At 49.6% G+C, this 57,671-nt stretch carries 45 protein-coding genes and 1 pseudogene (2 of these 46 cut by a window edge); 18 read left to right on the forward strand and 28 right to left on the reverse strand.

The window, feature by feature from the left end; translation table 11 throughout:
* The 3 genes from pulA to QUW60_RS03755 all read left to right on the forward strand — a co-directional run.
* Nucleotides 1–1,903, forward strand: the 3' portion of a protein-coding gene (pulA, locus tag QUW60_RS03745; RefSeq protein WP_289558525.1) for a type I pullulanase. 95 nt of this gene lie to the left of the window's left edge; the window shows 1,903 of its 1,998 coding nt (coding positions 96–1,998); its start codon lies off the left edge, out of view; it ends in the stop codon at nt 1,901–1,903.
* A 123-nt stretch (nt 1,904–2,026) separates the two neighbouring features.
* Entirely contained in the window at nt 2,027–3,475 is a 1,449-nt protein-coding gene (locus QUW60_RS03750; RefSeq protein ID WP_258337627.1) for an ATP-binding cassette domain-containing protein, read from the forward strand.
* Nucleotides 3,476–3,687: 212 nt separating this feature from the next.
* The gene (locus QUW60_RS03755; protein ID WP_289558528.1) at nt 3,688–4,215 is read left to right on the forward strand and encodes a hypothetical protein; all 528 of its coding nucleotides are present in this window, start codon (nt 3,688–3,690) and stop codon (nt 4,213–4,215) included.
* Between the two features lie 124 nt (nt 4,216–4,339).
* Here the strand turns inward: QUW60_RS03755 and QUW60_RS03760 are convergent, their stop codons facing one another.
* Entirely contained in the window at nt 4,340–4,699 is a 360-nt protein-coding gene (locus QUW60_RS03760; RefSeq protein WP_258337625.1) for a hypothetical protein, read from the reverse strand.
* A gap of 300 nt (nt 4,700–4,999) precedes the next feature.
* On the opposite strand from QUW60_RS03760, the gene QUW60_RS03765 reads away from it, so the two are divergent.
* Nucleotides 5,000–5,437, forward strand: a complete 438-nt coding sequence (locus tag QUW60_RS03765; protein ID WP_289558530.1) for a PepSY-like domain-containing protein — start codon at nt 5,000–5,002, stop codon at nt 5,435–5,437.
* Nucleotides 5,438–5,537: 100 nt separating this feature from the next.
* Nucleotides 5,538–6,638, forward strand: coding sequence for a TlpA disulfide reductase family protein (locus QUW60_RS03770; RefSeq protein ID WP_289558532.1), 1,101 nt, complete (start codon nt 5,538–5,540; stop codon nt 6,636–6,638).
* 565 nt (nt 6,639–7,203) lie between these two features.
* On the opposite strand, the gene QUW60_RS03775 is transcribed toward QUW60_RS03770, so the two are convergent.
* The 7 genes from QUW60_RS03775 to dnaN are packed head-to-tail and all read right to left on the reverse strand — an operon-like array spanning nt 7,204 to nt 15,454.
* Entirely contained in the window at nt 7,204–8,154 is a 951-nt protein-coding gene (locus QUW60_RS03775; protein WP_258337512.1) for an NAD(P)H-dependent flavin oxidoreductase, read from the reverse strand.
* Nucleotides 8,155–8,162: 8 nt separating this feature from the next.
* Nucleotides 8,163–9,860, reverse strand: a complete 1,698-nt coding sequence (locus QUW60_RS03780) for a serine protease (protein ID WP_289558631.1) — start codon at nt 9,858–9,860, stop codon at nt 8,163–8,165.
* Between the two features lie 22 nt (nt 9,861–9,882).
* A complete protein-coding gene (gene rlmB / locus QUW60_RS03785; protein ID WP_258337521.1) occupies nt 9,883–10,629 on the reverse strand; it encodes a 23S rRNA (guanosine(2251)-2'-O)-methyltransferase RlmB in 747 nt (248 codons plus the stop codon).
* Nucleotides 10,630–10,639: 10 nt separating this feature from the next.
* Nucleotides 10,640–12,310, reverse strand: coding sequence for a DNA repair protein RecN (gene recN, locus QUW60_RS03790; RefSeq protein ID WP_289558536.1), 1,671 nt, complete (start codon nt 12,308–12,310; stop codon nt 10,640–10,642).
* 7 nt (nt 12,311–12,317) lie between these two features.
* Complete coding sequence (coaBC, locus tag QUW60_RS03795; RefSeq protein WP_289558537.1) at nt 12,318–13,520, reverse strand: bifunctional phosphopantothenoylcysteine decarboxylase/phosphopantothenate--cysteine ligase CoaBC; 1,203 nt, start codon at nt 13,518–13,520, stop codon at nt 12,318–12,320.
* Between the two features lie 13 nt (nt 13,521–13,533).
* Nucleotides 13,534–14,310, reverse strand: a complete 777-nt coding sequence (locus QUW60_RS03800) for a 3'-5' exonuclease (protein WP_258337508.1) — start codon at nt 14,308–14,310, stop codon at nt 13,534–13,536.
* Between the two features lie 19 nt (nt 14,311–14,329).
* Nucleotides 14,330–15,454 (reverse strand): DNA polymerase III subunit beta, encoded by a 1,125-nt coding sequence (gene dnaN, locus QUW60_RS03805; protein WP_289558540.1) that lies wholly within the window; start codon nt 15,452–15,454, stop codon nt 14,330–14,332.
* Between the two features lie 163 nt (nt 15,455–15,617).
* Here dnaN and QUW60_RS03810 point away from each other — a divergent pair, with 163 nt between their 5' ends.
* Nucleotides 15,618–15,998, forward strand: coding sequence for a DUF3127 domain-containing protein (locus QUW60_RS03810; RefSeq protein ID WP_258337506.1), 381 nt, complete (start codon nt 15,618–15,620; stop codon nt 15,996–15,998).
* Between the two features lie 95 nt (nt 15,999–16,093).
* Here the strand turns inward: QUW60_RS03810 and rho are convergent, their stop codons facing one another.
* Nucleotides 16,094–18,073 (reverse strand): transcription termination factor Rho, encoded by a 1,980-nt coding sequence (gene rho, locus QUW60_RS03815; RefSeq protein ID WP_258337505.1) that lies wholly within the window; start codon nt 18,071–18,073, stop codon nt 16,094–16,096.
* 313 nt (nt 18,074–18,386) lie between these two features.
* Between rho and QUW60_RS03820 the strand changes: the two genes are divergently transcribed.
* The 6 genes from QUW60_RS03820 to QUW60_RS03845 all read left to right on the forward strand — a co-directional run bounded on the left by QUW60_RS03820 (nt 18,387) and on the right by QUW60_RS03845 (nt 24,310).
* Nucleotides 18,387–18,764, forward strand: coding sequence for a RidA family protein (locus tag QUW60_RS03820; RefSeq protein ID WP_289558544.1), 378 nt, complete (start codon nt 18,387–18,389; stop codon nt 18,762–18,764).
* Between the two features lie 171 nt (nt 18,765–18,935).
* On the forward strand, nt 18,936–20,144 hold the full coding sequence (locus tag QUW60_RS03825; RefSeq protein ID WP_289558546.1) for a hypothetical protein: 1,209 nt from the start codon (nt 18,936–18,938) through the stop codon (nt 20,142–20,144).
* Nucleotides 20,145–20,385: 241 nt separating this feature from the next.
* Entirely contained in the window at nt 20,386–21,135 is a 750-nt protein-coding gene (locus QUW60_RS03830) for an MBL fold metallo-hydrolase (RefSeq protein WP_289558548.1), read from the forward strand.
* 3 nt (nt 21,136–21,138) lie between these two features.
* Entirely contained in the window at nt 21,139–21,516 is a 378-nt protein-coding gene (locus QUW60_RS03835; protein WP_258337501.1) for a VOC family protein, read from the forward strand.
* Nucleotides 21,517–21,579: 63 nt separating this feature from the next.
* Nucleotides 21,580–22,434: a DUF3805 domain-containing protein gene (locus QUW60_RS03840; RefSeq protein ID WP_258337500.1), complete on the forward strand. Its 855-nt coding sequence runs from the start codon at nt 21,580–21,582 to the stop codon at nt 22,432–22,434.
* A gap of 7 nt (nt 22,435–22,441) precedes the next feature.
* Nucleotides 22,442–24,310 (forward strand): ABC-F family ATP-binding cassette domain-containing protein, encoded by a 1,869-nt coding sequence (locus QUW60_RS03845; RefSeq protein ID WP_258337499.1) that lies wholly within the window; start codon nt 22,442–22,444, stop codon nt 24,308–24,310.
* Between the two features lie 102 nt (nt 24,311–24,412).
* Here the strand turns inward: QUW60_RS03845 and yihA are convergent, their stop codons facing one another.
* Complete coding sequence (gene yihA / locus QUW60_RS03850; RefSeq protein ID WP_289558551.1) at nt 24,413–25,018, reverse strand: ribosome biogenesis GTP-binding protein YihA/YsxC; 606 nt, start codon at nt 25,016–25,018, stop codon at nt 24,413–24,415.
* Nucleotides 25,019–25,111: 93 nt separating this feature from the next.
* On the reverse strand, nt 25,112–26,569 hold the full coding sequence (locus QUW60_RS03855; protein WP_258337497.1) for a sodium:solute symporter: 1,458 nt from the start codon (nt 26,567–26,569) through the stop codon (nt 25,112–25,114).
* A gap of 99 nt (nt 26,570–26,668) precedes the next feature.
* Here QUW60_RS03855 and QUW60_RS03860 point away from each other — a divergent pair.
* From QUW60_RS03860 to QUW60_RS03875, 4 genes and pseudogenes are all read left to right on the forward strand, one after another.
* A pseudogene (locus QUW60_RS03860) lies at nt 26,669–27,303 on the forward strand (TIM-barrel domain-containing protein); the annotation flags it as partial.
* Nucleotides 27,304–27,539: 236 nt separating this feature from the next.
* Nucleotides 27,540–28,157, forward strand: a complete 618-nt coding sequence (gene recR / locus QUW60_RS03865; protein ID WP_258337496.1) for a recombination mediator RecR — start codon at nt 27,540–27,542, stop codon at nt 28,155–28,157.
* A 12-nt stretch (nt 28,158–28,169) separates the two neighbouring features.
* Nucleotides 28,170–28,649 carry a hypothetical protein gene (locus QUW60_RS03870; RefSeq protein ID WP_289558554.1) on the forward strand — a complete coding sequence of 160 codons (480 nt, stop codon included), beginning with the start codon at nt 28,170–28,172 and terminating at the stop codon, nt 28,647–28,649.
* On the forward strand, nt 28,639–29,169 hold the full coding sequence (locus QUW60_RS03875) for a GNAT family N-acetyltransferase (RefSeq protein ID WP_289558556.1): 531 nt from the start codon (nt 28,639–28,641) through the stop codon (nt 29,167–29,169). The genes QUW60_RS03870 and QUW60_RS03875 overlap by 11 nt, the downstream gene beginning before the upstream one ends.
* Here the strand turns inward: QUW60_RS03875 and QUW60_RS03880 are convergent.
* The 16 genes from QUW60_RS03880 to QUW60_RS03955 all read right to left on the reverse strand — a co-directional run bounded on the left by QUW60_RS03880 (nt 29,166) and on the right by QUW60_RS03955 (nt 52,793).
* Entirely contained in the window at nt 29,166–29,756 is a 591-nt protein-coding gene (locus QUW60_RS03880) for a YqgE/AlgH family protein (protein WP_258337493.1), read from the reverse strand. The two genes, QUW60_RS03875 and QUW60_RS03880, sit on opposite strands and share 4 nt — an antisense overlap.
* 201 nt (nt 29,757–29,957) lie before the next feature.
* Nucleotides 29,958–31,562 carry an MFS transporter gene (locus QUW60_RS03885; RefSeq protein ID WP_289558558.1) on the reverse strand — a complete coding sequence of 535 codons (1,605 nt, stop codon included), beginning with the start codon at nt 31,560–31,562 and terminating at the stop codon, nt 29,958–29,960.
* Nucleotides 31,559–32,626 (reverse strand): HlyD family secretion protein, encoded by a 1,068-nt coding sequence (locus QUW60_RS03890; RefSeq protein WP_289558560.1) that lies wholly within the window; start codon nt 32,624–32,626, stop codon nt 31,559–31,561. Before QUW60_RS03890 ends, QUW60_RS03885 begins: the two co-directional genes overlap by 4 nt.
* Nucleotides 32,627–32,652: 26 nt before the next feature.
* On the reverse strand, nt 32,653–33,975 hold the full coding sequence (locus QUW60_RS03895; RefSeq protein ID WP_434736840.1) for a TolC family protein: 1,323 nt from the start codon (nt 33,973–33,975) through the stop codon (nt 32,653–32,655).
* A 227-nt stretch (nt 33,976–34,202) separates the two neighbouring features.
* A complete protein-coding gene (locus QUW60_RS03900; RefSeq protein ID WP_289558562.1) occupies nt 34,203–35,831 on the reverse strand; it encodes an alpha-galactosidase D in 1,629 nt (542 codons plus the stop codon).
* Nucleotides 35,832–35,999: 168 nt separating this feature from the next.
* A complete protein-coding gene (locus QUW60_RS03905; RefSeq protein WP_258337489.1) occupies nt 36,000–36,137 on the reverse strand; it encodes a hypothetical protein in 138 nt (45 codons plus the stop codon).
* Between the two features lie 303 nt (nt 36,138–36,440).
* Nucleotides 36,441–38,060, reverse strand: a complete 1,620-nt coding sequence (locus tag QUW60_RS03910) for a type I restriction-modification system subunit M (protein WP_289558564.1) — start codon at nt 38,058–38,060, stop codon at nt 36,441–36,443.
* A gap of 12 nt (nt 38,061–38,072) precedes the next feature.
* On the reverse strand, nt 38,073–39,146 hold the full coding sequence (locus QUW60_RS03915; RefSeq protein WP_289558566.1) for an AAA family ATPase: 1,074 nt from the start codon (nt 39,144–39,146) through the stop codon (nt 38,073–38,075).
* A gap of 12 nt (nt 39,147–39,158) precedes the next feature.
* The gene (locus QUW60_RS03920) at nt 39,159–40,424 is read right to left on the reverse strand and encodes a restriction endonuclease subunit S (protein WP_289558567.1); all 1,266 of its coding nucleotides are present in this window, start codon (nt 40,422–40,424) and stop codon (nt 39,159–39,161) included.
* The gene (locus QUW60_RS03925) at nt 40,414–43,401 is read right to left on the reverse strand and encodes a type I restriction endonuclease subunit R (protein WP_289558569.1); all 2,988 of its coding nucleotides are present in this window, start codon (nt 43,399–43,401) and stop codon (nt 40,414–40,416) included. Before QUW60_RS03925 ends, QUW60_RS03920 begins: the two co-directional genes overlap by 11 nt.
* Before the next feature lie 3 nt (nt 43,402–43,404).
* Nucleotides 43,405–43,614 (reverse strand): helix-turn-helix domain-containing protein, encoded by a 210-nt coding sequence (locus QUW60_RS03930; protein ID WP_289558571.1) that lies wholly within the window; start codon nt 43,612–43,614, stop codon nt 43,405–43,407.
* Nucleotides 43,615–44,174: 560 nt separating this feature from the next.
* Nucleotides 44,175–45,257, reverse strand: a complete 1,083-nt coding sequence (locus QUW60_RS03935) for a phosphotransferase enzyme family protein (protein ID WP_289558574.1) — start codon at nt 45,255–45,257, stop codon at nt 44,175–44,177.
* Between the two features lie 190 nt (nt 45,258–45,447).
* Nucleotides 45,448–46,719: a DEAD/DEAH box helicase gene (locus QUW60_RS03940; RefSeq protein WP_289558576.1), complete on the reverse strand. Its 1,272-nt coding sequence runs from the start codon at nt 46,717–46,719 to the stop codon at nt 45,448–45,450.
* Between the two features lie 20 nt (nt 46,720–46,739).
* Nucleotides 46,740–47,972 carry a phosphoserine phosphatase SerB gene (serB, locus tag QUW60_RS03945; RefSeq protein ID WP_258337481.1) on the reverse strand — a complete coding sequence of 411 codons (1,233 nt, stop codon included), beginning with the start codon at nt 47,970–47,972 and terminating at the stop codon, nt 46,740–46,742.
* Nucleotides 47,973–48,091: 119 nt separating this feature from the next.
* Nucleotides 48,092–50,143: a molecular chaperone HtpG gene (gene htpG, locus QUW60_RS03950; RefSeq protein WP_289558578.1), complete on the reverse strand. Its 2,052-nt coding sequence runs from the start codon at nt 50,141–50,143 to the stop codon at nt 48,092–48,094.
* A gap of 106 nt (nt 50,144–50,249) precedes the next feature.
* A complete protein-coding gene (locus tag QUW60_RS03955; RefSeq protein ID WP_289558579.1) occupies nt 50,250–52,793 on the reverse strand; it encodes an ATP-dependent Clp protease ATP-binding subunit in 2,544 nt (847 codons plus the stop codon).
* Nucleotides 52,794–53,485: 692 nt separating this feature from the next.
* Between QUW60_RS03955 and gyrA the strand changes: the two genes are divergently transcribed.
* Together gyrA and QUW60_RS03965 are read left to right on the forward strand one after the other, a co-directional pair.
* The gene (gyrA, locus tag QUW60_RS03960) at nt 53,486–56,005 is read left to right on the forward strand and encodes a DNA gyrase subunit A (RefSeq protein ID WP_258337478.1); all 2,520 of its coding nucleotides are present in this window, start codon (nt 53,486–53,488) and stop codon (nt 56,003–56,005) included.
* 48 nt (nt 56,006–56,053) lie between these two features.
* Complete coding sequence (locus QUW60_RS03965) at nt 56,054–57,277, forward strand: tetratricopeptide repeat protein (RefSeq protein WP_258337477.1); 1,224 nt, start codon at nt 56,054–56,056, stop codon at nt 57,275–57,277.
* Between the two features lie 139 nt (nt 57,278–57,416).
* Here the strand turns inward: QUW60_RS03965 and tnpA are convergent, their stop codons facing one another.
* Nucleotides 57,417–57,671: the 3' portion of an IS200/IS605 family transposase gene (tnpA, locus tag QUW60_RS03970; RefSeq protein ID WP_258337476.1), read on the reverse strand. It continues 27 nt past the right edge of the window; 255 of the gene's 282 nt are visible here — the last part of the coding sequence; its start codon lies beyond the right edge, outside the window — the gene reads right to left on this strand; it ends in the stop codon at nt 57,417–57,419.

Raw genomic sequence — 57,671 nt, forward strand, 5'->3', positions numbered from 1 at the left:
CGTCTACAAGGGAGAATGGGAAGAAATGGTTTACTCTCCGTCGTCGACACACTTTGCGCTGTGGGCTCCTACTGCGCAGGAGGTGCGGGTGATGCTCTATGAACAAGGCCTCGGAGGATCGGCCTACCAGATGCTTCCCATGGAAGAGGAAACTGACGGTATGTGGAAGGTAAAGGCCGACGGGGATCTGAACGGAAAGTTCTATACTTTTAATGTGAAGGTAAACGATACCTGGCTGGGCGATACGCCGGGAGTGATGGCGAAAGCGGTTGGAGTGAACGGCGACCGTGCCGCTATTATCGACCTCGACACCACGGACCCGCAGGGATGGGATGCCGACAAGCGTCCGCCGATGAAGAGCTTCTCTGACATGATTATTTATGAAATGCACCATCGGGACTTCTCTGTGGATACGGTTTCCGGCATCAAGAACCGCGGAAAGTTTCTGGCTCTGACGGAGAAGAGAACTTCTACTTATCTGGGCGAAAAGACTGGCATCGACCACCTGAAGGAGCTGGGGGTTACGCATGTGCAGATCCTTCCTTCGTTCGACTTCGCGACGGTCGACGAAACGCGGCTCGACAAACCTCAGTATAACTGGGGATATGATCCGAAGAACTACAACGTGCCGGAAGGTTCTTATTCGACCGACCCTTACAAGCCCGACGTGCGCATCCGTGAGTTCAAGCAGATGGTCATGGCTTTGCATCAGGCGGGTATCCGTGTGATCATGGATGTGGTTTATAACCATACGGCCGTGGCGGAAGGCAGCAACTTTGAACGTACGGTTCCGGGGTATTTCTACCGCCATACGGAAGACGGGAAGTTTGCCGACGCTTCCGGCTGCGGAAACGAAACGGCCAGCGAGCGTGCCATGATGCGCCGCTTTATGGTTGAGTCGGTATGCTATTGGGTGAACGAATATCACATCGACGGATTCCGCTTCGATCTGATGGCTATCCATGACATTGAAACGATGAAAGAGATCCGGGCTGCGCTTGACAAGATCGATCCTACCATTTATATAGGTGGCGAAGGCTGGGCTGCCAAGGCTCCGCAACTGCCGGAAGACCAGATTGCCTTGAAAAAGAACATTGCCCGTATGCCTGGAATAGCGGCGTTCAGCGATGAGTTCCGCGACAGCCTGCGCGGTGCCTGGGGGGATGATTCCAAAGGTGCTTTCCTGATCGGCAAGCGGGGATTTTCTGAAGGCGTGAAGTTCGGACTGGCAGGAGGTGTCGTGCATCCGCAGGTGCAGACGGATTCGGTGAACGGTCCGCTGAGAAACTGGGCCGGAGAGCCTGCTCAGATGATCAGTTACATGAGCTGCCATGACGATATGTGCATCACCGACCGTATCCGTGCCACAATGCCCGGTGCGTCGGTTCAGGAACAGGACGCTTTGCTGAAACTGGGAATGACGGCTGTTATGACTTCGCAGGGCATTCCTTTCATCTTTGCCGGCGACGAAGTGATGCGGAGCAAGTTCGGTGTCGCAAATTCATACGCAAGCCCTGACAGCATCAATGCCATCGACTGGAGGAACAAGACGGCTCACCGTGACTTGTTTGACTATACATGTGGACTGATTGCCGTCAGAAAGGCGCATCCGGCTTTCCATCTGGGTTCTGCTTCCCTTGTGGGCAAGTGCCTGGAGTATTTGGAAACTCCGTCAGACAATGTGGTGGCTTTCCGCATCAACGGAAAACCGGAAGGTGATACATGGCTGAATACGACCGTTGTGCTGAATGCGGATACAGCTCCGGCCGAAATCGCCGTTCCGGAAGGGAAGTACTGGATAGTATGCCGTGACGGTAAAATCGACCCAGTGATGGGACTGGGAGTGCTGAACGGAAACAAACTTGTTGTGGCTCCGCGGACCGCCATGATTGTCCACCAGTAACGGAAATTTGTATGAAAAAAAAGGAAGGTACGGCAAGCTGTGTCAGAGGAAGAGCTTCGTGCCTTCCTTTTTTTGAGAGACAAGTAATTTATTGATACGTGACTAAAAAACAGAAAAACGGAGATGCAAGATATAATATCAATAACGGACGGAGTGGCGCGCAATCCGGTTTATCGGATGAAAAAGCCGATAAATCTGCACATCGGAAAAGGAGAGCATATAGCCATAGTCGGACCAAACGGAGGCGGGAAAAGTCTTTTGGTAGATACCATCACGGGGCGTTATCCGCTGTTGATGAATGAAGTGGCTTATGACTTTTCTCCTTCGGAGTCGGAAATGGTGTGTGACAATGTCAAATACATCACTTTCCGTGATTCATACGGCGACTCGGATGCCACCTACTATTACCAGCAGCGCTGGAATACGCATGATATTGACGAAACTCCCATTGTCCGCGATCTTCTTCCGGCGTGCGCGGACGGCGAACTGAAGGATGCGCTGTATGACCTGTTCGGGGTGGAGGCCATGCTGGACAAACATATTATTCTGCTGTCGAGCGGAGAACTGCGGAAGTTCCAGCTGACCAAGACGCTGTTGAGCGGTCCGAGGGTGCTTATCATGGACAATCCCTTTATCGGACTTGATGCGAAGACCCGTGACTTGCTTCATGTGCTGCTGCGCAGGCTGACGGAGATGACGCGCCTTCAGGTTATACTGGTTCTTTCAAAGACAGATGATATTCCGGAATTCATCACGCATGTGATTCCTGTGGAGGACCGTACTTGCGGTGATAAGATTTCCTTGCAGGAGTATCTGCATCAGCGTCGGGAGGTTCCGGCGCATGTTCTTCCGGAAGAAAAGCGGGAACGGATTCTGAATCTGCCTTATGGCGAGAATCTGTATCATGCGGAACACATTGTGGACTTGAACAAGGTGAGCATCCGCTATGGTGACAGGACGATACTGAAAGATCTGGACTGGACCGTCCGTTGCGGAGAGAAATGGGCGCTGAGCGGAGATAACGGCTCGGGAAAGTCAACCCTGCTGAGTCTGGTGTGCGCTGACAATCCCCAAAGCTATGCCTGTGACATCGCTCTGTTCGGCCGTAAAAGAGGGAGCGGGGAGAGTATCTGGGAGATAAAGAAGCACATCGGTTATGTGAGTCCGGAGATGCACCGCGCTTACCTGAAAAATCTGCCTGCAATTGATATAGTGGCAAGCGGACTGCATGACTCGATCGGGCTGTACAGGAAAATGCAGGAGAAAGACCGTGCCGTGTGCGAATGGTGGATGGATATTTTCGGGATAGCTGACCTGAAAGACCGGAATTTCCTCCAATTGTCGAGCGGAGAGCAGCGCATGGTTCTGCTTGCGCGTGCCTTTGTGAAGGATCCGGAACTGCTGATTCTTGATGAGCCTCTCCACGGGCTGGATATGTGGAATCGCAGGCTGGTAAAAGATGTCATCGAGGCTTTCTGTGAAAGAAAGGACAAGACTATGATTATGGTGACGCATTACCAGGAGGAGCTTCCGGCTGTCATTACAAACGCGCTTTATCTGAAAAGAAACTGAAAGCGGTCTGTGCGACGCGGTCCAATATGGAACATTGCTGTCCACAAAAAATGGGCAGGCTGTTGAATGTCGGATGTCAGCTGACGATATGGCAAGCATTCGCTCAGTTTGTGAACTTGCAAAGAATGCTATGTTCATTTTAAAGTACATTCTAGTGAGGGGGCTGGTGTGAATATTGATAAATGAAAAAAATAATCTAAACATATTTTATTATGGAACAGAATGAAATCAAATTCATTGTAGATTATGAGGCTGAAGAGGTAAAAGTATCAGGATTTTCAGAGTTAGAAGGTCGTGGTGGATTATATGTAGGTGATGGCATGGCTATGTTTTGGGGTGAAGGATGGCGTAATCATGAGCTGTTTATAGCCAATACGCAGACTGGCAAAATCCGGAAACTTTCGACTGAAGGCGGTACCATGCTTGTGGACGATAGTGAGATTGATTTTAAATCAATAGAAAAGAAGTGCCGTTATGGATATAAAAATGCCAGAAACAAGGATATAAGATATGCTGCTGTCAATAGATATGATTGTTTTAAAAAAGGCATTTGTGCCATTTCGTGGATGATATATCCGGATGGAAGATATTTTGAGGATTCAGACGGTTTTGGTGGAGAAGATAACGATGTGGAATTTGTATATGCAATAATAAATACAAACCTTGATATAATAGAGCCTTTTCGTCCTGTAGATGATATAAAAAAATATTTGGAAGAGCTCAGATCAGAGATAGGGTGATTATTTTATCTCTGCAAAGAAGGAATATCAGATATATTGATTCCAGTAATTTATATCCGATTTCATTCGTGTCCCGTTAAGCTATATTAATGATTCCCATACTGATAATTGGTTTGTTGTATATCTACATATTAATATATGAAACAGGATTCTGATTTTTACCAATCAAATGGGATATGTTCATGTTTAGAAAGGGAGAGTTCTCAACTTCTTCACCTTCAAATTCCCAGCGTCCTGGGTATTCTTTTGAACTAGTCAAAAACCAACGTGTTGGTCTAAATACTCCTATGATATATCCCGAACATATAGCAAAAGCAAAATCTGCATTTTGTGCTCGTTTGCCACATAATCGCCAATACTTTCTTGTACATTCATATAAATTGGGTCTTTCGCATTGAAGATAAGTCCTGCTTACATTAAAGCAGATTATTCTATCATTGTTCTTATTCTCAAAAGAGCCATAATCACGAAATACATTTTCCATCGTCCCTATTTTTTCCACAAAAATACGCATTATATTTGGTTTATCCTGTAAAAGGACTGCTTTTGTATCAAATAAGAGTTGTTTGACAGAAACACACCTCATATAGCAGAAATCGCAACTGTTTTCAGGTCATTACCCCACTCTTTGAGAAAAGTTCATAAGTAGCTTATTTCTAAGATATGCCTATTTGAATATCGTTTTAATTAAAAATCCGCATTGTTCAGAAAGTTTTCAGATTCTGTCCGCATCTTTGCATTAGAAAAATGCAATAAATGTATAACCCTAAAAAGAATAAGCCTTATGAAAAAGTTAGCATTATTTTTAGTGAGTGTGTTCGTGATGTCCGGAATCGCCTTTGCCGACAATGACAAGCCCATCCAGATCGGTCAGTTGCCTACTAAGGCTCAGACCTTCCTTTCGACTTATTTCAAGAGTTCGAAAGTTGCTTTGGCCAAGCAGGAAACGGATCTGTTCAGCAAGAGCTACGACGTGATCTTCACGACCGGCGAAAAGGTTGAGTTCGACAAGTCTGGCGACTGGACGGAAGTTAGCTGCAAGGTCAACGGAGTTCCTTCAGCGATTGTTCCTCAGGGGATCAAGAGCTACGTGCAGAGCAACTATCCCGACGCCCGGATCCTGTCTATCGAGCGTGACCGCAGCAACTATGAAGTGAAGCTCTCCAACCGCTGGGAAATCACTTTCGACAGCCAGATGCGCGTCATCGACATCGACGACTGACACGTCATTTGCCTGCTGTGGTGAATTATAATTAAAAAGACATGCTTTTTTGAATGAAACGATTATCTTTGCCTGCATAATTAAAAGCAAATAAAAATTCATGAAAAAAATGGTTTGGTTTGCCGCTGCAGGTGTCATGGCACTGGCGGCATGTCAGGAGAAGGCCGGATATACCATCAAGGGTACGGCAGAAGGTGCAAGCGACGGAGATATAGTCTATTTGCAGAACAGAACGGAAAACGGATTTGAAGCGCTCGATTCAACCGTGGTGAAGGGCGGTGCATTTGAATTTAAGGGAGTGCCCGATTCGGTTGCAGCCTTGCGTTATATTACCTATTCGAACGGAGACAGCCACATGGCCGCCATGATTTTTGTTGAACCGGGAACCGTTACGGTGAACATGAGCGCACAGGAGAGCCGCGTGTCCGGTACGGCCAACAATGATGTGATGCAGGGATTCATGGACGAGTATAAGCGGATTAATGATGAGATGGAAAGCATTTACAAGAAGGCAACCACTGATTCTACGCTGACCGCGGCACAGCAGGATTCGCTGATGAAAGTTCTCGACGGGAAAGAGGCAGAAGGTACCGGACGGATCCTTCAGATGCTTTCGGAAAATGTAGACAAGGCTGCCGGTGCAGAACTTTTGGGTATGTTCGGCATGGGATTCGAGGTAGCCGACGTGCAGCCGCTGCTGGAGAAAGTGCCGGCACCATTGGCTTCAAATCCTTCGCTTGTGCGCCTGAAGGAATACGTTGATGTGCGTGTCAAGACTTCGGAGGGGCAGAAGTATACTGATTTCGCTCTTGATACGCCCGAAGGAAAACAGGTGAAGCTCTCCGACTATGTGACGAAGAACAAGTATACGCTTGTTGACTTCTGGGCAAGCTGGTGCGGTCCGTGCCGCAGAGAGATGCCGAACGTTGTGGCTGCATATGCCAAATACAAGGCGAAAGGCTTTGAGGTGGTCGGCGTTTCGCTCGACAGCAATCTGGAAAGCTGGAAGAAGGGGATTGCCGATCTGAAGATTACCTGGCCTCAGATGTCGGATCTGAAAGGATGGAAAAACGAAGCTGCCGGTCTGTATGGCGTGCGCTCCATTCCTGCTACGGTGCTGATTGCTCAGGACGGGACCATCGTGGCCCGTGACTTGCGCGGAGAAGACATCGAAGCTAAGCTGGCTGAGCTGCTGAAATAAGCTTGTTCCGGCTGCCGGAACGGATGATGGGAAACATAGCGTCAATAAAAATAGGGGGGGTGCAGTTCATGTGAAGCGCACCCCCTATTTCATTTTCCGAAAAAGTTTTTTATCCGTCCCTTTTTGAGTTTGTTTCCGGTCTGTTTCCCCGCTATCATCTTCGTAGAAACAGAAAAATATCCACGAAAACAATTCGCAAAATAAACCTGAGCAAAATTTAAACGACAGGCTCTTATTCCGCTTGAAAAGATGATGGGAAACATTAAAATTTTATCTCGTCACGTCAATGAAAATAAGAGGCTGTTTAAATTTTCTAACGAGGTAAAATTCTATCAGGTTCTTTTGCGTTTGTATCCGGTCTGTTTTCCCGGTTTTACTAGTCATGAAATCGGAAAAATATCCTTGAAAACAATTAAGAGGGGGTGCATTAAAATGGTAAGATGCACTCCCTTATTCTATTTCTTGCCGGTCCTGTGGTGGATAAATCAGCTTATGTTTGCGAAATCCTTCAACAGTGTCCGGGGTGACGGATAAGGCTGGTCCTGACACAGCCTTTGGCCGCTTGTCATTGTCGCCTTGCTGTCCTTATTCGGTTGAGCGCTTCCTCATATTCTTCGGCCAGCTCTTTCATCACTTCGTCAACAGTCTGCAGTTGCTTCAGCATCGAGGCAGCCTGCCCGATTTCAATCAGCCCTTCAAAGATGTCGCCTTCGAAGATGCCTTTTTTTGCCCGTCCTTTTCCAAGCAGGTCGCGCATTTCATCTGTTGAGGCTCCTCTTTTCTCGGCTTCCTCCACCTGTTTGTAGAAGTCGTTCTTTACGAGCCGGGTGGGCGAGAGCTGTTTCAGTGTCAGGATGGTATCTCCCTCATTCAGTTGCAGGCATCTGTCCTTGAATGAGAAGTGTGCGGAACTTTCCCGCGTGAGTGCGAACCGTGTGCCCATTTGTACGCCGTCTGCTCCCAGTATCTGCGCGGCCAGTATGCCTTCGCCGGTAACGATGCCTCCTGCAGCGATCAGAGGCACCGTGCATATTCGCTTTACGGCAGGTATCAGGCAGAAGGTGGTTGTTTCTTCCCGTCCGTTATGTCCTCCGGCTTCAAATCCCTCTGCCACGATGGCATCTACTCCTGCTTCTTCACATTTGGCAGCGAAGCGTGTTGACGAAACGACATGCGCCACTTTTATTCCTGCGCTGTGCAGCGTGTCGGTCCATTTTGCAGGATTGCCTGCCGAAGTGAAGACAATCTTCACGCCTTCACTGGCAATGATGTCCATGATTTTGTCGATTTCAGGATACATGAGCGGAACGTTTACTCCGAAAGGCTTGTCGGTTGCCGCCTTGCACTTGCGTATATGTTCCTGCAAGGTTTCAGGGTGCATGGAGCCGGCTCCTATCAGTCCCAGTCCGCCCGCGTTGCTCACGGCAGATGCCAGACGCCATCCGCTGCACCACACCATTCCGCCTTGAATGATGGGGCGCTTGATTCCGAAAAGGTGACAGATGCGGTTGTTCATGATAACGTTTATTTATATTTTTCGATAAGTCCTGAAGCCACGGTATCTCCCAGTTCTTTCGCTTTTTCCAGGTTGGCCATGCCTTCCTTTTTCTTTTTCTGCTGGATTTGTGCATATCCCATCATCCGGTAGGCTGCCGCGTTCTTGGGGTTGAGTTCCGTAGCTCTTGTAAGAGCTTTGACTGCTTCTTCCGGCTGGTTTACACGCAGATGCACACTTCCTTTCTCCACCCAGTAGCTTTCGTTTCCCGGTTCCATTTCGATAGCCTTGTTGATGTCGTTGATGGCCTGCTGGTACATGCGGCACTGCATTTCAGCCTGTTCGCGGATGACGTAGAACTCTGCCGATACTTGTCCCATCATCGCATCCGAAAAAGCATTATAGTCTTTTACGGCTTCGCGGAACTGTCCGTCCTCGGCTTTCATCCTTCCGCGTTCATAGAGATAAGGGGCAGCATCCTTGCCGTAAGGCATGATGAACCGTGCCACAGCACTGTCCATCAGCGCGATGGCTTCTTTCTTGCTGGCTCCTTCAATCAGTTCCTTCGTCTTTGCGGCCGAGTAGAAAGAAGCGGCAGAAGCCAGTGTGGAATGGTTGACGGCATCATAGCTGGCAAAAGCCTCCGGATATTTCTGCTGGGCAAAGAATATGTCGCCCTGAAGCTGGTAATACAGTCCCTGGTTGTCTTTGTCAAGTGCGGCGTTGATTTCCTCCAATGCGCGGTCAAGCGTCCAGTCGCCGTAAGGCTGTTTCCCGTTGAGCGAAATGACATAATTATAAATCTGCTTGGCGATGTTGTAATGTCCCTCTGCCTTGTCTTCAGATACTTCAAGCATCTTTTTCAGGTCTTCGTCTGCCAGTTTGAGATGCTCCTCGTCGCCTTTGCTGATATACAGTATGGCCCGTCTTGAATACCCTTCGCTGTTTTCCGGGTATTTTGTGATAAACTCGTTGAGCAGTTCCTGATATTCGTTGCCCTTCAGGCTTGATGAAGCCATATACAGGAAGACCAATGCTTGCGATTCGTCTTCCGGCAGTCCCTTTCGGATGCCGATCGACTTGAGCGAATAGTCGTTTATTGACAGCGCATTTATTTCCAGAGCTTTAGCATAGTTGATTCCGATGGCAAAGCTTGCGTCGCTCTTTTCGTCAACATTTTTCTGGATAAGTCCCAGCACCTGTCCTTCTCCGTTCATTACCGGGCAGCTTACGGTCTTGTCGCCCGTCTTCATGTTTAATGTGTAGTAAAAAGACTGCTTTCCGATGGTATCCACTTTGGTGACAGTGCCTGTTTGCGCCTTGATGTCCTTTTGTGTGGAGTAGGGAAGCAGGAAAACGGTCTGGCCCATGCTGCCCGGTGCCGTTGCCGGTTCCAGGGGATAAATCTTCTTGTCCACTTCGGTCTGGAACTTCACCACATCATACATCTCGTCAGCTCCCAGGATATACGTGACAGGCAGTTCTTTCCCGTCGGCTGTTACGACCACGGCCCGTTCGGCTCCTTTGAACAGGCTGTAATCGGAAACAGCCGTTCCGTTTGCGTTGATGTAGAAACCGTTTCCGGTATTCAGTATTTTGTTGTCCTTGTCGTATGTGATGACTGAAAAGACAGCTTTCCGGGCTTTGTCGGCCCATTTGGGAAGTTCCTGAGCCATTCCGCTCTGAACGGCTATCCCGCAAGCCAGTAAAAGTATTGCTTTCTTCATATTGTTGTTCTCCATATTTGTATTATGCTTCAATATGCCGTTGCTTGACGGCTTCATAAATCAGGACTCCGGCAGCCACCGACACGTTCAGCGATTCGATTTTTCCATATAAAGGTATCTTGACCCATTCGTCGCAAAGAGCCAGATTGTCGTAGGAAACCCCCGTATCTTCCGCACCCATTATGATGCATACCGGGTTCTGGTAGTTTGCTTTCGTATAGTCGTAATCCCCTTTTTCCGTGGCGGCTATGATCTGGAATCCGCTTTCCTTCAGAAACTTGATCGTGCTTGTCAGGCTGTTTTCACGGCATACCGGAAGCGTATGGAGTGCTCCGGCAGACGTTTTTATTGCATCCGCGTTGACACTTACGCTGTTTTTCGAAGGGATGATTACAGCGTCTACCCCTGCACATTCGCAGGTGCGGGCTATGGCACCGAAATTGCGGACATCCGTCACGCCGTCGAGCATCAGAAAAAACGGATTCTTTCCCTGTTCAAAAAGGAAAGGCACCAGATCTTCTGTCCGCTGGTAAACGATGGGCGAGATAAACGCAATCACTCCCTGGTGGTTCTTCCGTGTAATCCGGTTCAACCGTTCTACCGGAACTCGCTGTACGGGCACGGCCGTATTTTTTAATGCGGCGAACAGTTCCCGCGAAAGTTCGCTTTGAATATCCTTTTTGACCAGAATCTTGTCTATTTCCTTTCCGGCCTGTATCGCTTCGATGACAGCTCTGGCACCGAATATCATTTCGTTCTTTTCAATCATATCTTTCATTTCATTTGTTTTCAAATTCCAGCAAAGCGCGTGCATTCTGCACGGCTGCGTCTGTCAGAGTGGTTCCGCTCAGCATATGGGCGATTTCCTGCACCCGTTCTTCGTCGGTTAGTTGCCGGATGTAGCTGTTTGTTCCGGTTTCCGTATCTTTTTTGTATACCTTATAATGCGCGTTTCCTCGTGCGGCGATCTGCGGAAGGTGAGTGATGCTGATGACCTGCCTGTTCTGCTTTCCCATATCCTGCATGATGAGCGCCATTTTCTCCGCTATTGATCCGGAAACTCCCGTATCAATTTCGTCGAAGATGATGGTCGGCAGCTTTACGGCTCCGGCTATCATGGCCTTGAGTGAAAGCATGACCCGGGCGATTTCTCCTCCCGAGGCGATGGATGCCACATTCTGCAGCGTGCCGTTCTTGTTGGCGGAAAATAGGAAAGTAACCGTGTCCATACCCTTGCTGTCGGGCTCTTTCCGCTGTTCGAGCTTTACGGCGAAACGCACGTTCGGCATTCCCAGCGGGATGAGCAGCGATTTCATCTGCTCTTCGATGTGCTTTGCCGAAGCAGTGCGAAGCGAAGTGAGCACCTTTGCCTGTTCGAGCACTTTGCTGTAAAGCTCTTCTTTTTTCCGGTTCAGTTCCGCGATCCTGTCGTCAAACGATGTGATGGCGTTGAGCTGGTTCTGATAGTCTTCCTGCACGGCAATCAGTTCTTCTACCGTTTTTGCATGATGCTTCTGCTGCAGTGAATAAATCAGGTTAAGCCGCTCGTTCACATAGTCCAGCCGCGAAGGATTGAACTCAATTTCTTCCTCAGCTCCTGAGATTTCATGCGAAAGATCCTTTAGTTCGATGTAGCAGGAATTCAGCCGTTCTGTCCATTCTTTTGCAGGAGCATACACTTCTGAAATGTTCTGTAAAGTCTGCATACATTCTTTGGCAAGCGGCAGCGTGCCTCCTTCCTCCCCGTCAATGAGCTGCTGGGCTTTGTAGAGTCCCGATTTGATGTCTTCGGCATGGCTCAGCGTATCCGCTTCCTGTTCCAGCGCCGTCTGTTCTCCTTCTTTCAGGTCTGCTTCGTTGAGCTGTTCCAGTTGGAAGCGGATATAGTCTTCGTCCTGCCGGCTTTTTTCTGCCTGCGTTATGAAATCGTCCAGTTCGCGGCACACCGTTCTGTATTCATTGTATACCTGCCGGTAGGCTGCCGCTTCTTTATCGTCCTGAGCCAGGATGTCCAGTATATTCAGTTGGAATCCCTCCTTGTTGAGCAGCAGATTCTGGTGCTGGCTGTGTACGTCAATCAGTTTTTCTCCCAGCACCTTCATTTGTGCCAGTGAGGCGGGGGTGTCGTTGATGAATGCCCGGCTTTTTCCGTTGGCCGTCATTTCCCTGCGTATGATGCACTCTTCCGGATCAAACTCCAGGTCGTTTTCCTCGAAAAACGGTTTCAGCCCGTAGCTCGCGATATGGAATTTTGCTTCTACAACACATTTCGACGTGCCTTTCTTTATTGATTTCACATCGGCACGTTGTCCAAGCAGCAGTCCGATAGCACCGAGTATGATCGATTTTCCGGCTCCGGTTTCTCCGGTTATGACGGAAAAGCCGGGGCCAAAACCGATGTCGAGTCTGTCTATCAGCGCATAATTCTGTATGTATAAAGACTGTAGCATAATAATCTCAGATGAGCAGGCCGGCCAGCTTGTCGATTATATCTTCGGCAACTTCCTTCTTGTTCTTCAGCGGATAGGCAACAAGCCCCTGCCGGTCGATTATGGAAATTTTGTTGGTGTCCACGCGAAAGCCCGCCCCTTTGTCGTTCAGCGAGTTCAGTACGATGAAGTCAAAGTTCTTGCGGTCCAGCTTGTCCTTCGCGTGTTGTATCTCGTCATTGGTTTCGAGTGCGAATCCGACCAGTATCTGGCTGCTTTTCTTCTGTTTTCCCAAAGCGGCGGCAATGTCCCGGGTCGGTTTCAGACGGAGCATCAGGTCATCCTTTTCCCGTTTGATCTTGACTTCGGATGTCGTTTCGGGCGTAAAGTCTGCAACTGCGGCGCACAAGATTCCCGCATCGGCATTCGCATAAGCCTTTGCAGCTTCTTCGTACATCTGTGCGGCATTCTCCACATCTATCCGCCGTATATTCGGATGATGCGTTTGCAGACTCACGGGGCCGCTGACCAATGTCACTTCGGCTCCCCGTCCGGCACATGCTTCAGCCAGGGCGTATCCCATTTTTCCCGACGAGTAATTGCCGATGAAACGCACCGGATCGATCTTTTCATAAGTCGGTCCTGCGGTAATCAGGATTTTTTTGCCGGCAAGCTGTCCTTTCTCCGCAAAGAAACGCTCCAGCGTTTCAGTTATTTTTTCCGGTTCTTCCATCCGTCCCTTTCCTACAAGGTGGCTGGCCAGCTCTCCGGAAGCCGGTTCGATGATATGGTTTCCGTAAGAGCGGAGAATGTCAAGGTTGTGTCGGGTTGAAGGATGTGCGAACATATCCAGATCCATGGCCGGAGCGACGAAAACCGGCGCTTTCATCGACAGGTAGGTGGTGACCAGCATGTTATCGGCTATGCCGTGAGCCATCTTTCCTATCGTCGAAGCCGTGGCCGGAGCAATCAGCATGGCGTCAGCCCACAGTCCCAGATCCACATGGCTGTGCCACGTGCCGTCCCTCTGCGCGAAAAATTCGCTGATTACGGGTTTGCTGGTCAGTGCCGACAGCGTGATGGGAGTGATGAACTCCTTGCCGGCAGGCGTGATGACGATTTGCACCTCTGCCCCTTTTTTGATCAGCATCCGCGCAAGCACCGCCGCCTTGTATGCGGCGATGCTTCCCGTGATGCCCAATACTATTTTCTTTCCTCTCAGTGTATCCATTCGGTGACAATATTTATTTTATCATTCCTGATTCGCGGAGGCGGATTTTTGTCAGCACGTTCTTCGTGTTCAATGTAAAGTCGCCATTCATGATCCATCCGTAATATCCCATGTCGCGTTTCAATACTTCGGCAACGGACATGCCTTTGTATTTTCCGAAATTGAACACTTCCACTCCTTTGTCATCATAGATGATGCGTCCGGCAAAGTCGGCGTTGCGGGTGAAGCTGGAATATTCCGAAAGGAAGTTTACGTCATTCTGGAGTACGTCGGGATAGCGGTCGAGCTGCGCTTTCAGCACTTCGTATGTAGCTTTTGTGTCAGCTTCGGCGGTATGTGCGTCTTCCAGATTCTTTCCGCAGTAGAATTTGTAGGCAGCCGAAAGCGTGCGCTGTTCCAGCTTGTGATAAATGACCTGCACGTCGATGAATTTCCTTTTGGTCAGGTCGATGTCTATGCCTGCGCGGAGAAACTCTTCCACCAGCACCGGCACATCAAACCGGTTTGAGTTGAACCCGGCGATGTCGGCTCCTTCAATATCCTTGGCTATTTCCTTTGCTACCTGTTTGAATGTCGGGCAGTCGGCCACGTCCTCGTCATGAATGCCGTGGATGGCGGTTGAAGCTTCCGGAATGTGCATTTCGGGATTGATCCGCATGGATTTGGACACCTCATTGCCGTTAGGAAACACTTTCAGGTAGCAGATTTCTACAATACGGTCGGTATTTATGTTTGTGCCCGTCGTTTCCAGATCGAAAAAGACGAGCGGATTCTTCAGATTCAGTTTCATTGCTTGGATAGGTTATAGTCTAGTCGTTCAACATCATGGGCATCAGCAGCATGAGCAAGTCTTCGTTTTCGTTCTGTTCTTCCGGAACGATGACTCCGGCTCTTGACGGGTCGGCAAGTTCCATGATTACGTTCTGCGAGGAAATGTTGTTCAGAATGTCAATCAGGAATGACGATTTGAACCCGATGCTCATTTGCGCTCCGTCGTAAAGGCAGGTTACGGTTTCTTCAGCCGCCGTGGAGAAGTCGATGTCCTGTGCGGATATCTTGAGCGCGTTCATCGAAAGGCTCAGTTTGACCAGGCTGACCGACTGTGAGGAAAACACGGCAACGCGCTTCAGTGCTCCGAGCAGTGTCAGGCGGTCTATTGTGGCGCAATTCGGGTTGCGCTGCGGAATAACCGAATTATAGTTCGGATAGCGTCCTTCAATCAGGCGGCAAGTCATCTGGTAGTCTTCCAGCGTGAACGAAGCGTTCCGGTCGTTGAACTCGATGCGCACATCTCCGTCTTCTTTCGGAAGCAGGTTCTTGAGCAGAGTAGCCGGCTTTTTGGGCAGGATGAACGATGCGTTCGCATCCCCGTGTGCCAGGGAAGTCTTGTTGCGCACCAGCTTCTGTCCGTCGGTTGCAACCAGCGTGATGTCGGCGGCTGTGATGTCAAAGTATACGCCGTTCATCACCGGCCTCAGCTCGTCGTCGCCTGTTGCGAACGTGCAGCGGTTCACGCCGTTCAGAAGGACTGCCGAGTTTATCGTAACCTGTGTGGCATTATCTCCCAGCACAGGCGTTTGCGGGTATTCGTCGGCATCTTGCCCCACCAGTGAATATTTTCCGTTCTGATAATATACGGTTATTTCAAGGTTGTCGAGATTTATGTCAAATGTGAGCGGCTGTTCGGGTATTTCCTTCAGGGCATCGAGCAATGTCTTCGAAGATACGGCAAAGCAGCCTTCTCCCTCGTACTGGTCCGTTTCGATCGACGTTGACAAGACTGTATCGTTGTCAGATGCCGTCATCGACAGTGTTCCGTCAGTAAGCTTGATCAGGAAACAGTCTAGGATAGGGAGTGAGTTCTTTGAATTGATAACTCGGCTTATAGCCTGCAGATGACCGAACATGGCGGTGCTTGATACGATAAAATTCATGGTAACTTCTATGTTTTGTCTTTAGTTGAAATTCTTTTTATTCATGTTGATACTGTCTGCCAAAGTTACGAAAAGATTGCGTATGGCACATAAAAAACTTCTGAAAAATTAGTATACTTCTTCAGAAAAGACTAATTTCGTTGCCGAATTTAAATGAAGAAATATGGAATTAGCAGGAAGAGTAATCGCCGTTCTTGAGCCTAGAGGCGGTGTTTCTAAAACGGGAAATCCGTGGAAAGTACAGGAGTATGTAATTGAAACTCATGACCAGTATCCGCGTCGCATGTGTTTTGACGTTTTCGGAGAGGACAAGATAAACCAGTTCAATATCCAGGTGGGTGAAGAACTGAACGTGTTTTTCGACGTTGATGCCCGTGAATGGCAGGGCCGCTGGTTCAACAGCATCCGCGCGTGGAGAGTTGACCGTGTGAATCCGATGCAGCAGGCTTCTGTGCCCGATCCGTCGTTCCCTCCCGTAAATGCGGCTCCGGTTCCGCCGGCAGACTTTGCTGCGACAGACGAGAAAGACGACCTTCCGTTCTGACGGCAGTTGGCGGATTCGGCTGAAACAAGAATGAGGGCGTGCTGTGGCAGGATTTCCTGACCGTGGCACGCCCTCATTTTTCCCGGACTCCGGCATCAAGAGTTCATGCTCATCAGGAACTCATCGTTGTCCTTTGTCTTTTCCATTTTATCTTTTACCAGCGTCATCGCTTCAATCGAATTCATGTCGGCGATGTACCGGCGCAGAATCCACATGCGGTCGAGCGTGGTCTTGTCAAGCAGCAGGTCGTCGCGGCGGGTGCTTGATGCCACCAGGTTGACTGCCGGGAAGATGCGCTTGTTGCTCAGTGTGCGGTCGAGCTGAAGCTCCATGTTTCCCGTTCCCTTGAATTCTTCGAAGATCACTTCGTCCATTTTCGATCCCGTGTCGATCAGCGCTGTGGCGATGATGGTCAGAGAGCCTCCGCCTTCGATGTTGCGCGCCGCTCCGAAGAAGCGTTTCGGCTTGTGCAGGGCGTTGGCGTCTACACCTCCGGACAGGACTTTTCCGGAAGCCGGAGATACGGTGTTGTATGCACGTGCCAGTCGGGTGATGGAGTCGAGGAAGATGACCACGTCATGTCCGCACTCTACCATTCTTTTTGCCTTCTCCAGTACGATGCCCGCAATCTTTACGTGGCGTTCGGCCGGTTCGTCGAAAGTAGACGCGATGACTTCCGCCTTGACGCTGCGGGCCATGTCTGTCACTTCCTCCGGACGTTCGTCAATCAGCAGCATAATCATGTATACTTCCGGATGGTTTGCTGCGATGGCGTTGGCTATGTCTTTCATCAGGATTGTTTTACCGGTTTTCGGCTGTGCCACGATCAGTGCGCGCTGGCCTTTTCCGATGGGAGTGAACAAGTCTACGATGCGGACCGACAGGTTGTCGTTATAGCCCTTGCAGAGTTGGAACTTTTCTTCCGGGAAGAGCGGAGTCAGATGGTCGAACGGAATCCGGTCGCGTACGAGCGAAGGGTCGAGTCCGTTTATTTTTGACACTTTCACCAGCGGGAAATACTTTTCGCCTTCTTTCGGCGGGCGTATGGTTCCTTCTACCACATCGCCTGTCTTCAGGCCGAGCAGCTTGATCTGCGACTGGGAAACATAGATGTCATCGGGAGATGAAAGATAGTTGTAGTCCGACGAGCGGAGGAATCCGTAGCCGTCAGGCATGATTTCAAGAACGCCCGTTCCTTTCAGTATGTCGTCAAAGTCGTATGGCTTTTCAACGGGGCGTGCAGGCTGCTGCACTGTCTGTGCGGATGCCTGGGCTTCCGGCATGTTTTGTCCGCCTTGTGTATTGTTATGGTTGTTGTTGTTCTGGCGCGTGCGGTTGTTCCGGTTGTTCTGGCGCTGCTGCTGGCGTTGAAACTTTTGTTTCTGTTCTTTCTGTATGGTCGGCGCCTCCACCTTTGTCGCTTCGAACTTTCCGAGCAGCTCTGTGGGTATTTCGAAATTTTCAGACGGGAGGTCTTCGATTGGAATAAAGTCTTCGGAGCTTTCCGTATTGAGCGGAGGCAGCTTCATGTTATCGTTTTCCGGCTGCGGTGCGGCGTCCTTTGCCTGTTCCTGCATTTCGGCTGGCGTTTCGGCCGGTTCCGCTTCTTTTTCTTTGGCTATTGTCGATTTGTTTTTCGATCCCGGCTTTCTTCCTCTTTTTGCTTTCGGTTTTTCTTCCGCTTCCTTTTCCGTGCTTTCAGGCTTGGCTGCGGGTGCTTTCTCTGCTGTTGCGGCAGCCGGCTCTTCGTTTGCGGGCATGTCTTTGAAAAGAGGTGCCGGTGCCGGAAGTGCCGGCGGCGGAGTCGTTTCTACCCGCTGTGCCTTGTCTTTTGTTGCGGTATATACTTTGTTCCCTTCTTTTTTGACACTGATGCGCGAGCGTTTCCGCGGTTGTCCTTCTTTCTTTTCTTCTGCTGCTACCTTCTTTGTAGCTCCGACAATCGCCTGCTCGTCCAAGATCCGGTAAACCAGCTCTTCCTTGCGGAGTGATTCGGTTTTTGTCAGACCCAACTCTTTGGCAATCTGTTGCAACTCGGACAAGTCTTTGTCGTTTAATTGAATAATGTTATACATAAATAGTTAGAAATGATTTTTTGATGTGTTTGGTTATCGGCAGACATCATGAAATGCCTGCAACGGGATGCTCTTTCCGTTTTTCACACGTCACATAATTATAAAAATGATTGTTATTTTTTGGTTGATTGAAATTATAAGAGAGAATACGCACAAGTGTGTGTCCACAGTCTCGCTTATGCTTTTCTAAGGCAAAAGTAGCTATTTTTATTTTACCGACAAACAAAAGCTGATATTTTTTATCCGGATGGCCCTCAGATTGGCGGAAAAACGCTAATTTAGCACATGAGAAAAGATTTAAAGTCAGAAATGTATGAAAAAAGTGATTTTTACGAAGAATGCTCCGGCGGCTATAGGCCCCTACAGCCAGGCTGTTGAAACGGATGGCATGGTGTTCCTTTCGGGACAGATACCGGTAAATCCGGCTACGGGAAGTGTGGTTGACGGCGGGGTGAAGGAGCAGACCGCCCAGGTGTTCGAGAACATCAAGTCGGTGCTTGCGGAAGCGGGGCTGACGGTGGAAAACATTGTCAAGACAACGGTGTTTCTGAAAGACATGTCGCTGTTTGCGGACATGAACGAGGTTTATGCCGGATATTTCGACAAGGATTTTCCTGCGCGTTCGGCTGTGGCCGTAAAGTCCCTCCCGAAGGATGTGATGGTGGAAATCGAATGCATTGCCGTAAAGTGAAGCATTCCGGCGGCTTTTGCCGGGGGCGTCTGACGTCCTGATGCGGACGATGGAGATGGGGTGTGCCGGAAGAGGGTCTGACATGCTGCCGCACGGATGCGGAGCCTGTCCTGTTGCGGCACGTCCCCGTTTTTTAACGTATTTCTGATTTACATGAATGACAAAATAAAAATGCTGAAACTGAACCGGTTGTTCCCGCCTGACGAGAACAGATGGAAATTGGCTACCTATGCGCTGATCGTTCTGATTGTGCTTGGCTCTACCTTATATATATACAGATATGAGCCGTTTTCTTCAAGGATAGAAATTACGAATGAACTGGGAGGCAATATATTCCCCGTAACGATTCTTTCGACGGCTACTACTGACGCCAATCTGGTTGTCCCTGCCGACAGCAATTACCTCGGCACCCCCAAGTCGTGCATAGCGGTACGTGTAAAGAGCACGCATGCCAACAGCAAGTTCCGGGTGGAGATGGCGGAAACGCCTTTCTTCTCCCGTTCGGTGTCGGAGTTCATTCTCCCGAAGGCAGACTGTGAGTATCTTGTCTTTCCGGATATCATCTGGGACTACAAGGCGTTGCTCGACAATGAGCAGGCCATGCCGGTAAGCGTGGCTGTCCAGGCGGAGCTGAACGGAAGGAAGCTCAGCGGCAATGTCCACACCTTTTCCATGCGCAGCATCAACGAATGTTTGCTGGGGTATATGGACAGCAGGATGAAGTTTCACGATACGGGCGACTTCTTTGCGGCCTACGTGAACGAGGACAATCCGAACATCAGCCAGATATTGCGCGAGGCTCTCGATTCGCGGATCGTGAACCGTTTCTGGGGATACCAGAGCAAAGATCCGAAGGTAGTGGACAAGCAGGTATACGCGCTTTGGTACGTGCTTCAGAAAAGAGGCTTCAAGTATAGCTCCATAAGCAATACCAGCCTGTCGTCGAATGTGGTGTTCACGCAGCGTGTGCGGACGTTCGACGATGCGTTCGAGTCGGCCCAGATCAATTGCGTGGACGGAAGCGCGCTTTTTGCCTCGCTGCTGAAAGCCGTCAACATCAACCCGATTTTGATCCGTGTGCCCGGGCACATGTTTGTGGGCTATTATACCGACCGCTCGCACACCAACATCCATTTTCTCGAAACGTCGATGATAGGCGATGTGAATCTGGACGACTTCTTCCCGGAGGAGAAGCTTGATTCCACAATGGCCGGAAAGTCGCAGGAAAGCATTTCGAGGCTGATGTTCGAAAAGTCGAAGGAGTATGCTACCCGCATCTACAACGAAAACCGCGAGCAGATTCATTCGGGAAAGGTGAACTATATGTTTCTTGAGATCGACAAGGCTACGCGCGCGCTCATCCAGCCTGTCGGAAAATGACAGGCGGTGGCTGGCAGATGTTCGGTCGGGGGGCAGAAGGGAGGAGCTGTGCAGGCTGGCGGAAGGTTTACTTCCGGAAGAAGGTTCTGGCGCGTTGAAAAGTCTGTCTTCAGGCTGAAGATGCAGATATTCAGCCTGGGGATATATATCTTTAAGGTGGAGATTTATATCTCCAGCCTGGAAATAAAGAATTTCGCGGGCAATCCGTTGTTTGCGGATTTTTTAATAAAACTGTATTGTTATGGAATTGACTTATCTTTATCACAGCGGCTTTGCCCTGGCGGGCGAAGGCTTTACCGTGGTGTTCGATTATTTTGAAGATACGGTGTCCGGAACGGAAGGGGCGGTGCACGAAAGCCTCCTCAAGCGTCCGGGGCGGTTTTACGTGCTGTCGAGCCATTCTCATTCCGATCACTTCAATCCGCAGGTGCTTGAGTGGAAGAAGGTTCGTCCCGACCTTGTTTTCGTGTTCTCCAAAGATATTCTCGGCCATTGCTCCGTGCCTGAGGGTGATGCGGTGTGGATGGAAGAGGGGGACGTGTATGCGGACGGACTGATTGAAGTGAGGGCTTTCGGATCGACGGACATCGGGGTTTCCTTTTTGCTGGAAGCGGAAGGGAAGACCATCTTTCATGCCGGAGATCTCAACAACTGGCACTGGATGGATGAGTGCGAAGAAAGCGAGTGGAGGGGCTATGAGAATGATTTCCTGCGCGAACTGGAAACGTTGGCGGAATATGCCGGAAGGGTAGACCTGGCAATGTTTCCCGTAGACCCCCGGCTGGGAAAAGAATACATGCGTGGCCCGCGCCAGTTTGTGGAACGGATAAAAACAGCTATCTTTGTGCCGATGCACTTTGATGAGGCTTATGCGAAGGCGGCGGCATTTGCTCCGGTTGCCCGGGCAAACGGAGCGAGGTTCGTCGAACTTGCGCGGAGAGGGCAGAGCGAAGTGTTCTGGCAACAAGAATGTGAAACTAAAATTAAATGACTTATGAAGATTAAAGGAAGATTTGACCATTTCAATATCAATGTGACCGATCTTGAAAGGAGCATCGCCTTTTACGAAAAGGCTTTGGGACTGCATGAAATAAACCGCAAGGAAGCCGCAGACGGTTCGTTTGTTCTGGTCTATATGGGGGACGGGCAGACCGGCTTTATGCTGGAGCTGACTTGGCTGCGCGACCATGACCAGCCCTATGAGCTGGGGGAAAACGAGAGTCATCTGTGTCTGCGCGTGGAGGGTGACTACGACGAAGCCCGCAGGTTTCATAAGGAAATGGGCTGCGTGTGCTTTGAAAACGAAGCGATGGGACTTTATTTCATCAACGATCCCGATGACTATTGGATTGAAGTGCTTCCTGTGAAATGACGGAGCGAAAAGACATTTGTCATTTCCGCAAATCAGTACTGTTTTACTATAATAATTGTTACGATGAGAAAATATATATCTCCCGGCTCATGGTTTTCATTGCAATATCCTGACAGCTGGCGTGAGTTTGAAGATACGGAAGACAGCTTCTTGTTTTATAATCCGGACAAGTGGGACGGAAACTTCCGCATTTCGGCCTATGAAGGGCAGAACCTTGGTTATGCGAAGGAATCGGTTGACTACGAACTGAAGAATGTGCGCGGCTCCCGGCGGGTGGAGATAGGCGGACGGACGTGCGCCTATTCTACTGAGAGCTTTCAGGAAAACGGAGCCTGGTATACTTCGCACATTTGGGTTACCGGCCGGGGAGCGGTGTGCGTGGAATGTTCGTTTGTCGTTCCTAAAGGAGAAAGTCCCAAGCCGGCCGAGAAAATCATCGCTTCGCTGGAAATACGCAACCGTGGCGACAGGCCGTGGAAGGAGGTGATTCCTGTGCGCGTGATGGAAATCAGCCTGATCAATGAGGCATACGACTGGGCTGTGTCGACAATCAAGAAACAGCTCACCAAGGATTTCACTGACACGAAAGGTGATGTGGCGAACATTCAGAAAGTGATGGACAGCGGACGTTTCGGCAAAGGGCAGCGCCAGGCTTGGGAAAGCTTCGGCATTGCTTTCGGCACTATCCTGGTGAATGAGATGGACGGAATGGACTGGGTGACAGTCATCGACGGGAAAAAAGAGATTCCCGCTCTGCGTTTTGGAGGCACGGACGTGATGGTGTATCCGACGCTTTTGGTGTGGAACAAGGTGAAGGACGGCGGCCGCTGCGATCTGGCAGCCGAATATGAGCATATCCAGTCTGAGGTGGAAGCGGCTCTGGAAGAGTGCGACGGTTCGACATCTCCAGCTAAATAAGTGGCTTATGGTTGCGTATCTACAAGTAGAAGACCTTACCAAGTCGTTTGGCGAACTGCTTTTGTTTGAGAAGATTTCGTTCGGCATCGCTCAGGGGCAGCGCGTGGGACTGATTGCCAAGAACGGTTCGGGAAAAACGACGCTGCTGAACATCCTGGCCGGAAGAGAGGGATATGATGAAGGGAGGATCACGTACCGGAACGACATTCGCGTGGGCTATCTGGAGCAGAGTCCGCACTACCCGGAGGATCTGTCGGTCATCGAAGCCTGCTTCTATCACGGGAATGCCGTGGTCGATCTGATCAGGGAATATGAGAAATGTATGGAAACGCCCGGAAATCCCGGACTTGACAGGCTGCTGGCGCAAATGGAGCAGGAAAAGGCTTGGGACTATGAAAGAAAGGCCAAGCAGATTCTTTCGCAACTGAAGATTCACGACTTCAGCCAGAAGGTGAAGTTTCTCTCAGGCGGACAGCTCAAGCGGGTGGCGCTGGCCAACGTGCTGATCACCGAACCCGACTTTCTGATTCTGGACGAACCTACCAACCATCTTGATCTGGACATGGTGGAGTGGCTGGAGGAGTATCTCGGGCGGAACAGCGTGACTTTGCTTATGGTGACGCACGACCGCTATTTCCTCGACCGGGTGTGCAGTGAAATCATCGAAATAGACAACCGCCAGATTTATGGCTATAAGGGAAATTACAGCTATTACCTGGAGAAGCGTCAGGAACGGATTGACGCGACGAATGCTGAAATTGCCCGGGCAAACAATCTTTACCGGACGGAGCTGGAATGGATGCGCAGGATGCCTCAGGCGCGCGGACACAAGGCGCGCTATCGGGAAGAGGCGTTTTATGACCTGGAGAAGGTGGCTAGGCAGCGGACGTATGATGCAAGCGTAAAGCTCGACGTAAAGGCTTCGTATATCGGATCGAAGATTTTTGAGGCGGAGCATCTGTGCAAGAGTTTCGGCGATCTGAAGATTCTTGACGACTTCTCGTATATATTCTCGCGCTATGAGAAAATGGGCATTGTGGGAAACAACGGCACAGGAAAGTCTACTTTCATCAAGATTCTGATGGGCATCGAGAAGCCGGACAGCGGAAAGCTGGAAATCGGAGAAACGGTGCGGTTCGGCTATTATTCGCAGGACGGGCTGAAATTTGACGAGCAGATGAAGGTGATTGATGTGGTTACGGACATTGCCGAGGTGATCGAGCTGGGAAACGGAAAGCGTCTGACCGCCTCGCAGTTTCTGCAGCACTTCCTATTTACGCCCGAAACCCAGCACAGCTATGTCTATAAGCTGAGCGGAGGGGAGAAGCGCAGGCTTTATCTTTGCACGGTGCTGATGAGAAACCCGAACTTTCTGGTGCTCGACGAGCCGACTAACGACCTTGACATCGTTACGCTTCAGGTGCTGGAAGAATACCTTCAGAACTTTAAGGGGTGTGTGATTGTAGTGAGCCACGACCGTTATTTCATGGACAAGGTGGTGGACCACCTGCTGGTGTTTAACGGGCAAGGCGACATCCGCGACTTTCCGGGGAATTATTCGGACTACCGCGAATGGAAAGAGGCCAAGGCCGAGCATGACAAGGCGGCCGAAAAGCCCAAGGAAGAAAAGGTGAAATATGTGCGCCAGGATACCCGCCGCCGCATGACGTTCAAGGAAAAGAGGGAGTTCGAGCAGCTGGAAAAGGAAATAGCGGAGCTGGAGGCCGAAAAGAAGGCCATTGAAGATGCGCTTTGCAGCGGCACGCTGGGCGTGGATGAACTGACGGAAAAGTCGAAGCGTCTGCCTTTGCTCAATGACGAGCTGGATGAAAAAAGCATGCGGTGGCTGGAACTCAGCGAAATAGAGAATCCATAGGCCCCATAGACGAAACAGGATGAAGGCTTTGTTCAGGCACGCCTTCATCCTGTTTTGCCGTATGCTTCCGGCTGTTTGTGCTGGATCCGGCTGTCCGTATGTTTATTGAGCCTTCAGCGATTTGTTTATCTCTTCGATGTAGTTGAGGATTTCATCGCGTCCGGTTTTCTTTTCCGATGAAGAGATGAAGTAGGGAGGAAGTTCTTCCCATTGCTCTTTCAGCTTTTCCAGAAAGGCATTGACATTTGCCTTGAGTTTTGATCCGTTCAGCTTGTCGGCCTTGGTGAAGACAATGGCAAACGGCACTCCGTTTTCTCCCAGCCATTCGATGAAGGCCAAGTCGATCTTCTGCGGTTCCAGTCGGCTGTCTATCAGCACGAACAGGCATGTCATCTCCTCGCGTTCCAGCACGTAGGATTCGATGAGCTTCTTGATTTTCTCCATCATCACCTTTCCTCTCTGCGCATAGCCGTATCCCGGAAGGTCTACGAGATACCATTCCTTGTTGATGAGGAAATGGTTGACAAGCAGTGTCTTTCCGGGCGTTGACGAAGTCATAGCCAGTTTGGAGTGGTTGGTCAGCATATTAATCAGGCTGGATTTCCCGACGTTTGAACGTCCGATGAAGGCGTATTCGGGCAGGCCGGTTTGGGGACACATGTCTACCCGCGAGTTGCTAATTACAAATTCAGCGCTGGTTATTTTCATGATTGAAGTCGTTTTTGGGGTTAAAAAATCATTTTGCAAAGATAATCATTTTATTGATTAGTCGGGGCATGAGCAGCCGGCGATTAATGATTATTATTTGTCTGGTATCCGTTTCCGGCTCAGTGCCGCCAGTCCGCAGAAAGTGAGCAGACCGTTCAGCATCAGCATTTCGTAGCCGAACTGATATCCGGTGGCCGCCGCAACCATGTGGTCGGTCAGGTAGCAGATGACCGGAGATGCGATGGCGATGTATGGAATGAAACGGTCGCGCACGCCGCGCCGGGTGAACAGTCCGAATGCAAACAGACCGAGCAGCGGACCGTATGTGTAGGATGCAAGCACGTAGATCGTGTCGATCACATTCCGGCTTCCGATAGCTTCGATCACGAGAATGCAGCCGACAAACACGGCCGAAACCAGCAGATGCGCATATTTCCTTACTTTCTGAGCCTTCTGTTCGGAATAGCGTTCAATGCCCAGGATATCGATGCAGAAGCTGGTTGTCAATGCGGCAAGCGCGGAGTCGGCGCTCGAAAAGGCGGCTGCGATGATGCCGATGGCGAAAAGCACGAGAACCGGATAGCCTAAATAGCCCCCGGCGGCGAAAAAGGGGAGGATGTCATCGCCTTTGGCGGGAAGCGTCAGGTGAAGCTGGGTTGAAGCGATGAGCAGCAGCACGCCTAACGTGAGGAACAGCAGGTTTACCGGCACGAACGAGAAGCCGTAGCAGTACATGTTTTTTTGCGCTTCTTTCAGGTTGCGGCACGAAAGGTTTTTCTGCATCATGTCCTGGTCGAGCCCGGTCATGACAATCGTGATGAAGATTCCGCTGAAGAACTGCTTGAAGAAGTTTTGTTTTGAATGCCAGTCGTCGAACACGAAAATGCGGCTGTGTTCGTTCTCTGATACGGCTTTGATGACTCCTGCTGCGTCAAGGTCCAGCAATGAAGCCACTTGATACAGAATCAGTCCCAGCGCCAGCAGCAGGCAGAGCGTCTGGAAACTGTCGGTCCATACAATGGTGCGTATCCCGCTTTTCCGGGTATACAGCCAGATGAGCACCACAGTTCCGATTACGGTTGCCGAAAAGGGAATATCGTATGCGTCGAACACAAAATGTTGGAGAATGACGCACACCAGGTAAAGCCGGGCAGCGGCTCCCAGCATTTTTGAGAGCAGGAAGAACGAGGCTCCGGTCTTGTAGGCATGGTTCCCGAAACGTTTTCCCAGATAGGTGTAGATCGAGGTCAGGTTGAGCCTGTAGTAAAGCGGAAGCAGCACGTGGGCGATGATCAGATAGCCGAAGAAGAATCCGAAGCAGGTCTGCATATAGGTCATGTCGATGCTTCCGACCATTCCCGGCACTGATACGAAGGTCACTCCCGAAAGGGAGGCTCCGATCATTCCGAAAGAAACGATATACCAGGGCGACTGGTGGTTTCCGCTGAAAAATGCGTCGTTGTCTGTATGGTGTCTGGCCGTGATGCGTGCCACAAGAAGAAGCAGTCCGAAATAGACCGCTATGGTGATTAAAATGAATGTTCCGTTCATGTGTCGTAATCTGTAATTAGACAAAGATACGCAAAGATACGAAAACTCCTTAAATACTCACAAAGTAATTTATCATTCCATAAAGTTTTTAGTGCTTTGGGGAAAGAACTTTATGTATTTAAGGTTCCCGGAACGGAAAGCTACTTGCCGGGGGCATCAACAATGACCGTCTGATTGATGAGAACGACTTGACTTCGTATACCAATTATACGGGATTGAGAAAAGGCGATGCTGATTTTGAAGGCTATATCAGCAACGGTGATTTGAATTGCAACGATTTGATAGACGCTTACGACATCTCTGCCGTAGCCACCCGGTTGGATGGAGGTGCGGAAGTAGCTTCGGCTGATACCTTGGGAGGAAAGATCACATTCAAGGCGTCGAAGGCAATGTATGCCAAAGGTGAAACTGTGGAGATCGAAGTGAAGGGACATGGCTTGCGGGCTGTCAACGCTCTCAGCTTTGCGTTGCCTTATGATGCGGAGGCTTATGAGTTTGCGGGCATTGATCCGGTCGGCGTGCAGGCTATGCACAATCTGACAAACGACCGCCTGCACACCAATGGCGTGAAGGCTCTTTATCCGACTTTTGTCAACGTAGGCAACCAGAAGACTCTGGAGGGTGACAGTACGCTTTTTGTCATCCGGTTGAAAGCCAAACGTGACTTGAAGTTCGACCTGAAGCCGGTTGATGGAATCCTGGTAAGCAAGTCGATGGAATACATCAGGTTCTGATGGAGTGAGTGTGTGTCAAAACACAAATAAACTTCCATTTTGTCATTGGCGGCAAAGCGGAGGATTTCTGTTTGGCAGCCGGATTCTGTTTTGATACACCCTTTTGCGGAGGCGCATAATTGGCGGATGCCGCGGATTTCCACCAGTCCGCGTAATTCCGCGATTTATGCGCCTTCTTTATGATATTTTTCGTATTTTTGCGCCTCAGAGAAAAACAGAAACTGGAGAAACGATATATGAACCAACAATATCCGTCGGCCTTGCTCGAGAAAGCGGTGGGAGAGTTTGCAAAACTTCCCGGAATAGGCCGGAAAACAGCCATGCGCCTGGTGCTGCATCTGCTCAAGCAAGACACGTCTGCCGTAGAAGCGTTCAGCAATGCCATGACCACGCTGAAACATGAAGTGAAGTACTGCAAGATCTGCCATAACATATCCGATACGGAAGTATGCGGCATCTGCTCCAATCCTTTGCGTGATGCGTCTACCGTGTGTGTGGTCGAGAATATACGCGACGTGATGGCAATCGAGAACACCCAGCAGTATAAGGGACTGTACCATGTGCTGGGAGGAGTCATCTCGCCGATGGACGGAGTGGGCCCTTCGGATCTGGAGATCGACAGTCTGGTGGAACGTGTCAGGGAAGGCGGCGTCAGGGAAGTGATTTTCGCGCTCAGCTCTACCATGGAAGGCGATACGACCAACTTCTATATCTTTCGCAAGCTGAGCGGTCTGGACGTGAAGCTGAGCGTCATTGCGCGCGGCATCTCTGTGGGCGATGAATTGGAATATACGGATGAGGTTACTTTGGGACGTTCGATTTTGAACCGTACCGCATTTACCGGAACAATGTAAATTTTATTGGGAATGGAAGAAAAAATAAAGAAACTGCTCTGCCTGCTGAAAGCGGAGTATGCCCTGTTCTGGGTGCTGAATGTTGCGCTGGTCGTGTTGTATGAAACCGACACCCTGCCTCAAGGAGCTTTTGTGGGGGATGCGCAGATGGATTATATCATGCAGGCTTCGGGAATACTTCTTGCCTTGTGCATGATTCCTCTTTCGCTCCGCATGTTCCATCTGTCGCTGGTAAAGTATGTCAGGAAGCTTTCAATCTCCGAAGCGCTGACAAGTTACCGCCGTTGGAGCGAGGTAAGGATGGCGATGCTTGTCGTGCCTTCGCTCTTTAACATGACTGCTTGTTACACGACCATGAATACGACCGGACTTCTTTGCGCCGGCATGGTGATGCTGGCTTCTCTTTTCTGTGTTCCGGGATACAGGCGCATGGTGGAAGAGCTTGACTTGCAGAAAAACGACACGTCAAATATAGAAGGCCATGAAAACTGAGAAAAGAATCCGCTTGCGTGCTCCTGAGCCGGAAGATCTGGATGTGCTGCTCTCCATTGAAAATGACGAGAAACTGTGGGAGGTAGGAACTGCCACCGGCCCTTACTCGCGCTATCAGATGAAACGGTATCTTGCAGAGATGCAGAACGACATTTACATCGACCGCCAGCTGCGCCTGATGATCCAGCACGAAACGGCAGGTGTGGCAGGAATCATCGACCTTTGCATTTTCGATCCGAGGCACAGCCGTGCGGAAGTAGGCCTTGTGGTGCGGGAAGACATGCGCAGACAGGGAGTCGCCCGTGAGGCGCTGGAGATGCTTGAGCGGCACTGCTTCGGCCTGCTGGGCATTCATCAGTTGTATGCCTATGTGCCGCGGCAGAACACGCCTTCACTCGCTCTTTTCCGGTCGGCAGGCTATGCGGAGGTTGCAGTGCTGAAAGATTGGGTAAAGACCGGGAGCAAGTTTCAGGATGCCGTTCTTTTTCAGAAAATCAATTCAATTCGGGGAACGGATTAGTTGAATGACGGGTATATAGGGTATTTAGCCCAAAGACTGTATTTCTGTCCCAGACCGTTCATGCTGTCATTCCATAGTTTCGCATTATGATAGTCAAGCAGCTGGTCGCTGTGGCTTTTCCCCACCATCCAGCTGTTTTCCTGTATTTCTCTCTGCAGCTGTCCGTTGCTCCATCCTGCATACCCTGCAAAAAAGCGGATATGGCCTTCTACCGGATTGCCTTGAAGGATATACTGTTTCAGTTCTCCGAAGTTGCCGTTCAGGTAAAGTTCATTGTTGAGTTTCAGCGCGCCTTCGAGCGCATTGATCGTATGAATGAAAAAGATGGTGTCCCTGCCGATAGGCCCCCCCTTGAATACTGGAATCCCCGGAACCGAGTCCAATCCCGGAATAAGTTCGTTCAGTGTAATATCGTGGTGAAACATTTGGTTCATCACAATCCCCATACTTCCTTCTTCATTATGAGTAACCATCAGAATAACCGTACGGGCAAAGTGATAATCAGACAATAATGGGGAAGCGATAAGTATACTTCCCATAGCTGGAAGCGCTTTGTTTGTTTTAACTTGAAAGATGCGCATGTCCATATTCTTGGATTTTTAATATACTAAGATACTGTTTTTTTTGTTAAGAAACAAAACTGTTTCCGATTCTTTCTCTTGCATCCGCTGCCAGAGGCTGTCTGCGGGGTATTGGCGGCATTTTTTTTGTTATCTTTAACCTTTCAGCCATGTCTGCTCCTCTGCTCTTGTTTCAGAAAGACAGGCAGAGGAGCAGGGCGTCCGTTGTCACACCATGTCTTCTCCCATGCGCACCACCGGCACCCGGACGGTCTTGTGGAACGGCACGAAACGTGAAATGACGGCGATGACGAGTGTCACGACAAACATCCAGCCCAGCATGTGTTTCAGTGCGAGCAGCATGCTTTGCTCTTGCAGCACGCTGTAAAGGCTGTTGGTTGCCAGCTGCATCGCTTCGTCGATCCCGTGTCCCTGCGCAAGGTTGTTTCCGAGAGCGGACGTATAGCGCGAGGCTGCGAGGGTGTCGACCATCGTCATGTTTTCTGAGAGCTGCACCATGTATTTCTGCTGGAGCCGGTACAGCATGTTGCTGTAGAAGGCGGAAGCCATTACCGGGGCAAGCACGGCGCGGAATGTAATCAGAAAAAAGGCGTTGTAGATAAGCAGTTTCGGGTTGAGGTCTTCAACAACAAACAGTCCGAAGGCGATGAGCAGCACCATCATGCCCAGCCCCCGGAAGAAAAGGGGGACAAACAGCTGTTCGTAGGTGCTGTCGGGCGAGATGGTGAAGTAGAGCATTCCGAAGAAGACCACGAAGCATGCCATCCCTCCGGCAATGAGGAAACGGAAACGCCAGCGCTGCCATCTGAACCACCAGAAGCAGATGAAGGCTCCCAGCAGATAGCCGGGAAGCAGATAGATGTACAGTGTGTAGTTGTGCACATTGTCTACGCGCAGTATGCTGGTCATGTAGTTGCTCAACAGCGTGGTGGATGTGCTGAAGAACATGACCAGTATCATGTAGAAATAACCCAGGATGGCTTTCCACTGGAACATGGGCTTCAGACTGACGTAAGGTTTCGGAGAGTTGAACTGCTCCCAGAGGAAAAGCGCGACGAGCAGCGGGGCGATCACGATGTAGACGCAGATCTTGGGCGATGCCATCCAGTCGGATATTTTTCCGTAGGTGATGACATAGATCAGCATCAGCAGTCCTGTGGAGATGATGACCATTTCGCGCAGGTGGAGTTCCTTGAGCGGCACTCCTTTTGACGGGCGGTCGTGGCGGAGCAGGATGATGACGAACAGAATGGCCAGAATGAGCATCATCATCATGAAGTAGTACATGTACTTCCAGTCATAATGATAAGCCAGAAGAGCCGTGACAATCATCGAAAGCTGTCCCCCGCTGAAGACCAGCGGATAAAAGTAGGCATAGAACTCGCTTCGCACGTCGCCTGGGCTGAAGATGAACTTGATGCGGCGGATGAGCCACAGCATGAGAAAACCTTTCAGGAAGCCGATGACGAAACTGAAGGTGATGAGCAGTTCGGTGTTGGCGGAACGTGCGCAGATCCAGCTCAGAAGGAACTGGAGGGTGAGGTCGACCAGCAGCAGGGACTTGCTTGAAAAGGAGTTCAGCACCTTGGGCACGATGGGATAGGCGATGGCCATTCCTGCCGATGCCGCATAATAGCCGATGGTGATGTCTTCGGTGTAGGCTCCGAGCGTGTTCGACACTTCTACCATGCTTCCCGTGTATGTTCCGTTCAGCATGGTGACGGGAAGGATGATAAAGAACACCAGGCCTACAGCCACCCAGTCGGGCACCCACCGGCGAACCGGTATGTCTAGTTGCTGGGCCGTCATCATCTCTTCAGCGCTTCAGTTTCTACCATCATTCCGGCGCGGAGCTGCTTCATGTCTTCTGCCGTCACATTGTCCAGGTCGATGCGCACGGGGATCCGCTGCTGCACCTTCACGAAGTTGCCTGCCGAGTTGTCGGTGGGAACCAGCGAATATTTCGAGCCGGTTGCTTCGGAGATTGCCGTGACGTGGCCGTGAAACACTTTGCCCGGCACTCCGTCTACTTTGATTCTTACGGGCTGTCCGATGTAGATGTTGGCTATCTGTGTTTCGCGGTAGTTGGCGGTGATCCATTTGTCTGACTGGCGGACGAGGTAGGAGAGTGTCTGTCCGGCCGAAACATACTGCCCGGGTTCCAGCGTCCGCCGTCCCATGTAGCCGTCGTAGGGAGCCGTGACCACCGTGTATGAAAGATTCAGGTTGGCAAGGTCCAGTGCGGCTTCGGCGCGCAGGATGGCCGCCTTGACGTTCACTTTCCGCTTGTTCGTTTCAGCATACTGCGAGCGTGCGGCATCTTTCTGTTTGACGAGGGCGTTGTAGCGCGCCCGTGCGGCATCGTAGTCGGCCTTGGCCTGGTCGTATTGCTGTTCGGGCACAGATTCTTCCTCTAGCAGGCGTTCGTAGCGGTGAAAGTCCTGCTCGGCTTTCCAGAGCCGGGCCTTCGCTTCTTCCAGCGTGGCGTTCTGTTCTCCGATGCGTGTTTCGGATGTTTCGATGTTTGAGCGGAGCACTCCCTTCGAACCTTGCGCGTCCATCAGGGCTGCCTCTGCCTCTTTCTGTCTGATGAGGTATTCGCGGTTGTCGATCACCACCAGCGTGTCGCCTTTGCGCACGAACTGGTGTTCGCGGAAGCGCACGTCCTGGATGTATCCTGACACACGGATATTTACCGGCGAGATGTACTGGTCGACGAAAGCGTCGTTTGTGATTTCGTAGCTGATATACCGCCAGAAATAGTTGACTGTCCAGAGCAGTCCGGAGCTGGCTATCAGCATACATACCGTGTTCAGGATGATATTGCGTCGTTTGCGTCTTTTCAGCCGCTTGTATTTCATTTCGATTGAGCTCATAGTGGTGTTCCTTTTGTTTGTTGTGGCTATTTTAATTTTCCGGCAGCGCGCAGAAGTTCGTAATATGTGTAGACTACTTGCGTGCGTGCCGTGGTGAGTTGCAGTTCGGCGTTCAGGCGGAGGTTGTCCGCATCGAGCAGGTCGGTAAGTATGGCAAGCTGGTTCAGGTATCGGTTGCGCATGATGCGGTAGTTCTCTTCCGCCTGCTTCACCGACAGCTTGAGGGCGTCAACCCGTGCCAGCGCTTCGCTGTGTTTCAGGTAGGCGTTGCGCACGGTTACGCGTATCTGCTGCTTCTGCTGTTCTTCGGCATTGCGGTACAGTTCGGCCTGCCGCCGGGCTTCGTTCACCCTGTGCCTGTTCCGGTAGAGGGCCGACAGGGGATATGAAAACGAAAGTCCTACGTTCCATGCGTTGTTGTACATGTCGGCCAGCGTGCGCGATACCGGACGCGCCAGCGTGTTTGCCGCATAGAGTGACAGTTGGGGCATCTGTGCCGCGCGTGCCGCATCGATGTTGTTGCGTGCAAGGTCGGTCTGTTTCTTTCTCAGCAGCATGGCCGGGTCGTTGGCGTAAGCCTGTCCGATATAGTCAGCATAGCTTTCCAGCGTGTAAGCCTTGCCCAGCAGTGCGGTGTCGGGGCAGAGCAGCAAGTCTTCTTCAAGGCCCAAAAGGATGTCGAGCTGCTGGGATGCGAGCCGGATGTTGTTTTCCGTTTCCAGCAGAGAAAGCCGGTCGTTTGTGAGCTGCATTTCGCTCCGCAGCACATCGTTGTTGGTGATCAGTCCCTCTTCCTTCATCTGCCGGATGTCCTTGAGCCTCCGTTCCGACTCGTTGATGTTGCGTGAAAGCACCCTGTGCTGCTTGTACAGGCTGAACAGGTTGAGATACTGCCTCAGCAGCGACAGTTTGATGTCAGCCCGGTCTGTGGCAGTCTGCAGGACGGCTATCTCCCTTTCGATGTCGGCCTGGCGTATGGCATACTTTATTCTTCCCCCATGGTACAGAGGCTGCGTGAGGTTCACCGCATAGTTCTGCGACCAGTCGGGCGAGTCGGGATAGGTGGGATCGGAGAGTCCTCGCTCGAAGATGACGGGCTGTCCCACGAATCCCTCGTTCAGTCCGATTTCTATGTCGGGCAGCCTTCCGGTCCGTGCCGTTTTTCTGCGTTCTTCCGCCATTTTTTCTCTCAGTCTGTCGGCGGCGAGCTGCAAGTTCTGCTCCATTCCTTTTTCAAAGAGCTGGTCTACACTTAGGTAGAGAGAATCCCCCTGCGTATACGCTTTCGCTGGAGAAAGAGCCAGCAAAGCGGCCGCTATCCCCATTACTAGAATTGGTTTGATGTGCATAGAGAAAGTCTTTTGTTACTGTGTGAAAATGACATGCGTCATTCTATGCGAGGCGTCCCTGCTTATAACAAGTGATGTCATTTCATGATTGCGGTTGCAAAGATAGTGATTTTTTCGCACAGTTCCAGCGGGCTTTCTCTAAAAAACGCTGTTTGGGCGTGCCTGTCACTCATTCCCGTTTCTTTTCACATAGATCCGGATTGCCAATGACAAATGAAAGCTGATTTTTATTCCGGCACGGCCTGCTTCAGCGTGAAGCAATCGATGTCCGGCGCCCATCCGTAGCGGTTTCCCATCCGGACGACATTGTATCCCGGGGCGAGCGTGACCGGAAGCGTTGCCGACGCTACGCTGTCTGAACTGCCCGAGCTGAGATTGGAAAGTTCATGGAGCGTGCCGTTCACCCATACTTCCAGCTTGCGGGGAGAGGGCGAGCAGTAGCTGACTGTCATTTCATACTGTCCTCCCTTTTCGCTGTATACCTCCGGCCATTCGGCAAAGTTTTCTTCCCGTCCTCCCAGCCGGAATACTTTCATCCCGCCGGAGCATTGCGGGGAAGCGAGATACAGTACGGGTTTCGGCTGTTTGCCCAAATCGTCGAAGCAGGGCAGAAAGGCCCGTTCGGCCTCGTAACGTTCCGGTTCCAGGCGGCGTTCGGCCTCCATGCGGCAAACCAGCGTTCCGTGGGCAGGCACTGTGCAGGCAAACACATGCTCGAATGTGCCCAAATCTGTCCGCTTCACGACATCGCGCACGCTGGTCCGCCCTCCCAGCTCTAATGCATGCAGCGGAACATTGAACGTCTTTGCGCTGTCGGAGGCATTGTAGAAGGCAACGGCACGCACTTTGCCGCGCTTCTGCCTGATGTCTTTGGTCAGCACATAGGCCTCGCCTTCACGCCATGCCACGTACGCCTGAAGTCCCAGGGAATCTTGGTTGAGGGCTATCAGTTCCGGATTCTTCAGCAATGCCAGCGAAGCTTCGGGGATGGCGGTGAGGTCGCAGCCGACAAGCAGCGGAGAACTCATGATGCACCACATCCCGAAGTGTGTTTCTTCTTCCGCAGGCGACAGTCCGCGGCCTATTTCAAGCATATCCATGTCGTTGTAGTGTCCGTTTCCGGCATAGGCCGAAAGGTAGAGGTTTTTTGCGATGATGTTTCTGACAGAACGCCAGTCAGGAGAAATGTCCGGACTGATGCGCCATGAGCGTGCCAGCCTTCTTGCCCATGTTCCCGGGAAAGCCCACCGGCAGATGTTGATGGACACGTCTTTTCTTCCGGTATTCCGGATGGCATCGCAGATGGTTTCGTAGCGTTTTTCCTCATCCAGTCCCAGTTCCTGGGCGCCGCAATAGTCTATCTTTATGAAGTCGTAGTTCCACTCTTTCAGATAAAGTTCCATGTCCTGCTGCTCGTGTCCGTACAGTCCGGCTCCTATGCCGTTGGCATCATTGTCGTAGATGGATCCGCATGTGTTGTTGCCGGCGTCCGAGTAAATTCCCGCGCGTAGTCCCAGCGAGTGGATGTAGTCCGACACGGTCCGCATTCCGTTGGGAAAGCGTTGCGGGTGGGCATGCATCTTCCCCGTTTCATCGCGATGTCCGAAAAATCCGTCGTCAATGTTGATGTAAGTATAGCCCGCTTCTTTCAGTCCGGTAGACACAAGGGCGTCTGCCTGTTTCTTGATAAGTTCTTCGTTGATGTTCACGCGGTACGTGTTCCACGAGCTCCATCCCATCAGCGGCGGAAGAAAGGGAGTCGTTCCGTCTGCCGTCTGTTTCTTCGGATCCGGTGTGCATGAAGCCGCGGCCAGTGCAAGAGCCAGCAGTCCTGCGGAAAATAGTTTCGTGTTCATGGTGCTTTCAGTATTATTGACAGTATGTTAATGAGCAGGAGCAAATGTACAACAATTTTGCCAAAGCAGAACCTGCCCGGTTGTTTTTTGAAGAACTAAAACGCCAGTTTTCCGGCATGTGCTCTTGAAAACAATTCGCAAAATAAACCTGAGTAAAATTTGAACTCTTTAGAGATTCAAATTTATATCTTTGACAATCCATTTGCCATTTCTTTTTCCGTTTTCCCGTTCAAGCAATCCACGCCCTATCAAAGAGGGAGTCATGCGTTTGACTGTTCGGGGAGATTTTCCAATATGAGCTGCCATCTCAGCCTGTGTAGCGTTGGGATGGTCCTTAAGGCAATTTCATCCAAAGTGCCATTCAAAGTGCCATTTTGGCTCTTTGAATTATCCGTGTTGTCACTTTGGAGAACTGCGATATGCAATGCCCGGTTATGCAATTCGTTTTTATCTCCAAACAGTCAGTTTCTGAAAAACAATTCTAAGAATTCGGTTGTAGCCGATATCCCTTTCGAGTAGTTGTTGTAATTGGTTCTGACCAGCGCATTTCTGAAACAGAGGTTGAAACGGATTTGATATTAATTCATATTTAATCAGTTTCATGTAGCTTTAGACGAAATCCAATCCCAATTCTTTTAAAAAAGCATTGTGTTTGTTCCGGGCATCTTCTATTTTCTTGTCTATATCAACAAGCTGCTTATGCACTTCTTCCAAATCAATCGGAACTTCTTCTTTGGCAGTACTTACATAACGGGAGATATTCAGATTGTAGCCATTATCCTTGATTTCGCACATGGATACACAACGTGAGTATCGTTCGACATCTTTTCTGTACTGGTACGTTTCTACAATTCTTTTTACATCCGTATCACGCAATGCGTTCTGCCTTTTTCCTTTCTCGAAGTATTCACTAGCGTTAATGAACAGTACATCATCGCTCTTCTTGCATTTCTTCAGCACTAATATACAGACGGGGATACCTGTTGAATAAAACAAATTGGACGGCAAGCCGATGACGGCGTCAATGTTGCCATCATTCAAAAGCTTTTTGCGGATCAGTTCTTCCTTGCCGCCTCTGAACAAGACGCCATGAGGCAGGATGATAGCCATTGTCCCGTTCTCATGCAAGAAGTGGAAGCCATGAAGGAGGAAGGCAAAATCTGCCGCTGATTTGGGCGCAAGGCCGTAGTTCTTGAAACGGAAGTCTTTCCCCATTTCTTCTGTCGGCTCCCAGCGGTAACTGAAAGGAGGATTGGCAACGATTGCGTCAAACTGCATCTTTTTGGCAGGATTCATTTCGTTCAAAATATCCCAATCATTCAGCAAAGAATCTCCATGATGTATCTCAAATTCAGTGTCTTTTACTCCGTGCAGCAACATGTTCATCCGTGCCAGGTTGTAGGTTGTAATGTTCTTTTCCTGTCCGTAAATCTTGCCGATTCCATGCCTTCCCATTTCATGGCGCACATTCAACAGCAAGGAGCCTGAGCCGCACGCGAAATCAAGTACGCGGTCAATCTTGGTCTTCTTTCCCGTTGTCGGGTCTTGGCTGTCCAATGATACGATTTTGGACAATATAGAAGATATCATTTGAGGCGTATAAAACTCTCCAGCCTTTTGTCCTGAGTTGGCCGCAAACTCACCAATCAGATACTCATAAGCGTCACCCAATGAATCTGTTGAGGTAGAGAACTCTGAAATGCCCTTGGCTATTTCCGTAACGACCTTACAGAGCATGGTGTTTCTTTCCTCGTATGTCTTGCCCAGTTTGTCGGAATGCAGATTGATTTCCGAAAACAATCCACGGAACGAACTGTCGAACGATTGTTCCTCGATATACTTAAATCCTTTTTCCAACGTGTCGAGCAATTCCTTGTCTTGTGTACGGGCCAATTCTACAATATTTCCCCACAAGTATTTGGGCAGTATCACATAATGGGCCTTACGGCGCATTTGCCGTTCGAACTCAGCTATATCATCAGGGTTCTCTTCATACCAAATTTGTAAAGGAGTATTGACTTTTAATTTATCCATAACGTCTTGAGGAGTTTCTGGATAATCAGAGCCTAACTCTTTCTTTACAGCTTCTTCATATTGCTCCGAAAGATAGCGTAAGAAGATAAACGAGAGCATATAGTCGCGGAAATCATCGGCCATCATGGAGCCGCGCAATGCATCCGCTATCGCCCAAAGTACTTTTCCTAATTTATGCTGTTCTATTGCTGTCATATATACTAATATTTAATTATGCAAAACGAAATGATATTTTCCCATCAGTGCATTATATACATCTATGAGAATCTGTTTGTTGTCTGGAACCATCACACCGACTTGCGGATAGTAAACTTTCTGATGTGTCAATGCGTTGATTATATCGGCCATTTTTCCTGATTCTTCCGTAAATCCAATTTGTTGAAGAACATACTGAAATTGTCCGACTCCCAAGAATGAAGCTATATTCTCCAGCACTTGCCTTAATAAAGCAAGGTGATATACTTCCAACGAATCTTCCTGAATGGCTGTATCCAATATTTGCAGAACTCTTAAGTGATAGAGTAAAACGCTGTTTCTTGGATTGGATAATTCATATTGGTCTCCAATCTTTTCAAGAATTGAAATTTTATATTTATTTTTCTCACCCCGTCGGATCGCTTTAAACTTACCAGCTTTTTCACCTTTGGACAGCCAGTCACTAAGAATGGTAGCCAGCCCTATATGGTGAGTTGTGATGATTATTTTCTTCCTTTCATAATGCTTTTCTATCAAATTCATCAAAGTGAATGCCGTGATGAAGATATTATGGTCGTCCATACTGGAAACAGGATCGTCAATAAAGAAGTAATCGCTTTGCTCTCCCGTCCAGCTATCCACTTCAATCAAGGCCAAGAAAAAACACCATATAAATATACGTTCTTCACCTCTGGAAATTTTAACCGGATGTTGCTCTTCATCTTCTTTCATAAAGAAAGAAATTGAGGCAAATCCCTGCTCCAGATTTTCATGGGATTGAAATCTAAAATCATATTTAGGATTGTAAGGCTTCAATTTATCCATGACATCCAATTCATTCAGCTGGCTATGGTATTGGTTCAAACTGCTGGAAACGATGTTTAACTTTGTATGTTCATTGTCCCAAACAAATAAGTCTTCGCTAAAGGCGTTATAATAAACACCTGTCTGGCGGCCGTCTGTATTCTTTGCAGTTTCTTTATATTCAACGGAAAGACGTGTTTTTCCTGTTGAATTGAATGCATAAATCAGAAAGATATTTTCTGAAGCATCCTTTATTTGTTCGGCAATCTGCGATAAATCCATATTCTTTCAAAATTAGATTTTAGGAAATAATTGTTGCATCAATCCTTTCTTATGTTTTTCTAATGATTTAATTCTTTGCTCTGTTGCTATTATCAAATCATCTATTGATGAAAGAAGATCGGCTATCTTTTGTTGCTCTATTGGTGAAGAAGGTATCATCAAAGGACATTCCAGTACTTCGCTTTTTTTAAGGTTAGTTTGTTTGACTCCATCATCAAATGATAGAAAATAGGGATTTCGATTAATCAAATAGAACAGAAACTTACTATTTATACTCTTAGATCGCAATCTGCATATACGTTGATTTACTGTGTACTTTCCAGATTCATCAACGAAAAAACATTTTGCGATGGCACGACCATTTGGAACATCACTTAGAACCATTAAAATATCCTCTTTATCAGCTAAACAGTATGGAGTATTAGTTCGCTTAATCACTTCTCCATCAGTAGAAATAAACTTAGAATTCACAACGATAAAATCGCCATCCTCATCAATTTCATTCTCATGAGCCTTACCGTTTTCATAATCTGCAACCGTTCCTAAAATAGCATCTTCCCAAACTTGTGTTCTTTGATATTCAGGGAATCTCAAGTCTGGCACATTCTTTCCCTCCGCAGGAAATAATCGTTGCATCAGTCCCTTTTTATGTTCTTTCAATGCTTCAACTTTTTGGGCAGTTGCTTCAATCAATTCATCAAGAGAAGAGAGACAATCGGCGATTTTTTGCTGCTCACTAATAGACGGATATACTATTATCGTATTATTAAGTGCTTTTTTAGATATAGAACTTACTTTTGCTCCTTGAATTAATGGTAATAACTGATTATGATATTGCGTAGAATTAAAAAAATATCCTAGATATTTAGGTGCAAAAGATATTAGAGGTCTTAACCAAAAAGTATGAAGACCTGATAGAATTTTCTTGTCACCTATATTAAATATTTCGGATGTTTTTCCTACAATTTCATCTTCTGCCGTATCAGCTATAACAATATCTCCATCCATAATTATATTGTCAGTTGTGCATTCTATATCTTCATTAATATAGGGAATCTCTTCTTTTTGAGCATCTATAATACTACCATATTTTACAAGAATGTCTCCATAGTGAATATTTTGATATATTCCTTGCCTATTATTTAGTAGATTACGAGAATAGGTATTTGTACTCAGATATATAAATATATCTTGAAGTTTCTTTTCATCCCAGTTTTTAATAGGGAACCCCCCAAATCTTAATTCCGGAATCAATTCTGTTTTCTCTTTATTCTTCATACGCCGACAGTCCTGATATTTCTTCTCCTTCTGCTTTACGTTTTAACAATGGAATCAAATCCGTCATCAAGGCCGATTCAACTTTAGCCCGAGCTTTCCATCCCAGATTGAGCGGGGCAAGCAAATCGTTTAACTTTTCAGCATCGAAAATCTTCCGATCCATGATTCCATTAATAAAATCATTTAATGATTCAGTAGTGATTTCGTATTTACGGGCAATCGAATCTATCTCTTTTGCATATCTCTCAGCTTTAAAGTGATTGTAGCCTTCTTTGATTTCCTGTTCCGTTTTACCGTTCACCTCTTCCAAACTGTTGATATAGGCAATGATATCATCACGCTCATCCATCAGATTGGAATTTGATAGAACAAGATTCACCAGCTGTTCGCGCGTCAGTTTTACCTTAACGCCGGTACCGCCATACTGTTTGGCAATGAGGTCCATGATATAGTCATAGTCAATCATGGCAGAAGCAAACAGCACAAATTCGAAGTCCAAATCCTCAATCTCTGGAGACACCGGCTCTGTTGTTTTTTCCCGCTTTTTCTTCAGGCTGTAAGCCAAGTTCAGATAAGCACCTCGGAAAGCAAGCAGATCATCGTCTGTAAAGCCGTATTCGGATTGGGAGTCGGACACAACAGATGCATCGGCAACGTCTGTGAGGTCAACATATTGACTGAGCTGCGTCTTGTAGCGTTGCACATCCTTGAAGTGATTGATAAAACCTACCTTGGCTTCGTCTCCCTTTAAATTGGCCACTTCCGAAGCGTTGAATTCCAGATTGTACGACTGCATGAAGCTGCGTAATCCTGCCACAGCCTCCTTGTATTTTTGCTGGATGCTTGATGCAGGTTCTACCAGCCAGATCCGTCTGGCCACATCCTTTTCATTTCCGGAAAACATGGATATCGCTTCATCCACAGCATCCTGTTGCCCGCGAAAATCCAGGATGTTTCCGTAGGGCTTCGTATCGTTCAGAATGCGGTTGGTACGCGAAAAAGCTTGTATCAGATTATGATAAACGAGCCGTTTGTCCACATACAGCGTGTTGAGGAACTTCGAGTCGAATCCTGTCAGCAGCATATCAACCACAATGGTAATGTCTATCTTGTTTGCATGCGGATAGTCTTTGTTGCTGTATTTCTGGTCTTTGATGCGTTGCTGCACATCCTGATAATAGGAATCAAACTCTTCGATGACATGATTGGTTCCATATTGCCTGTTATAATCGGCAATGATTTCCTTTAAAGCCTGTTTCTTTCTTTCAGGCTCTTGTTCATTGTCTATCTTTTCCTGTTGCAGTTCTTCCTGAATCTGCTTGATGTCGGGATTTCCTTCGGCAGGCGGAGAAAACACACAAGCCACATTTAACGGTTCGAATGAATCGTCTTTCAGCTTGCGTTGTTCCTGCACCTGCCTGAACAGCCGGTAATATTCGATCGCGTCATTGATGGACGAAGTGGCGAGAATGGCATTGAAGCGCCTTTCATTGGTAGCTGCATCATGCTTGGACAGAATCGTTTCAACTATAGCCTGTTTCTTGACGCTGCCATCCGCCCTGCGCGGATTATTGTCGTCCGGCTTGAAATAATCCACATGGAAGCGAAGCACGTTTTTATCTTCAATGGCATGTGTTATGGTGTAAGCGTGCAACTGCTTTTCAAAAATATCTTTTGTCGTCTTGTAGGACGCCGTTTCTCCATTGACTTTCGTGTAGGTCGCATTCTTTTCAAAAATAGGCGTTCCGGTGAAGCCGAAGAGCTGGGCATTCGGGAAAAATTCCTTTATGGCCTTGTGATTGTCGCCAAACTGCGAACGGTGACACTCGTCGAATATAAAGACAATGCGGCTGTCTTTTAATGGCAGCAATTGTTCTTTATAGTTTTTCCGGTTGTTGGGGTCCAGCGCAATGCCCAGCTTCTGAATCGTGGTGACAATCACCTTATCTGCATAATCGGTCGACAACATCCGGCGCACCAATGTGCCGGTATCGGTGTTCTCCTCCACGCAATTCTCCTGAAAACGGTTGAACTCCTGCCGTGTTTGGCGGTCAAGATCCTTGCGGTCTACCACAAACAGGCATTTCTCGATATCCGAGTTGTCTTTCAGCAGGGTAGATGCCTTGAAAGAAGTCAATGTTTTGCCGCTTCCTGTCGTATGCCAGATGTAACCATTTCCTCGATTTTCTTCAATGCACCTGACAATAGCTTTTACGGCATAAATCTGATACGGGCGCATAATCAGCAACTTCTGTTCGCTGGTTATCAGTACCATGTAGCGGCTGATCATTTCGCCTAAATGACATTTGGGAAGGAATTGTTCTGCAAAAGAATCCAGGCACGCCACTTTTTTATTGTCTTCTCTTGCCCATTGGTAAACAGGCAAGAATTGCTCTTCGGCATTGAACTTGAAATGCTGAATATTGTTGTTGGCAAAATAATACGTGTTCGAATAGTTGCTGACAATAAACAGCTGCATGAAACACAGCAGGGTATTGGTATACCCGTTGCCGGAATCGTTTTTGTAATCCACAATCTGCTGCATGGCGCGGTGTGGACTTACGTCCAAAGTCTTCAGCTCTACTTGAACAACAGGCAATCCATTGATTAGCAAGATTACGTCGTAACGCTGAAAGCTGTTTCTGGTATTTATTCGTAATTGATTGATTACCTCATACTCATTTTTGCACCAGTCTTTGATATTGACCAACGTATATTGCAACGGAGTACCATCTTCACGCATAAACGTATTTACCTCACGCAGGCGCTTGGATGAAGCAAAAACGTCCGGATCAGTTATTTCTTCTAACAGACGGTTAAATTCAGAGTCGGAAAGGTTGACACGATTGAGCCGCTCGAATTTCTTGCGGAAATTCTGTTCCAATGTGATTCTGTCACAAATATCCGGACGATATATATATTTCAACTCTATCAGTTTATTGATAAAGTTTTCCTCTATTTGCTTTTCTCTGATCATACTCTATTTGGATACTTGATTCGTAATTAGTTCTTTTGGATCTACCTGAAGAATCTCCGCTATCTGAAACAGCACTTCCAGACTGGGTTGCCGTCTGTTGCAGACGTATGAGTTGACAATGCAGAAACTTTTGCCGAGCTTTTCCGCCAGCCAAGTCTGCTTGATGCCACGTTCTTCAAGCACTTCTTTTATTCGGTTCATGGGTCTGTCCATACCTTCTATCTTCGTTTTGTTTACAAAGGTATAAAATATCATGCTGTAAAAAAGATAAAAGAGGAAGAAAACGCTCCCTCTTCGCTCGTTTTCATTCAAACACCGCTCAATCCAGACACTGGTCGTTTCCAGCGGTGCCGCATAGCAATCGTTATCGAAGCGATAATTAGTCGTAGGTTTCAATCTTAACAGGCGGCAATCACCTCGCATGTCATTCTCGATGCCAGAATAATGGATACAGTAGAGTAGGGCATATTCCTTAAAGAAACTTGCCGGGTCCGACAGATTCTTCAGACGGTTTTTCCCGAAGGCATCTTCACCGAGATGATGAAACGGTCAGGAAGACCGGATTAATAGCTTTCAGTTGCCGGAAAACATACTTTGACGAATAAAGAAACTTTCATAGTAAAACAAGATATGCTTCTTTGCCAGCGAAAACATTTTTTTCAGGCAACGAAGCATTGCTGCCCCACGAAAGAGGCCGATTTTTTAAGGCGCGGAAGCACCTGGCGGTTGCCGGTCTTTTTCCGCGCCTTTTGTTGTGATGGCTGATGGCAATGTCAGATAAGCGAAGCGATGTAGGCCTTCATTTCCGGCTCAGCTTTCTTGACCTCCTGATACAGCTTATACTGCGCCAGTGTGCGCACGTAGTTGTGTTCCGGATATTTTATCTGGTAATAGGTATCCCCGTTGATGTAGTCTGTCAGGAAGCGCACGGCCTGCATGTATGGGAACAGCTTCACGGCGTATGGCAGCATTTCGATTTCTATCGGGGTGAGGAAACTCTTGGCCGATTCGATGTAGCCCTTTGCGAACGCCTTGAATATTTCCATGTTGAAATGGATTTTGTTCAAGTCCGGTTCGTCTTCGGGAGCCGTGTTGGCAGCCGAACGGAGGAAGTCGCCGAAGTCGGAGAATATGAAGCTCGGCATTGTCGTGTCGAGATCGATGACGCAGAGCACTTTCCCTTCTTTGTTGAACATCATGTTGCTGACCTTTGTGTCGCAGTGGCAGATCCGTTTCGGCAGCTTGCCTTCGCGGTAGAGGCGTTCAGCCTGGCACATCTCATAGCTGTCTTTCTCGATATCCTCGACGAGCTGCTTCATTTTCTCCATGCGTCCCGCCGCATTCTTCTCCACAGCTTCGTGAAGCTGCTTCATGCGGAACTCCATGTTGTGGAAATCGGGAATGGTTTCGCCCAGCTTTTCGGGGATGTCTGCGAGCATGGCCTCAAACTCTCCGAATTTCAGTCCCACCAGGTACGACGATTCCGGCGTTACGGCGTCAAGCGTCAGCGAATCGGGGATGAATTCCGATACGCGCCAGTAATGTTCCCCGTCAAAATGGTAAGTCTTTCCGTCGGCAGCCGGAACGAAGCGAAGCACCTTCCGGTTGATTTCTGTTTCGTGAGCCTCTTCAAGTTTCTTGCGGATATGTCGGGTTACACATTCGATGTTGTGCTGAAGCAGGTCCACGTCTTGAAATACCTGGTTGTTGATGCACTGAAGGATGTAGTCGCATGACTTCGCGTCGGCTGTTTCCACCTTATAAGTCTGGTTGATCAGTCCGGCAGTCAGCGGAGTGATTTCTTTTACGTCCTTAACTTCCGGGAAAAAAGAAATAATTTCATTAAGGTTGCTCATGATAATTAAATGTATAAGGTTTTGTTGTACGTTTCTTTAAAAACTTATTATGCAAACATACACAAAAATATTTATTTTATCGTCATTTTATGTGGAAATATTTCTTTTTTCGGATGATTCGCCACAGAAGGAACGGTGTATCACAGCAGGCGTACGGAAAACCCGGTGTCTTCTGTGGCAAAACGGTTGCTCAAGCCTTGGTGGTGCGGGTTTCGGACGGACTGCCGCTCTTTTTCTTCCACCTGTTGTTTCCCTTGTTGCGGGAGAATGACTTCTTCTTGCGCCGTTCGCCACCCGGACGCGACGACCGCGGTGCATAGACCGGACTTTCTCCCAATTCTTCGGGCACAGGTATCTTGTAGATGGATTTTCCCAGAAAATCCTCTATCTGCTTGAAGCGCGTCTGTTCCGTTTCGCTGACAAAGGTGATGGCGCATCCGTCGTTGTTCGCCCGGGCCGTACGTCCGATGCGGTGCACATAGTCTTCGCTGTCGTGCGGAACGTCGTAGTTGATAACCAGGCGGATGTCGTCGATGTCTATTCCCCGCGCCACGATGTCGGTTGCCACCAGCAGGTTGACACGTCCGTTTCTGAATTCATGCATGATCTCGTCGCGCTGGCTCTGTTCCAGGTCGGAGTGCATTTCGCCCACGTTCAGGTTCAGCCGTTTCAGTCCCTTGGCCACTTCCTTGACCTTCAGTTTCGATGACGCGAACACGATGACGCGTTCGGGTTTCTGTTCCTTGAAGAGCGACTGGATGATGCCCAGCTTTTGTGCTTCATAGCATACGTAGGCTGCCTGGATGATTTTTTCGGCAGGCTTCGATACAGCCAGCTTGACTTCAACCGGATCGTTGAGGATTGTTTTGGCGAGCTGACGGATTTTTTCCGGCATTGTGGCAGAGAACATGACGGTCTGCCTTTTCTGCGGCAACTGCTTTACGATCTGCATGATGTCGTCCGAAAATCCCATGTCGAGCATACGGTCGGCTTCGTCAAGGATAAAGAACGACACCTTTGAAAGGTCTACATAGCCCAGGCTGATGTGGCTGATCAGACGTCCCGGGGTGGCGATGACGATGTCGGCTCCCAGCGTAAGCCCTTTTTTCTCCTGCTCGAAACGGATTCCGTCGTTTCCTCCGTATACGGCGACACTCGAAACAGGCATGAAATAGGAAAAGCCTTCTATCTGCTGGTCGATCTGCATGGCCAGCTCCCGTGTAGGAGCCATCACGATGCAGTTGATTGCATCTTCCGGATAGCCTCCCTTGCTCAGCTGGTTCAGTATCGGAAGCAGATAGGCCGCTGTTTTTCCTGTTCCGGTCTGTGCCACGCCGATCAGGTCATGTCCTTCGAGTATGACCGGAATCGCCTGTTCCTGGATGGGCGTGCATTCCCGGAAATTCATTGCGTCCAGTGCGTCCAGGACGCTTTCTTCTAAGTTTAGTTCTGAAAACTTCATATATCTTACATTATTATTCGTTACAGTTTCCCGCGTTCTTCAAGGTAGGAGTCTTTGAATCCCAGGAAATAGAGCACTCCGTCAAGTCCGATGGTATTGATCGACTGTCTGGCATTCGCCGCCACTTTCGGCTTCGCGTGGAAGGCGATGCCCAGTCCGGCCACCGACAGCATCGGCAGGTCGTTCGCTCCGTCGCCCACCGCGATGGTTTGCGCGATGTCCACCCGTTCCACCTGCGCGATGAGCTGAAGCAGTTCCGCCTTGCGCTTTCCGTCCACAATGTCACCCAGGTATCTTCCCGTGAGTTTTCCGTCTGCGATTTCCAGGTTGTTCGCATATACGTAGTCAATTCCGAACTTTTCTTTCAGGTAGTTGCCGAAATAAGTGAATCCGCCCGAAAGAATGGCTATCTTGTATCCGTAGTGCTTCAATACGTACATCAGTCTTTCCACACCTTCCGTTATGGGCAGGTTTTCGGCGATCTCCTTCATCACGCTTTCGTCAAGCCCCTTCAGCAGCGCCACTCTTTCCGTGAAGCTCTCCCTGAAGTCAATTTCTCCGCGCATGGCACGTTCGGTAATCGCCTTCACCTGTTCGCCCACTCCGGCGCGCATGGCGAGCTCGTCGATCACTTCCGTCTGTATCAGTGTCGAGTCCATGTCGAAGCAGATCAGCCGGCGCATGCGGCGGTACATGGTGTCCTGCTGGAACGAAAAGTCCATTGCGAGCGACGAGCTGAGCTTCATGAGCTGGTGCTGCAGCAGTTCGCGGTCTTTCGGGGTTCCTCTGACAGAGAATTCGATGCACGCTCTTACGCTGGCCTTTTTCTCGTCGAGCGGAATGCGTCCCGTGAGGCGGCGTATGCCGTCGATGTTGAGGTTGTGTTCCGCCAGGATCTTGGTGGCTCCCGAAATCTGTTCGGCAGTCAGCTTTCTGCCCAGCAGCGTGAGGATGTACCTGTTTTTCCCCTGCATGTTTACCCACGTTTCGTATTCGTCGGGTGAAACCGGATAGAAGCGCAGGTCGATGCCCAGGTCGGACGCCTTGAACAGCAGGTCCTTCATTACATTGCCCGAATCTTTCTCGGCGCATTTGAAAAGAATCCCCAATGACAGTGTGCTATGGATGTCTGCCTGTCCGATATCCATAATGTCTACCTGATATTTCGACAGGATTTCCGTGATGGATGCGGTCAGTCCCGGCCGGTCGATTCCGCTGATCCGGATCAATATGAGTTCTTTCTGATGTTCCATGGGTTTTTCGTTGTATCTGCAAATGTACGAAATATCTCGGTATTTCCGTGTGTCGGGCATAAAAAAAGCCGCTCCCGGACCGGGAACGGCTTGCTTTCAGTCTTTTGCACGGCGCGGTTTCAAATCATTTCCACGCTGCGTTTCACAAAGTTGGTCAGCGCTTCGCCTTTCAGCATGTTGTTTTGCAGCAAGGCCAGGTCGATAAGCTGGTGAACCACCTTATTGCCTGCGGCATAGCCGTTCAGCACCTTAGTCTTTTCTTCTTTCTGTTCGTTCAGTTTCTTTTCCACGTCGGCCAGCTCGTCTTTTTCCGCTGCCGGAATGTCTTCGCTCTTCTTTCCTTCCTGCGCTTTGCGGAGTTCGTTCTGGCGGATGGTCAGCGCAGCGATTTCGGCTTCCACCGGAACCAGCTGTTCGGCGCATGCGCTTTCGGCGTTTTCAAGCACCTGCTTTACCAGCCTGTGGTCGCTGTTGAGCACCAGGTTGTACATGCTCGGCATTTCTCCGTAGAATCCCATTCCCGGCTGGAAGTTTGCCATGTCCTTCATACGGCGCATGTATTCCGACTGCGTGATGATGATCGGAGCGGCGTTTTCGCCCATGGCCTTGGCCTCTACGTCGAATTCTGTTTTCTGCAGTTTCGGCATCTGTCCGCGGAACAGGGCAGAGAGCACATCGCGTTTGTCTTGTGGCAGTTCTTCGCCTTTTTGCTCTTCCTTTACGATCAGACGGTCTATCACATCGCTGTCTACGCGCGTGAAGCGGCTTTTCTCGAACTTCTGCTCCAGCATGTTGATCATCGGCACGTCGAGCTGTCCGTCCATCAGCAGCACGTTGTATCCCTTGTTCTTGGCAGCGTCGATGTAAGTATACTGCTCGTCGGTGTTGTTGGCGTAGAGGTATACCAGTGTTCCGTCCTTGTCGGTCTGGCTGTCTTTGATGAGCGTGCGGTATTCTTCAAACGTGTAGCACTTCTTTTCCGTATCTTTCAGCAGGGCGAACTTCTCGGCTTTTTCGTAGAAATCTTCCTGTGTCAGCATGCCGTAGTTGATGAAGAGCTTCAGGTCGTCCCATTTTTCTTCAAACTCCTTCCGGTCGTTCTTGAAGATTGCCTGCAGGCGGTCGGCCACTTTCTTCGTGATGTAGGTTGAAATCTTCTTCACGTTTGCGTCGCTCTGCAGGTAAGAGCGCGACACGTTGAGCGGGATGTCCGGCGAGTCGATCACTCCGTGCAGCAGGGTCAGGAAGTCGGGAACGATTCCTTCCACCGAGTCAGTCACGAACACCTGGTTGCAGTAGAGCTGAATCTTGTTGCGCTGCAGGTCGATGTTGCTCTTGATTTTCGGGAAGTAGAGCACGCCTGTCAGGTTGAACGGATAGTCTACGTTCAGATGAATCCAGAACAGCGGCTCGTCCGACATCGGATAAAGGTCGCAGTAGAACTTCTTGTAGTCTTCATCCTTCAGTTCGCTCGGCTTCTTTGTCCATATCGGGCACGTGTCGTTGATCACATTGTCTTCGCCGGTTTCAACCTGTTTTCCGTCCTTCCATTCCTTTTTCTTGCCGAAAGCTACGGGAACCGGAAGGAAGCGGCAGTATTTGGTCAGCAGGGCGTGGATGCGCGATTCTTCCAGAAACTCCTTGCAGTCGTCATCGATGTAAAGGATGATGTCCGTTCCGCGGTCGGCGCGTTCGGTTTCTTCCATCGTGAACTCAGGGCTTCCGTCGCAGCTCCATTTCATTGCAGGCGCGCCTTCCTTGTAAGAGCGGGTGACGATTTCCACTTTCTTGGCAACCATGAAGGCCGAGTAGAATCCCAGTCCGAAGTGCCCGATGATGGCGTTGGCGTCTTCCTTGTATTTTTCGAGGAAGTCGTTTGCACCCGAAAAAGCGATCTGGTTGATGTATTTTTCGATTTCGTCAGCCGTCAGTCCCAGTCCCCGGTCGGTGATGGTGATGGTGCCCTTGTCCTTGTCCGCGTTCACATGAACGGTCAGGTCGCCCATTTCGCCTTTGAACTCGCCGGTAGAAGCCAGTGTCTTCAGCTTCTGGGTGGCATCTACGGCATTTGAAACCAACTCACGGAGAAAGATCTCGTGATCGCTATACAAAAACTTTTTGATAATGGGGAAGATGTTTTCTGTCGTTACCCCGATATTGCCTTTCTGCATATCTGTATTTGTTTAAATTGATTGCTTAATAAAACACTGTCCTTTTCGCAAAAAAAATGCCAGACACCGGAGTGTCTGACATTTTGTCTGTATACATGGCCTTTTGTCACATTCTTTCGATTTCCATCTTCAGTCCGTCGCCGGCCTCGTTCATGCTTACGCGGATGCGGTCGCCCGCCTTCGGTTCCTCGTTGATGATCAGCTCTGCCAGTCCGTCTTCGAGGTTGTTCTGGATCGACCGTTTCAGCGGACGTGCGCCGAACTGCACGTCGTATCCCTTTTCGGCCACGAAGCGTTTCGCCGCTTCGTCGATTTCCAGCCTGTATCCGAGGTTCTCCACCCGCTGGTACAGTCCTTTCAGCTCGATGTCGATGATGCGTATCAGCGCGTTGATGTCGAGCTGGTCGAACGTGATGATTTCATCCAGACGGTTGATGAACTCGGGCGCGAACGATTTGTTGAGTGCCTTCGTGATGACTCCCTGCGAGTACTCCTTGTCGTCCGCACGGTTCTGCGCGGCGAATCCGATGCCTCTGCCGAACTCCTTGAGCTGGCGTGTGCCCACGTTTGAAGTCATGATGATCACGGTGTTCTTGAAGTCCACCGTTCTGCCGAAGCTGTCGGTCAGCCTTCCTTCGTCCATCACTTGCAGCAGGAGGTTGAACACGTCCGGGTGCGCTTTCTCGATTTCGTCGAGCAGGACGATGGAGTAGGGCTTGCGCCGCACTTTCTCGGTCAGCTGTCCGCCTTCTTCATATCCTACATAGCCCGGAGGCGCTCCCACGAGGCGCGATACGGTGAATTTCTCCATATATTCGCTCATGTCGATGCGTATCAGTGCGTCGGCAGAGCCGAACATCAGCTTGGCGAGCTGTTTCGCCAGGTGGGTTTTTCCCACTCCCGTAGGTCCGAGGAAGAGGAACGTGCCTATCGGCTTGTTCGGATCCTTCAGTCCCACGCGGCTCCGCTGGATCGCCTTGACGAGCGTATCCACAGCCTTGTCCTGTGCGATGACCTTCGACAGCAGCTCGTTTTTCATCCCTTTCAGCTTGATGCCTTCGGCCTCTGCCATCCGCTGCACGGGTACGCCCGACATCATCGATACCACGTCGGCCACCTTTTCCGCGTCTACGGTTTCGCGGTTTTCCTTCAGTTTCTCTTCCCATTCCCGCTTCATCGCTTCCAGCTGCTCCATGTAATGCTTTTCCCGGTCGCGGAAGCTTGCGGCGAGTTCGAAGTTCTGGCATCTCACAGCTTCGTTCTTGTTGTTCCGTGCCTCGTCGATCAGCTTCTCCTGCTCTTCGATCTCTTTCGGAGCCGTGATGTTGGTCAGGTGTACCCGCGATCCGGCCTCGTCGAGCGCGTCGATTGCCTTGTCGGGGAAGTTGCGGTCGGTGATGTAGCGGTCTGTCAGTTTGACACACGCTTCCAGCGCATCGTCCGTGTAGTTCACGTTGTGGTGCTCTTCGTATCTTTCCTTGATGTTCTTCAGGATCTGCAGCGTTTCGTCGGTTGTGGTAGGCTCCACCATCACCTTCTGGAAGCGTCGCTCAAGCGCCCCGTCCTTTTCGATGTTCTGCCGGTATTCGTCGAGCGTGGTGGCTCCGATGCATTGGATTTCGCCGCGTGCCAGCGCCGGTTTCAGCATGTTGGCCGCATCCATCGACCCTGCCGCCGATCCTGCTCCGACGATGTTGTGTATCTCGTCGATGAACAGGATGATGTCCGGGTTTTTCTTCAGCTCGCCCAGTATCGACCGGATACGCTCCTCGAACTGTCCGCGGTATTTGGTTCCTGCCACGACTGACATCATGTCAAGCGCGACGACACGTTTCCCGAACAGGATGCGCGACACCTTCTTTTCTACGATGCGCCGTGCCAGCCCTTCTACGATGGCCGACTTTCCCACGCCCGGCTCGCCGATGAGGATCGGGTTGTTTTTCTTCCGGCGGCTCAGAATCTGCGCGATGCGTTCGATTTCCTTTTCACGTCCCACCACCGGGTCGAGCCTTCCTTCTTCGGCAGCCTTCGTCATGTCGGTTCCGAAGGTGTCGAGCATCGGCGTGTCGTTGTTCGCTTTCTGCGAGCGCGTCTGTGTGGCAGCTCCGTATCCCTGTTCGCCCGACGGGCGGTTTTCCCATCCGTTGTTTTCGCGCGGGCCCATTTCCTCTTCGTCTTCGTCCTCCTCGCCGAAATCAAGTCCGGCCTGCGGTTCCGACTTGGGTGCCAGCCTGTCAGCGATCATTCCGTAAGTCACGTCGTATTCTTCCAGGATTTCGGAAGCTCTGTTCCTGTCTTCTCTCATAATTGCTAGCAATATGTGTTGCACGTCGGCGGCCGGGCTTTGCATGAGCTTGGCCTCCAGTATGCTGTCCTTCAATATTCTTGTTGCTTTGTCGTTGAAAGTGATATTCTCGTCGTATCCCTCTTCGGGAGCCGACTCCTGCCTTAAGACTGATTCCAAATCATATTTGATTTTCTTCACGTCCACATAAAGACTCTCCAGAACCTCTATAGCCTTGTTCTCCCCTTCACGTATCATCCCCAGCAGCAGGTGTTCCGGCCCTACGTAGCCGTTGCGCAGGCGGTTGGCCTCTTCCTTGCCGTAAAGGATGATGTCTGATACTCTTTGTGTAAATTGGCTGTCCATCTGATGTTTTTCTCCTTAAAAATAATTAGAACCAGATTGCAAATGTACATCATTTTATTTTACTGTGTGTACATTTCTCATGCAATCAGGCTGACTTTTCTCAAAAAAAAAGCGGCTTCCGGCTCTGCCTTCGTGAAGATGTTCCGTCATCCGCCTGAAAAGACCGCGGTCTTTGAGGTAAGATAACCCGTCATCTTCATGAAGATAACGGGTAATTTTAAACGGGATTACACGTTATCTTGGCAGGTCGTCGGACGCATGTGCCGTTAATTGTTCCCTGCAAAATGTATGCCACATTGCTCAGGCAAAAGGGCGGGGCGTTTGCCGTGTCCGGCGCGGGGAAGGCGGAAAAAAGGAGGGTAACCGCAAAGGTAACACTTAATAATCTGTATTGCAGTAAGTTGTAAGGGTGAGGGAACCGCAAGCGAGTACGCGAAAAGCAGACCACACCTTATTATATATAATATATAAAATAAAAAAAGAGATCCCCTTACCCCTTAAATTTTCTGACAAAAGGGTCGGTGCGGCCCGCATGTTTGCCGCATAGCCGCATGATAATGTGGCAGATTCGGCATCTGAAGCCCTGCGGCAAGCATTTTTTGCGCGAAAAGTTTTTGTATATCGTGTAAAAGTCGTATTTTAGCGTGATTTTTAGTGAACTTCAAAAAAAGAGTAATTAATAATTGTTTTAAATGCAAGAACAACAGGAACAAGACAGGATTATACAGATCAACATCGAAGAGGAAATGAAGTCGTCGTACATCGACTACTCGATGTCAGTGATCGTTGCACGCGCCCTCCCGGATGTAAGGGACGGTTTCAAGCCTGTTCACCGCCGTATCCTTTACGGTATGATGGAGCTTGGAAACACGTCCGACAAACCACATAAGAAATCGGCGAGAATCGTCGGTGAGGTGCTTGGTAAATACCACCCTCACGGTGACTCTTCCGTCTACGGAGCGCTGGTCCGCATGGCTCAGGACTGGGCGATGCGCTATCCGCTCGTCGACGGACAGGGAAACTTCGGATCGGTTGACGGCGACAGCCCGGCCGCCATGCGTTATACGGAGGCGCGCCTGAAGAAGATCGGAGAGGAGATGATGCAGGATCTCTACAAGGAAACTGTGGACTTTACCAACAACTTCGACGATACGCTGCAGGAGCCTACCGTGATGCCTACCCGCATCCCGAACCTGCTGGTTAACGGAGCCTCGGGTATTGCCGTGGGTATGGCCACCAACATGCCTACCCACAATCTGGGCGAGGTGATCGACGCGTGTGTGGCTTATCTGGACAACAGCGACATCGATGTGGACGGCCTGATGAAGTATGTGAAAGCGCCCGACTTCCCGACCGGAGGATATATCTACGGCATCAGCGGCGTGCGCGACGCCTACGAAACGGGACGCGGACGGGTTGTGATGCGCGCGAAGACTGAAATCGAACCGCATCCCACGCACGACAAGATCGTTGTGAAGGAGATCCCTTATAACGTGAACAAGAAAGAGCTGATCGAGAGCATAGCCGCGCTGGTAACCGACAAGAAGATCGACGGCATATCTTATGTCAACGACGAATCTGACCGCGACGGCATGCGCATCGTAATCGACGTGAAGCGCGACGCCAACGCAAACGTAGTGCTCAACAAGCTGTTCAAGATGACGGCCCTGCAAAGTTCGTTCAGCGTGAACAACATCGCGCTGGTGCACGGACGGCCGAAGCTGCTGAATCTGAAGGATCTGATCCGGCTGTTCCTCGAACACCGCCACGAGGTGGTTATCCGCCGCTCGCGTTTCGACCTGCGCAAGGCGAAAGAGCGTGCGCACATCCTGGAAGGCCTGATCATCGCGTCAGACAATATCGACGAGGTGGTGCATATCATCCGCGCCGCCAAGACGCCCAACGAGGCCATCACGAACCTGATGAACCGCTTCCAGCTTTCTGAAATACAGGCGCGCGCCATCGTGGAAATGCGTCTGCGCCAACTGACGGGACTGATGCAGGAGCAGCTTCACGCTGAGTACGACGAAGTCATGAAGCAGATCGCATACCTGGAAGAAGTGCTGAGCAACGACGAGCTTTGCCGCAAGGTGGTGAAAGACGAACTCCTTGAGGTGAAGGAGAAGTACGGCGATCCGCGCCGCTCTGAAATCATCTATTCTTCCGAAGAGTTCAATCCGGAAGACTTCTATGCCGACGACGACATGATCATCACCATATCGCACATGGGATACATCAAGCGTACGCCGCTGTCGGAGTTCCATGCGCAAAACCGCGGAGGGGTAGGCGCGAAAGGAAGCGACACCCGCGACTCTGACTTTATCGAGCACATCTATCCGGCTACCATGCACAACACGCTGCTCTTCTTCACGCAAAAGGGCAAGTGCTACTGGCTGAAGGTTTACGAAATACCCGAAGGAAACCGGACTTCGAAGGGGCGTGCCATCCAGAATCTGCTCAACATCGAGGCAGACGATGCGGTGACTGCCTATCTGCGTGTGAAGAACCTGAACGACAAGGAGTTCATCAACAGCCATTACGTGCTGTTCTGCACACAGAAGGGAGTGATAAAGAAAACGCTGCTTGAGCAGTATTCCCGCCCGCGCCAGAACGGCGTGAACGCGATTACGATCCGCGAAGACGACCGGGTGATCGAAGTGCGCATGACTAACGGAAACAATGAAATCATCATAGCCAACCGCAACGGACGGGCTATCCGCTTCCATGAGAGTGCAGTGCGCGAAATGGGACGTACGGCAACGGGCGTAAGGGGAATCACACTTGACGAAGACGGTCAGGATGAGGTGATCGGAATGATCTGCATCAAGGATCCCCAGACTGAAACCGTGATGGTTGTTTCTGAAAACGGCTACGGCAAGCGTTCGGACCTTGAAGACTACCGCAAGACAAACCGGGGCGGAAAAGGCGTGAAGACGCTGAGCATTACGGACAAAACCGGCTGTCTGGTTGCCATCAAGTCGGTGACGGACGAAAACGACCTGATGATCATCAACAAGTCGGGAATCACGATCCGTCTGAAAGTGGCCGACGTGCGTATCATGGGACGCGCAACTCAAGGCGTGCGCCTGATAGACCTCGGCAAGCGCAACGACCGCATCGGATCGGTATGTAAGGTGGCTTCGGAACAGGAAGAAGCGGACGTGGAGGACGTGGAAGCTGTTTCAGACGATTCGGGCGAACCGAAAGAATGAGAGAGAAATGATGACAGAAAATAAATTGTATTACTAATTCAAACCATTATGAGAAAAGTTCTATTTACAGCAGCGGCATTCCTTTTCACGGTGTGCGCTGCGTCAGCACAGGAAAGTGTGGTGAAAGAAGCGAAGAAAGCAAAGGGAGATCCTGCCAAGGCCGCTCAGATCATCGAACCGGCTCTGACTGACCCTTCTACTGCCAACGATCCTGAAACATGGAAACTTGCAGGCGACTTCCAGAAGTCGATCTATGACGACGAGAACATGAAGCTGTATCTGCCGGGCGGAAAGGCAGACACTTCGAAGCTCTACAACAGCCTTGCCAAAATGTTTGAATATTACACCAAGTGTGATGAGGTAGAACAGGCAAAGGTGAAGAGCGGCGAGCTGAAAAAGCCGAAACTGAGAAAGAAACTGGCTGAAACGTTGGCCAAGGTGCGTCCGCAGCTGACCAATGCAGGTTCTGACGCTTACAATGCCGGAAACTATGCCGGCGCGCTGAAGTACTTCGGCCTGTATGTAGATGCTCCGCAGAACGCAATGTTCGACGAAATCTCTTCCGTGAAGAATGACACGCTGGTTCCTCTGATCGCAAACTATGCCGCATTGGCTGCCAACTCGCTGAAAGACAATTCGGCCGTAGTGAAATATGCTACTGTCGGCAAGAACCACAAGGAAGAGGGCTTCCGCTCGCTGATGTGTCTGGCTGAAGTGTACGGAAAGGGCGAAACACCCGACTCAACCCAGTGGCTGGCCACGATCAAGGAAGGCGTTGAGAAGTTCCCGAACCAGGAATATTTTGTGGGCAACCTGATGGACTACTACATCCAGAAAGGGAAAGTTGCCGACGCTCTGGCTTCAATGGACGAAATTATCGCGAAGAATCCGAATTCGGCATACTATAAATACGTGAAGGGCGTGCTGCAGTATGAAAACAAGGACTACGATGGAGCGATCGCTACCTTTAATGACGTGATTGCCGCCGGAGGCGATTTCCAGGCTGAATCGAGCTCTAAGATCGGCGACTGCTATTTTTTCCCGGCCCAGAGTATCGTAGAAGAGAACTCTAAGATCTCTATGGACGATCCGAAATATGCTGCCAATGAAAAGCAGATAGAGGAACTCTACAAGAAGGCTGCTCCTTTCTACGAAAAAGCCAAATCGCTGAAACCGGACGACCGCCAGTTGTGGGGACAGTTCCTGCTGAACATTTACTGGAAGATCGACAAGGAAAAATATAACGCCCTGGAAAAAGAAATGGGCTATTGATAGATTCGAAATAGCAAAGACTTTTTTAATAAAGACGAAGAGGGTGTATCAAATAAACTGAAATGCACCCCAAAAGTTAGACAAGTTAAACATTATCCCGTAATAGAAAGAGTTCGGTATTGTACCGGACTCTTTCCATTTAACCGGGCTTTGATTCTTTTATAGTTTCCTGACTGACATTTCCGACTGATGACACAAAATATCCATCTGTCCAAAATGTATTTTCCCTGTAAAATATATGTCTAAGACAGTTTTCATGCCTTTTCCACGTGGCAGTTGTTGACATTTGTTTTAGCTTCCTTACGATTTGTAACGGAGAGAGTTTTGGTTCGCTGCATATCATCATGTGTATATGGTCTTTGTTTGTTTCCATGACTTCAATATTAGAGTGATT

This window comes from Bacteroides gallinaceum, assembly GCF_030373775.1.
Lineage (GTDB): Bacteria > Bacteroidota > Bacteroidia > Bacteroidales > Bacteroidaceae > Phocaeicola > Phocaeicola excrementipullorum.

Excerpts from the sequence above, each read along its gene's own strand:
- serB (WP_258337481.1), bottom strand. The coding sequence starts at position 47,972 with ATGGAACATCAGAAAGAACTCATATTGATCCGGATCAGCGGAATCGAC.
- yihA (WP_289558551.1), bottom strand. The coding sequence starts at position 25,018 with ATGAAAATAACCAGCGCTGAATTTGTAATTAGCAACTCGCGGGTAGAC.
- dnaN (WP_289558540.1), bottom strand. The coding sequence starts at position 15,454 with ATGAATTTTATCGTATCAAGCACCGCCATGTTCGGTCATCTGCAGGCT.
- QUW60_RS03940 (WP_289558576.1), bottom strand. The coding sequence starts at position 46,719 with ATGAAGTTTTCAGAACTAAACTTAGAAGAAAGCGTCCTGGACGCACTG.
- QUW60_RS03810 (WP_258337506.1), top strand. The coding sequence starts at position 15,618 with ATGGAATTAGCAGGAAGAGTAATCGCCGTTCTTGAGCCTAGAGGCGGT.
- QUW60_RS03955 (WP_289558579.1), bottom strand. The coding sequence starts at position 52,793 with ATGGACAGCCAATTTACACAAAGAGTATCAGACATCATCCTTTACGGC.
- QUW60_RS03925 (WP_289558569.1), bottom strand. The coding sequence starts at position 43,401 with ATGATCAGAGAAAAGCAAATAGAGGAAAACTTTATCAATAAACTGATA.
- QUW60_RS03880 (WP_258337493.1), bottom strand. The coding sequence starts at position 29,756 with ATGGACATGCGCATCTTTCAAGTTAAAACAAACAAAGCGCTTCCAGCT.
- coaBC (WP_289558537.1), bottom strand. The coding sequence starts at position 13,520 with ATGGATACACTGAGAGGAAAGAAAATAGTATTGGGCATCACGGGAAGC.
- QUW60_RS03965 (WP_258337477.1), top strand. The coding sequence starts at position 56,054 with ATGAGAAAAGTTCTATTTACAGCAGCGGCATTCCTTTTCACGGTGTGC.
- QUW60_RS03830 (WP_289558548.1), top strand. The coding sequence starts at position 20,386 with ATGGAATTGACTTATCTTTATCACAGCGGCTTTGCCCTGGCGGGCGAA.
- QUW60_RS03890 (WP_289558560.1), bottom strand. The coding sequence starts at position 32,626 with ATGAGCTCAATCGAAATGAAATACAAGCGGCTGAAAAGACGCAAACGA.
- QUW60_RS03800 (WP_258337508.1), bottom strand. The coding sequence starts at position 14,310 with ATGAAACTGAATCTGAAGAATCCGCTCGTCTTTTTCGATCTGGAAACG.
- QUW60_RS03840 (WP_258337500.1), top strand. The coding sequence starts at position 21,580 with ATGAGAAAATATATATCTCCCGGCTCATGGTTTTCATTGCAATATCCT.
- QUW60_RS03905 (WP_258337489.1), bottom strand. The coding sequence starts at position 36,137 with ATGGCAGCTCATATTGGAAAATCTCCCCGAACAGTCAAACGCATGACT.
- QUW60_RS03910 (WP_289558564.1), bottom strand. The coding sequence starts at position 38,060 with ATGACAGCAATAGAACAGCATAAATTAGGAAAAGTACTTTGGGCGATA.
- rlmB (WP_258337521.1), bottom strand. The coding sequence starts at position 10,629 with ATGATTGAAAAGAACGAAATGATATTCGGTGCCAGAGCTGTCATCGAA.
- rho (WP_258337505.1), bottom strand. The coding sequence starts at position 18,073 with ATGTATAACATTATTCAATTAAACGACAAAGACTTGTCCGAGTTGCAA.
- recN (WP_289558536.1), bottom strand. The coding sequence starts at position 12,310 with ATGCTACAGTCTTTATACATACAGAATTATGCGCTGATAGACAGACTC.
- QUW60_RS03875 (WP_289558556.1), top strand. The coding sequence starts at position 28,639 with ATGAAAACTGAGAAAAGAATCCGCTTGCGTGCTCCTGAGCCGGAAGAT.
- htpG (WP_289558578.1), bottom strand. The coding sequence starts at position 50,143 with ATGCAGAAAGGCAATATCGGGGTAACGACAGAAAACATCTTCCCCATT.
- QUW60_RS03755 (WP_289558528.1), top strand. The coding sequence starts at position 3,688 with ATGGAACAGAATGAAATCAAATTCATTGTAGATTATGAGGCTGAAGAG.
- QUW60_RS03855 (WP_258337497.1), bottom strand. The coding sequence starts at position 26,569 with ATGAACGGAACATTCATTTTAATCACCATAGCGGTCTATTTCGGACTG.
- QUW60_RS03920 (WP_289558567.1), bottom strand. The coding sequence starts at position 40,424 with ATGAAGAATAAAGAGAAAACAGAATTGATTCCGGAATTAAGATTTGGG.
- QUW60_RS03750 (WP_258337627.1), top strand. The coding sequence starts at position 2,027 with ATGCAAGATATAATATCAATAACGGACGGAGTGGCGCGCAATCCGGTT.
- QUW60_RS03930 (WP_289558571.1), bottom strand. The coding sequence starts at position 43,614 with ATGGACAGACCCATGAACCGAATAAAAGAAGTGCTTGAAGAACGTGGC.
- QUW60_RS03760 (WP_258337625.1), bottom strand. The coding sequence starts at position 4,699 with ATGGAAAATGTATTTCGTGATTATGGCTCTTTTGAGAATAAGAACAAT.
- QUW60_RS03935 (WP_289558574.1), bottom strand. The coding sequence starts at position 45,257 with ATGAGCAACCTTAATGAAATTATTTCTTTTTTCCCGGAAGTTAAGGAC.
- QUW60_RS03765 (WP_289558530.1), top strand. The coding sequence starts at position 5,000 with ATGAAAAAGTTAGCATTATTTTTAGTGAGTGTGTTCGTGATGTCCGGA.
- QUW60_RS03780 (WP_289558631.1), bottom strand. The coding sequence starts at position 9,860 with ATGAAGAAAGCAATACTTTTACTGGCTTGCGGGATAGCCGTTCAGAGC.
- QUW60_RS03770 (WP_289558532.1), top strand. The coding sequence starts at position 5,538 with ATGAAAAAAATGGTTTGGTTTGCCGCTGCAGGTGTCATGGCACTGGCG.
- QUW60_RS03885 (WP_289558558.1), bottom strand. The coding sequence starts at position 31,562 with ATGATGACGGCCCAGCAACTAGACATACCGGTTCGCCGGTGGGTGCCC.
- QUW60_RS03870 (WP_289558554.1), top strand. The coding sequence starts at position 28,170 with ATGGAAGAAAAAATAAAGAAACTGCTCTGCCTGCTGAAAGCGGAGTAT.
- QUW60_RS03900 (WP_289558562.1), bottom strand. The coding sequence starts at position 35,831 with ATGAACACGAAACTATTTTCCGCAGGACTGCTGGCTCTTGCACTGGCC.
- QUW60_RS03775 (WP_258337512.1), bottom strand. The coding sequence starts at position 8,154 with ATGAACAACCGCATCTGTCACCTTTTCGGAATCAAGCGCCCCATCATT.
- gyrA (WP_258337478.1), top strand. The coding sequence starts at position 53,486 with ATGCAAGAACAACAGGAACAAGACAGGATTATACAGATCAACATCGAA.
- QUW60_RS03845 (WP_258337499.1), top strand. The coding sequence starts at position 22,442 with ATGGTTGCGTATCTACAAGTAGAAGACCTTACCAAGTCGTTTGGCGAA.
- QUW60_RS03895 (WP_434736840.1), bottom strand. The coding sequence starts at position 33,975 with ATGCACATCAAACCAATTCTAGTAATGGGGATAGCGGCCGCTTTGCTG.
- QUW60_RS03825 (WP_289558546.1), top strand. The coding sequence starts at position 18,936 with ATGCTGAAACTGAACCGGTTGTTCCCGCCTGACGAGAACAGATGGAAA.
- QUW60_RS03915 (WP_289558566.1), bottom strand. The coding sequence starts at position 39,146 with ATGGATTTATCGCAGATTGCCGAACAAATAAAGGATGCTTCAGAAAAT.
- recR (WP_258337496.1), top strand. The coding sequence starts at position 27,540 with ATGAACCAACAATATCCGTCGGCCTTGCTCGAGAAAGCGGTGGGAGAG.
- QUW60_RS03835 (WP_258337501.1), top strand. The coding sequence starts at position 21,139 with ATGAAGATTAAAGGAAGATTTGACCATTTCAATATCAATGTGACCGAT.
- QUW60_RS03820 (WP_289558544.1), top strand. The coding sequence starts at position 18,387 with ATGAAAAAAGTGATTTTTACGAAGAATGCTCCGGCGGCTATAGGCCCC.